The sequence below is a fragment of the Brevundimonas sp. AC546 genome (genome assembly GCF_979258305.1).
The window spans coordinates 2,739,170-2,795,102 of the sequence record NZ_OZ409849.1 but is presented as its reverse complement, the minus strand read 5'-3'; the positions used below and the strand labels follow the sequence as shown (position 1 = coordinate 2,795,102).

The window sequence follows — 55,933 nt, the reverse complement described above, 5'->3', positions numbered from 1 at the left end:
ACCGGGCTCATGCGTCGTTCGCCGTGATCGGATGGCCGGGCGTCAGCAGCGACAGCAGCGCCTGCCTCTGCTGCGGCGACACCGTGTGCGTCGCGAACAGGTCCGACATCCACAGCCCGTCCGCGATCAGCCTCAGCATCAGGGCGTCGTCGGCCCCGACCGGGTCGCTGGGATCATCCACCTTCACCTTGTCGATCCAACTGTTCCACCGCTGAGACAGCGCAGGATCGATGGCGCAGGCGGCCATCACCACCCGACCGATGCTGACGTCCTGCGGCGTCACCGGCTCGATGACCGTGGCCCGCAGATAGGCTCGGGCGTTGCGACCATAGGGCTCCGGATCGCGCGCCGCCTCGGCCAAGATCATGTCCGTATGCATCCGCCCCAGGTGATCGATCATCCCTTCCAGCAGGGCGATTTTGCTCGGGAAGTGGTGCAGCAGGGCGCCCTTGCTGACGCTCGTGCGCGCCGCCACCGCATCCAGCGTAAAGCCCGACGCCCCCAGCTCAGCCGCCACTTCCAGGGCCTTCTCGATGATTTCGGCGCGAGTGTCGTCGGGTGCGCGGCGGCGTGTGATCGTATCCATGGCCGCTACATACCAACCGGACGGTAACTGTCAATCCTCAGGTCCCATCAGGCCCCGCGCGGCGCCCGCCGTCGGCTCCAGGCCACCCAGGCGATGCCGACAACCGACACGAACACGCCGCCGAAGAACGCCCCCAGCGCCGACAGGACGACCGCGAACATCCCCGTCATGAACCCCTGCCCCACGGCGATCACGGCCTGCGGTCCGGCGCCGCCGTCATAGTCCGCCGACACCCTGTAGGTCCCGGCCCGGTCGATGCGGAACACCTGGATCGACTGCCCCTGTCGTCCGCCGAAGGTATAGGTCGAGCTGCCGCCCGGCGTACGCGTCGCCACCGGAGTTCCATCCGCCGCCACGACCTTGACCGCCAGTCCGGACACCTCGTCCACGGCATAGACCCGCCCATCGACGACGCTGCGGACCTCCAGAAACACGGTGTGGTTTCCCGGCGTCAGCGCCAGCTCGCGTGCCCCCGGCACGACGATCTGCTCCAGCCCGTCGTCCATCGCCGGCAGTTTCGTCGCCAGGATGACGACCATCGTCACGATCCCGCAGATCGCGGGCAGCACGGCCAGCAGATAGAATATCCGCCCCGGCTTGCGGTCTGGCGCGCCCCCGCGCCCGTTCGACGTCATATCCATCCCTGCATCCCCCGACTGCAAACCCTCCACGAACTACACCGTGTCGCCCGGAAACCGTCAACGCCGATGGCGGTTCGGCCTCCCCTCCTCTATATGGCCGCCCATGGCAGCCAGACCCCCCCTCGTCGCACTCAAGGACGTCCGTCTTCAGGACGGCCAGCGCCCCCTCTTCGACGGCGTCGACCTTGCGGTCGAGCCGCGCAGCCGTGCGGCCCTCGTCGGGCGCAACGGCGCCGGCAAGTCCACCCTGATGAAGGTCGTCATGGGTATGATCGAACCCGACAGCGGCGACCGTTCGGTCCAGTCCGCCGTCCGCTTCGCCTATGTGCCGCAGGAACCCGTCATCACCGGCGAGACCCTGCTGGACTACGCCTCCTCCGGCGAGGCCGAGAGCTGGACGGCCGAGAGCTGGCTCGCCACCTTCGGCCTGAACCCCGAGAAATCGACGCAAGGGTTGTCCGGCGGCGAGACCCGCCGCGCCGCCCTGGCCAAGGCCTTCGCCGAAGAGCCCGACCTGCTGCTGCTGGACGAGCCGACCAACCACCTCGACATCCTGGCCATCGAACTGCTGGAGAACGAGCTGATCCAGGCCCGGTTCGCCCTGCTGGTGGTCAGCCACGACCGCGCCTTCCTGAACCGCGTCACCAACACCGTCCATTGGCTGGAAGGCCGCCGCGTCCGCACCCTGAGCAAGGGCTTCGTCGAGTTCGACGAATGGTCCTCCAAGGTTATGGAGGAAGAAGCTGAGAGCCTGCGTCGCCTGACCAAGACCATCGAGCGCGAAACGGCCACCTTCTATTCCTCCATCACCGCCCGCCGCAGCCGCAACGAAGGCCGCGCCCGTTCGCTGAACGCCCTTCGCGCCGAACGCGCCGAGAAGATGAAGGACGCCCCGCGCGAACTCTATCTGGGCGTCGATTCCGGCGGCACGTCGGGCAAGCTGGTCGCCGAGATCAAGGGCGTGTCCAAGGGTTTCAACGGCCGCACCCTGTTCAAGGACCTGACCACCCGCATCATCCGCGGCGACCGTCTGGGCATCGTCGGTCCCAACGGCGCGGGCAAGACCACCCTGGTCAAGACCCTGCTGGGCGAACTGCCGCCTGACGAGGGCACGGTCCGCATGGGCTCCAATCTGGAGTCCGTCTATCTGGACCAGTCGCGCGAGGGTCTGAAGTCGGACATGACCCTGTGGGACGCCCTGACGCCGGGCGGCGGGGACTCTATCCTTGTGCGCGGCGTGTCCAAACACGTCGCCGCCTACGCCAAGGACTTCCTTTTCTCCGAGGCCCAGCTGCGCCAGCCAATCTCGACCCTGTCGGGCGGCGAGCGCAACCGCCTGCTTCTGGCAAGGGCGTTGGCCAAGCCCGCCAACCTGCTGATCCTCGACGAACCGACCAACGACCTGGACATGGACACGTTGGACAAGCTGGAAGAGCTGCTGGAGGGCTATGACGGCACCCTGATCCTGGTCTCCCACGACCGCGACTTCATCGACCGCCTGTCCACCTCGACCCTGGCTTTGAACGGGCGTGGCGACATCGTCGAGACCCCCGGCGGCTGGACCGACTTCATCCGCCAGAACCCCGGCTTCCTCCAGCCCGGCTCCAACCCCCGCCCCCAGGACAAGGCCGCCGCCCAACGCGCCGCCGAGGCCGCCCCGGCCGCCGTCGCCCCCAAGAAAGCCGGCAAGCTGACCTTCAAGGACGCGCATCGCCTGAAGGAACTCGAAGCCCTTATCGACGCCCTGCCCGGCACCATCGCGAAACATGATGCTGCGCTGGCCGACCCCGCCCTCTACGCCCGCGATCCCAAGACCTTCGACGCCACGATGAAGGCCGCCGACAAGGCCCGCGCCGACCTGGAATCCGCCGAACTGGAATGGCTGGAGCTGGAAGAGAAGAAGGCGGCGCTGGCGGGGTAGAGGCTCATATGGTTCATCGGACCATCCGGTCGGCCATACCCAGCCGGAACCCTACCCCACTCGTCATCCTCGCCCTTGTGGCGAGGGTCGATAGACTCCGTCGAAGAAGCGACCCACCCCGTCGACACCGGGAGTGGATTCTAGGCACAAGGCCTAGGATGACGAGAGCGGGGAAAATCCGTCCGTTGTCTGCTTACGGAATTGGCGATCCGACTTGAAACCGGTGCGCGCGTCCCGATCTTGTGTTAGCGTTAAGACACCAAAGGAGGCTCCATGTCGTATATGCAGATCGCTTCTGAAGAGACCCTGCGCGCAGGTCGCAAAATCGTAGAACAGTATGGCAGCTGGTCGGCCGCCATCGCCAAAGGCGAGCGCCGCGACGACGGCGTCGTCGTGCTGCCGGCGCCGCCTGCGGTTCAACCCGCCAGCAAGCCGACTCAGATCAAGAAGCCGGCCCGCGCCGCTTGACTGTCACCCTGGGGGTCGCCTGGGCGCTGTTCATCCTTGCGCCGGGCCTGGCGGTGTTCGCCGCCCTCTATACCTCAGGTGGCGGCAAGGTGGTCGCACCCGCTCCGCCGGCTCCCAACTCCTTCACAGCCCTTTCCATCGTCATCTTTGGCGCACTAGCGGCTCATGCGGCGGGTGCGGGCCTGTTCGTTCTCAACGACCTAGCCGCCCATCTACTGCCGTTTATCCATGTGCCCTGGAACCCGAACCCCTACGCCTATTTCCTGGCGGCGCGACCGAAGGAAGACCATTTCCTAGGCTTGGAGGCGTGGTTCCTCCTCAGCGTGCTTCTGGCCCTGTCCTACGGCGCCTATTTGGCGATGCGGGCAGCGATCAACCAGGCTGAACGCACCAGCATCGCCCGTCAGCAGCAGGAGCTGCCCCAAACGGCGACGCCCCTGTTCCGTTTCCTCTACGGGGGCTGGGCTTCGATCCTGACCCAGCTCAGCCCCGAGCCTGACTACAACAAGCACTTGGCCGCCTATGTCGTCACCAACATGGAGATCGAGGACAGCTGGGTCGGCTACGAAGGCGAGGTCGAAAGCCTTTCTCTCGATACGGACAAACAGATCGTCGCTCTGACGCTGAAGAACTGCCAAGCCTTTCGCTTGGTCTCGACCCAGACCGGCCTCAGCCACAAGGTCGTCCGCCGCACCATCCCGATTCCGCTGATGCTGATCGAGCGGTCGCAGATCAAGAACATCGCCCTCCAGGTTGTCTTCCAGCGCAGGTCCCTTCCCACATGACCCTGCGCACCCACCTCGTCGAGTTCGCCCCGCCCCAGCAGGCGGCGGTGCGACGGATCAACGCCGTCCTCGCCCGTGCGCCGCGCCTGCGCACCGACGGCTGGCGGATCGATGCGGGTCAGCGGCTGACCCTATGGCTGGACGCCGCCGCCGGGCGGGTCACGGTCCCGCGCCTGCGGAAGCGCGGCGTCACGGTCGAGATCATCCAGACCGACGGCGACCATCCCGTCCCCTTGCGCATCCTGCACCCCACGGGCACGCCCCGCGCCGTCATTCTGGACATCCACGGCGGCGGCTGGGTGCTGGGCAGCGCCAGTTTGAACGACCGCTTGAATGCCCACCTGGCGCACCACGGCTTCTGCGTCGTCTCGGTCGATTACCGCCTGCTGTCGGAACGTCGCCAAGTCTATGTCGACGCCGCCATCGCCGACTGTCTAGCCGCCGCCTACTGGACTGTGACCAATGTCGACCGCCTCGGCGCCTCGACCCTGTTCCTGACGGGCGAATCCGCCGGCGGGCATCTGGCGGCCCTGACCGCCGTGGCCCTGCGCGACCAGGGGCTGATCGACCTGGTGAAGGGCTGTGTCTTCACCTACGGCGTCTTTGATTTGTCGGGGACCGAGAGCGTGCGTTCGGCCGGCCCGGAGACCCTGCTGTTCAACGGCCCGACCATGCGCACCGACCTGGCCCGGTTGGCGCCCGACCGCGACGAGGCGGGCCTGCGCCAGCCCGACGTTTCGCCCCTCTACGCCGACCTGACGGGGTTGCCGCCCGCCCTGTTCATCGCCGGCGAGGACGATCCCCTGTTCGAGGACAGCCTGCTGATGGCCACCCGCTGGGGCGAGGCATCGGAGGCCGACCTGATCCGCGTCCCCGAGACCCCGCACGGCTTCCTGCACTTCGGCGGCCCGGCCGCCCGGGGCGCGCGCGCGGCCATCCGCCGCTGGATGGACGCGAAACTCTAGCTGGCCGACAGGATCGACACCACGAGCCCTGTGCGTCTGCGTTTCTGTGGACAAGGCAAGCCGCTGATCCGCAACCGCGAATTTGATCCGTCCACCGATGTTCACAGGCTTGTCCACCGCCGCCGGGCCAGTCGTGCACACCGGGGCGAGATCGGGCGCTTGCCTCATAGCCGGTTTCATCGGAACGTCAACAGGCCAAGGGACACGGCGGCGCGGAAATCCAGGGGAGACCCCGGACATCAAGCGAACCGGCCCGGCTCTCCGACCCGGCGCGATCGGGCGATCTTCGGATCGTAACGTGCGGCAGGCGGGATCCAGGCTCCAGTCCTCGACGGTCTCAGGATCGACAAGGAACAGGAGAACCGGATCGGGATCGAGGGACGACACGGACTAAAACGCCGTGGGACGCCCAAGACCAGGAGCGCGACGAGGTACAGCCGACCGCCCTTTCGGGTTCGCCCGGAACGACGCTGACGCCAAGGCCCTGACCCAGACGGCCAAGTCCAACCCGGACTTGGCGAGGGGACGAAGAGCACGGGTCCGCCCGCACGCTTCGTCCCCTCGCTCAATTCCGGCGTAGATTTCACGAAATCCAGCTAGACAGCCGCCGCTCCAGATGCACCCATGAGATGCAGACGGAGACACCCATGCGCGCCGCCCTGATCACCCTTGGCCTTGGCCTTGCCCTGACGACGACGCCCGCCTTGGCGTCCCCCGTGGATCAGGCCCAGGAGCCGCTGCGGACTTCTCCGGTCCGCACAGGCTACAGACCGGGCGAGACGCCCCCCGAACACTCGCTGCTTCAGATCCCCACCGCCGAAATCGCCTGCGACGGCGCGATGATCCAACCGACATACGCCGACGACCTTCGGATCGAGACCGTCCGTTTCGGCCATGAAAAGCCTGGCGTCACCCTGTCGTTCTCGATCACCGAGGACGGCCGCACACGCGACATCCGCCCCTCATCGGCGCGCATGCACCCCGCCTCCGACGAGATCGTCATTTCATCGACGCCTCCGACCGATCAGGAACAGGCCGCCCTCGCCGCGTGGCGCTTCTCAGGCGGGCCGCGCAGCGACTGCCGCCTGACGATCCGCTACACCGCCAAGCCCATCGTCGAAGCCAGTAAGGCCGACCTGCTGCGCTATTTCGCCGTCACGCGCACGCGCGGCCCGATCCGCGACGCCGTCGCCGCGCGCCTGGCCGGTCCCGACGCCAACTGCGGCGGCGATCGTCGCGGCGGCCGACGTTCGCGCACCGTGAGCTACCCCGACAACAAGATCGGCCAACGGCCGCCGCCCGGCGGTCGGTCCTGGACCGTCCTGCGCTGGGACGTGGACGCCGAGGGCCGCGCGACGAGTGTCGAGACCCTGGGTTCGTCCGGCGACGCCGTCTTCGACGCCGAGACCCGCCGCGCCGTGTCGGACACCCTCGTCGAGGGCGGCGCCCCGCTGAAGGGCTGCGTCTACAACTTCTACCGGGGCGGCGAACGCCTGCCTGCGCCGGACCTGCCCGAGCGCGAAGACGATCCGCTTCAGAACTGTCCGGCCGAAGTCCGAACGCGTTTCCAGGCGCGCGGCGCCCCGGAATCCTTCCCCGTCGCCTTCCGCGAGCGCGGCATCGAGGGCTGGGCCTTGGTGCGGTTCGACCTCGCGACCTGGGGCCAGGTCGGCAATGTCGAGGTCATCGACGCCCAACCCGCCGCCACCTTCGGCGACAGCGGCCGTCGCACGGTCCAGGCGGGCCGCGCCGAACCGTCCAACAGTCACGGCGTCCGCTGCGTCGTGCCGGTCCGCTACGTCCTGCCGACAAATCCCGTCGATGGCGAACCGATCCGAAGCGACAGGGCGGACGACATCGTCACCGACTGACGCCGCGCCTTCCCAACGCCCCTATCCCCCCGTAAGTCAGGCGCATGACCTTGTTGGGGAATCGCCTGCTGACCCGCCGCCGCGCCTTGATCGCGGGCGGTGCGGCCGTGGCGGCGGGCGCCGTGGGGCTTCGGGCCTGCGGACGGGTCGAGGCGCCGGTGGACGAGCAGGGTCGCGTGCGGCTGCGTTTCGCCACCGACTGGCGCGCCCAGGCCGAACAGGGCGGCTTCTATCAGGCCCTGGCCAGCGGGGCCTATGAGAAGCGCGGGCTGAACGTCCAGATCGTCCAGGGCGGTCCCGGCGTGAACGTGCCGCAACTGCTGGCCTCGGGCGCCGTCGAACTGGGCATGGGCTCCAACAGCTTCATCCCCCTGAACCTGGTCGCGGCCGGCGCTCCGGTGAAGGCCGTCGCCGCCTTCTTCCAGAAGGACCCGCAGGTCCTGATGGCCCACCCCGACGACACGCTGGAGACCATCGCCGATCTGACGGGTCGGCCCTTCCTGTTGTCCGACACCGGGATCAGCACCTTCTGGGTCTGGCTGAAGGCCAAATACGGCTTCACCGACGAGCAGTTACGCCCCTACGCCTACGACCCCGCCGCCTTCATCGCCAACACGCGCGCGGTGCAGCAGGGCTATCTGACCAGCGACCCCTACGCCATCGAACAGGCGGCCGATTTCGACCCCCGGGTCTTCCTGATGGCGGACGAGGGCTATCCCTCCTACGCCGCCATGGTCCTGGCGCCCAACGCCTTCGCCCGCGACAATGGCGCCGCCCTGCGCAGCTTCATCGCCGCCTCGGCCGAGGGGTGGCGCGACTATATCCGAGGCGACGCCTCGGCCGCCGACGCCCTGATCCGCAGGGACAACCCCGACATGACGCAAGCGGTGCTGGATCAGGCCCGTGAACGCCTGCGCGACAACGCCATCGTCGATGGGGGCGACGCCGCCCTCTACGGCCTGGGCGCCCTGACCGAGGACCGCTGGCAGGCCTTCTTCGACGTGACCTCACAGGCAGGCGTCTATGAGGCGGACCTGAACTGGCGCGACGCCTTCACCGACAACTATCTGCCCGGTCGCGGCTGACGCGCCTTCGCCGAAACCTGCCGTGGCGTTAGCGCGGGATTAAGTGGTCGAACCCTAGTGTGCGGGCTGCAATTCCTCACCGGAGAGCCGCCTTGCGCCGCGCCCCCCTCCTCCAGACTGTTCTCTCGACCGTCCTGACCGCCGCCAGTCTCGTGGCCGGCGCCGCCGTCGCCCAACAGGCGCCGACCAATACGGCGGGGCTGCGCTACCTGTCTTGGCCGGGCAAGCCGCCGGTCGCCGCCCGCGCGGCGCAGACGCCCGCCGCGACCCCCGCCGTGAGACAGGCCGAGGCGCCGCAGCCGACCGTCGTCGCCGCCAACCGCACCATCCCCGGCGCCATTCCCTTGGCCCGCCTAGCGCCCGCCCCCGCCGCCCCCACGCCGCGCAGCAACGGCCTGACGCCCGCCAGCGCCTGGATGGGTCAGCCCGCGCCAGTTCAGCCTGCTCCCGTGCAAGCCGCGCCCACGGCCTACATCCCCGAGCCGCAACCGCAGGCCCCCGCGCCGACCCAGCCCCAACCTCAGGCCGAGGTCGCCCCGGCCCCGGTCCCGCAGCAGGCGGCCCAAGTCGAGCCTCAGACCCAACCATCCCCCGAACCCGCCCAGGCCGCCGTCGTCGATCCGATGGCCCCGCGCCGCGACGCCCCCATCTATCGTCTGCAACGGCCCCAAGCCGGCGTGCCGCTGGACGGCGCGGCCGTCGCCGCGTCCCAGCAGACGGCCCAGATAGCCCCCGCCGGCGATCAGAGCGCCCGCTACTATTCGGTCCACCGCCAGGCCGGCCGTCATCCCGACGCCATCCAGGCGCCGCAGCAGACCTATCTGGACGCTTTGCCGGTCGAAATGACCCAGACCCCGCGCTCGAACGACCTGGCCCAGCCGGACGGTCCGCCCGCCCTGATCCGCAATGCGAACGGTTCCTTGCGCGCCGTGCCCCAGACCGAAGCCGACAACCTGCCATGACCGATCAGGCCGTGATCGACCTTCCCGTCATCGAACCCGTTGTGATCGAAGGTTCGCGCCTGCCGGAACTGATCGCCCTCGCCGGCGAAGGGTCCAGCGAGAAACGCCGCCTGCTGCTGCGCGAACTGACGAGCCACTTCTTCGGCGCATCGGAACACAACGCCAATGAGACCGCCCTCTACGGCACGGTCCTGGCCAAACTGTCCGACGAGATGGAGACGGCGGTCCGCGCCGAACTGGCCGCTCGTTTCGCCGAGGCGCCCAACGCCCCCCACAGCCTGATCCGCCGCTTCGCCGACGATGAGCTGGAGGTCGCCGAACAGGTGCTGCGCGCCTCCACCGTCCTGACCGACGAGGACCTGATCAACGTCGTGCGCAAGCGTGGTCAGGGTCATCTGCGCGCCGTCTCCGGCCGTGCGACCGTGTCCGAGGCCGTGTCCGACATCATCGTGGAGCGTGGCGACGACGACACCCTGGATACGCTGCTGCGCAACGACGGCGCCCGCCTGTCGCGCGCGGCGTCGGAAACCGCCGTCGAACGCGCCAAGGCCAATTCGGCCCTGCACGCCGCCACGGTCGAGCGCCAAAGCCTGCCCGCCGACCTGCTGAACGAGATGTATTTCGTCGTCGAGGCCCGCCTGCGTCAGCAGATCCTCGAACAGAACGCCCGCATGGACCCCGCCCTGCTGGAGGCGGCTTTAGCCGCCGGCCGCACCCGCGTGGCCACCGACGACGGCGCCCTGCCTGCCGACTATGCCGAAAACCTGGCCTACATCGACGAGCTTCAGGCCGCCGGCCAGCTGACGCCCCAGGTGCTGATCCGCTTCCTGCGCTCGAACGGCCGCACGCCCTTCCTGATCGCCCTGTCGAAACTGGCCGACATCGACTTCCACACCGCTCGCGGCATCGTCGAGCGCAAGGATCTGGACGCCCTGTCGGTGGTCTGCAAGGCGGCCGACATGGACCGCGCCATCTATCTGACCTACGCCGTCGCCGTCCTGGGGTCGGAAGACAATCCGATGGGCAAGGCCGCCGCCTACGGCCGCATGTACGGCGAACTGACCCGCGACGCCGCCCTTCGCACCCTGCGCTTCTGGCGCATGAGACGAACAGCACAGGCGGCGTAACCTCGTCTCCTCCCCACATCGTGGGGAGGGGGACCGCGCGAAGCGTGGTGGAGGGGCTCTAGAAGTCCCACAGGCGCCGGTGATGCCTCGCAGAATCCCTCCGTCACGGCGCTGAAGATGCGCCGCGCCACCTCCCCGCTTCGCAGGGAGGAGACACAAAAAACACCCGCCTCCTTTCGGAAGCGGGCGTTCTCACACCGAAAACGATCCGGCTTATTTCTTGGCGCGCGCCGTCGTGGCGCGGGCGGGTTTGCGGCCGCCCTGGCCCAGGCCCATCGACTTGGCCAGTTCCGAACGCGCCTTGGCGTAGTTCGGGGCGACCATGGGATAGTCTTTCGGCAGACCCCATTTGGCGCGGTAGTCTTCGGGGCTCATGTCGTATTTGGTGCGCAGGTGACGCTTCAACGACTTGAACTTGCGGCCGTCTTCCAGGCAGATCAGGAAGTCGGGCGCGATCGACTTGCGGATCGGCACCGCCGGTTCCTTGGGCTCAGGTTCGGCTTCGACCGGACCATTGGAAACACCCGACAGGGCGGCGTGGATATTGGCGATAAGCGCCGGCAGAGCATCTGCCGAGACAGAGTTGTTGCCGACGTAAGCCGACACGATGTCCGCCGTCATCTCGAGCAGTTCGGGCTTATCTTCCATTCTCGGCGTCTCTTTCATGATCTGTGTGCGCTCGACTGATTCTCCAGTCGAGACATCCCCATGTCCTCATAGGGTTGTTTCGGCTTGAAAGCAAACACGCGCCGAAGCGGTGCGATATGCACGTCAGTGCACATCTCTGTAGTGGTTAAGATCAGCGGCCGAAGTCTTCGGCCAACACCATCATCGCCGCACGCTCGGGCGCCGAATATTCGTCGACCGCATCATCCTCGCCGTCGCGTATGGCGCGCAGCAAGGATGGCGTCAGAGCCGAGGATAGAGACCAGTTCCAGTAACGCAGCACTGTCTGCGCCCGATCGACGGCCAGCATTTCATAGGTGATCTGCACCCGTTCCCAATCGGGATGGATCTGCCCCTCGAGCGTCGTCTCGGGCCGCCGCATCGAGCGCCACAGGTTCGTCAGATCGGTGCGCGACATCCCCGTCGCCTTGCACAGGATCGCCAGCGGCTCGCCGCCCGGATCGCCCAGCAGCTTGGCCCCCGTCAGCGGCTTGACCCCCGCCAGGAAGGCGATCTCGGACGCCGTCTCGCGCGTCAGCCCGTCGCGCGCGGCGACCATGACGGCCTGTTCCAGGCTGTCGAACGGGCTCTTGGCGATGGCGGCGCGGTTGCGCTGGCGACGCTCGATGAACTGCAGCGCCTTGCGCGCCACCGGATCGGCCCAGCCCTCTTCGGCGGCCATGGGAAAGACGTCCTCGGACGCCTCCTGCATGACTTCGCGCGACACGGCGAACCGCTGCAGGATGGTGCGACGATCCTCCGCCGCGCACCACCAGAACATGACATAGGCGCCCGACGGCCTCAGCTCGGGCCGTTTCAGCAACGAGCCGCACAGACCCGGCGATTGACGGCTGAGGCCCACCACCGCCTCGATTCCGACCTGGGACAGGCGCGCGGTCTTGTTGCGCAGCACCGCCTCGATCACCTCCATCTCTCCGAAGGAGAACAGGGTCTCGGTCACGATCTCGGACAAACCCCGGCGCGCCGCGATCAGCAGCCGGTGCTCGAAACTGGCGTCGCGCGCACAGCCGACGATGTCGGCGTCGCTGAGAGAGGCGCACTGTTCGATCAGCAGGCCCGCGATCTCGGCCTCGTCGCGCAACAGCAGGCGCGCCACGCTGTTGGGGAGCTCCGCCAGCGGCGCCAGGCGCGAGGCGACGCGCCGACGCTCCTCGCGCGACGCCAGACGCAGCATCTCGACCAGCAGATCGCCGGTGACGGACCGCTCGAAGGCGTTGATGCGGCTGGCGGGAAGGGACACGACATCGGCCAGCCGCTTCAGCAGCGCACGGCGTGCGCGCAGCGGCGTTTGCGGCGTCGCCTCTTCCCCCATCATGGCTGACAGTTCGCCCATTCGCCCACCTTAGGCGCCAGCGGTTAACCGGGCGTGAGCCGTCAACTCTTGTTGACCACGACCACGATGGCCAGGATCACGAAGGCCACGACCGCCAGGACACGCGCGATCCACGGCGCAGCGACGAAGACGCCCAACACGGTGAAGCCACTCTTGACCGCCTCCGGCCGCGTCAGCGCCTGTTTGAACGTGCCGCCGGCGCCGCCCCTATCACCCGCAATCGGATGACCGCAGTTGGGACAGGCGACCGCCGCCTCCGACACCTGGCGCGCACATGCAGGGCAAGAAATCAGGGCCATGTTCAGCCTCCCGGCTTCGGGGTGATGCGGATTTCGACGCGGCGGTTCTTCTGGCGCCCGTCTGGATCGTCCGAACCGTCTGGCCTGGCGTTGGGGGCGACCGGCTGGCGCTCCCCGAACCCTTGCGCGCCCAGGGTGCGCCCCGCCTCGCGTTGCAGCCGCGCCGCCACCGCCCGCGCGCGTCTCAGGGACAGGCCCTCGTTATAGGCGTCGTCGCCCTTGGCGTCGGTATGGCCGCCGATACTGACCTGGGCGTCGGGATAGCTTTTCAGCAGTTCGGCCGCCCTCATCAGGGCCGGCTCCGCGTCGGCCCTGATCGTCGCCTTGTCGAAGTCGAACAGCACGTCGGCCGGCAGGTCGATCACGATCACCCCTTCGCTGCGCCGCGCATTCAGCTCGGTCAGCAGGCTGCGTGTCGTCTCCACCCGTTCAGGCGCCACCTCGGACGAGACGAAGACGCTCTCCAGTTCGCTGTCCGGCCCCGCCTTGGCGAAGGTGGACTGAGGCGCGGTCATGTCCTTCTCGAAGGTCGAGATGGTTCCGATGGCGCTGCCGCTCATCAGCCGCACCGTCATGGCCGAGACAACGCTCGGCGTCAGGCCGGCGGCCAACAGCGCCGCCGCCATGGCGGGCGCGTGCCGTCGCATCATCCGGCCGCTCCGGTCGGGTTCTGGGCGGCCTGGGCCGTCAGCGGAATGGTCATGCGCAGGAACGGGCCGATGATGCTGTCCGAGGTCGAGCCTTCATTGAACACCACCGAGATTTGGTTCACCCCGGACGGCACCGCCCCCATGAAGACCAGCCGGCCGTTCATCGTGTCGCCCTTGACGATGTTCATGTTGGGATTGCCCTCGGGCGGCTTCAGGCGAAGCTTCTGGCCGTTGGGCAGTTCGATATAGGTGGCGTTGGTCGCCATCTGGACGTTGTTCGTCATGTCGCTGGCGAACGAGATGCTGACGTCCAGGATGGTGGCGTCCTCGGCTAAATCGACGTTCTTGACCCGCACCGTGGCCCCGACATCGGTCACGCCCTGCACATCGACCGGCACGTTGCGGATCTGGCGCGGCTGGGCGGTGACGGGGGTGTTTTCGGCGGCGGCGGCCTGCTGCTCCGGCGACATCGACGGATCGACTGCCGCCTTGTCGTCATTGTTCGAACATGCGGCGAGGGCCAGGGCCGAAACCCCGGCGACGGCGATCAGGCGAAGGGCGGCGACAGTCATGAAACGCTCCGGCGTTGTTGATCCATCGCGCGTCTGTCCGCATCCCAAGCGGAGCCGCACGCGCGTCCGATATCGAACACGCGGGCGGCCGAAAGGCTCCGCTTAAAGCCCTTCGAACAATGCCGTCGACAGGTAGCGTTCGGCGAAGGACGGGATGATGACCACGATGGTCTTGCCCGCATTCTCGTCCAGCGCTGCAAGCCTGAAGGCGGCGGTCAGGGCCGCGCCCGAGCTGATGCCGACGGGGATGCCTTCGACGCGCGCGGCCTTGCGGGCCATGTCGAAACTGTCGTCGTTGGAGACCTGTTCGACCCCATCCACCACCGACGGATCGTAGATGGCGGGCGTGAAGCCGGCGCCGATGCCCTGGATCTTGTGCGGGCCGGGCGCGCCGCCCGACAGCACCGGCGAGGCTTCCGGCTCAACGGCGATCATCTTCACCGACGCCTTTTTCGCCTTCAGCGCCTGCCCCACGCCCGAGATGGTGCCGCCGGTGCCGACGCCGGCGACGACGATGTCCACCGTCCCGTCCGTGTCGTTCCAGATTTCCTCGGCCGTCGTCACCCGGTGGATGGCGGGGTTGGCCAGGTTCTCGAACTGCGACGGGCTGACCGAGTTCGGCGTTGTCTCCAGCAGTTCCTGCGCGCGCGCAATCGCGCCCTTCATCCCCTTCTCGGCCGGGGTCAACTCAAGCTGCGCGCCCAGCAAAGCCAGCATCTTGCGTCGTTCGATCGACATGCTCTCGGGCATGACCAGAATCAGCTTCAGCCCCTTGGCCGCCGCCACGAAGGCCAGGGCGATGCCGGTGTTGCCGCTGGTCGGCTCGACCAGCAGCGTGTCCTGATTGATCTTGCCCGCCTCCTGCAACGCCTCCACCATGGCCACGCCGATCCGATCCTTGACCGAGGCGATGGGGTTGAAGAACTCCAGCTTGGCCAGCACCGTGGCCTTGGCGCCATATTCGGCCGACAGCCGCGGCAGGCGCACGATGGGCGTGTCGCCGATGGTGTCGACGATCGAGTCATAGACCTTGCCCCGGCCCTTCTTCAGGTGGCGGGATGCGTCGTAGCTGAAGTCGGTCATGGGGAAGTCTCCGTGAATTCTCGGTGTCGGCTAACAGATAGGCGACGGCGGCGATCCGCAAGGGGGTGCGGGCGAGCATTTCTGCTCGCGTCGATAGGGCGGCTAGCGTTCCAGCACCGCCCGTCCCGGGTCGAAGCCGACGACCTCGCGGATGACGATCATGCTCTTAAAGCCGCGCACGCCCTTTTCTGGGATAAGTTCGCGGATGCCGAAGGCCTCGTAGTCCTGCATCGAGCGGACGGCGACGGTCAGCAGATAGTCGGTCTCGCCCGTCACGTCCCAGCAGCCCTGCACCTCGGGGCTGGCCTTCATGGCGCGCTGGAAGGCGTCCATCACCTGACGGTCCTGGGTGTTCATTTCGACTTGAACATGCAGGACGATGCGCGGCTCGACGCGGGCCGGATCGATGACGGCGACATCGGCGGCGATGACGCCTTCCGCCCGCAGACGACGCAGGCGGCGCAGCACCGCCGATTCTGACAGGCCCACCGCCTCGGCCGTCACCCGCGCCGGCTCCAGATTGTTGCGCCGGACCCGCGCCAGAAGCTTATGGTCAAAATCGTCGAGAGTGACGAAATTCGTCATTGAGCAGCCTTTCGTGACGATTTCAGGCGCATTCAAGCGGAAAATCGCCGGGAAGCGCAAGCGGGATTCGGCTACTTATCGGTCATGACTTCCCTGGCCCTAAAACAGCACCTGACTTCCCCTCTGGCGATGCGTCTGATCCCCTATCTGGCGCTGTTCGCGGGCATGGTGACGTTGGCGAGCGGCACCTCCTTCGCCAAGACCCTGTTTCCGATCATCGGGGCGGAGGGGACATCGGCCTATCGCGTCGGGATTTCGGCCGTGCTGCTGGTGGCGGTGTTCCGGCCCTGGCGGTTCCGGCTGACCCGCGCCGACCTGGGCGCCATCGCCCTGTATGGCGTCGTGCTGGGGGCGATGAACCTCAGCTTCTACATGTCGCTGCGCACCATTCCGCTGGGCCTGGCCATCGCCATCGAGTTCATGGGGCCGCTGACCCTGGCGTTGATCCATTCGAGGAAGCTCATCCATTTCGTCTGCATCGGCTTCGCCGTGCTGGGCCTCGGTCTGCTGCTGCCGCTGAAGGCCGGCGCCGGGGCGCTGGATCCAGTCGGCATGGCCTTGGCCGCCTTCGCCGGCCTGTGCTGGGCGCTGTACATCGTCTTCGGCAAACGCCTGTCGCACATCCATGCGGGCCAGTCGGTGGCGCTGGGCATGACGGTCGCGGCGTTCGTCGTCGTGCCGTTCGGCGTGGCCCATGCGGGCGCGGCCCTGCTGAACCCGGCCATCATCCTGGCGGGCGTGGCGGTGGCGATCTTCTCAAGCGCCCTGCCCTATTCGCTGGAGATGGTCGCCCTGCGCAGCATCCCCAAACGCACCTTCGGCGTGGTGCTCAGCGCCGAGCCGGCGGTCGGGGCCGTCGCCGGCCTGCTGATCCTGCACGAGCACCTGACCGGCCAGCAATGGCTCGCCATCGCCGCCATCGTCGCCGCCTCGGTCGGGGCCATCGCCACGACGCGCGAACCGAAGGTGGGTCCGGAGCCGGTTTAGGCGCCCGCTCTCACACCGCTCACTCCCCACACCCTTACCGCCATCCTAGGGCTTGTCCCTAGGATCCAGAATCCCGGCATTCGAACGGGGCGCACACTGGGGACCCACCGGGAGTCTGGATTCTCGCCACAAGGGCGAGGATGACGGGAATGGAGGGGGGCGAAGGGCGCGCCCTAGAACTCTTCCCAGTCCTGTGTCGGCGCGGCGGTCGAGCCCCCGCCGGCATAGGCGCGGATGCGGGCGCGTTCGCGGGCCAGGGGGACGGGGCCGGAGCCCGACAGGTCGTGGACCCGCGTTTGAACCGGCGCCTCGCCCGTGTCGAACCGCTCGACCAGCTGGGCCAGTTGCTCGGTCTCGGTCTTCAGGCTCATGGCGGCCGCCGTGGTTTCCTCGACCATCGCCGCGTTCTGTTGAGTGACCTGATCCATCTGGTTCACGGCGCTGTTGACCTGGCTCAGGCCCGTCGCCTGTTCCTGGGCCGAGGCCGCGATCTCGCTGATCAGGGCGTCCATTTCCGCGACCTTGACCGCGATGGCCGACAGGGCAGACCCGGTCTCGTTGACCAGTTGCACCCCTTGCGCCACCTCCTGGCCCGAGGTGGTGATCAGGGTCTTGATCTGCTTCGCCGCCTCCGCCGAGCGCTGGGCCAGGGCGCGCACTTCGGACGCGACCACCGCAAAACCTCGCCCCGCCTCGCCCGCCCGCGCCGCCTCGACCCCGGCGTTAAGCGCCAGCAGATTGGTCTGGAAGGCGATCTCGTCGATCACCCCGATGATGTCGCTGATCTGGGTCGAGCTGCGCTTGATGCCGTCCATGGCGGCGATGGCCTGGCGCACCACATCGCCCGAGCGGTCGGCCTCGGCCCGTGCGCCCACCGCGGCCGATGACGCCTGTTTGGCGCCGTCCGCGCTGCGTTTCACTGTGGCGGTGATCTGATCCAGAGCCGCCGCCGTCTCTTCCAGGCTGGCGGCCTGCTGTTCGGTGCGGCGCGACAGGTCGTCGGACGCGCTGGAGATTTCGCCCACCCCGCCCCTCAGGCCCGCGACGGCTTGCAGCGCCTGGCCAAGGGTCTGGCGCAGGCTTTCGACGGCGGCGTTGTAATCATCGCGCACCCGGATATGGGCGCCCTGCACCGGCGCATCGATCCGCGCGGTCAGGTCGCCGGCCGACAACCGCGCCAGGGCGCCGGCCAGGGCTTCGACCAGCAGGTTCTGCGCCTGTTCCGCCTCGAGCCGCTGCGTCTCGCGGCGGGCGGCCTCCTGTTCCTCGGCCGTGATGTCGATGGCCAGTTTGATGACCTTGGTCGGCCGCCCGTCGGGACCGAACACCGGATTGTAGGAGGCCTGGAGCCAGACCTCGCGTCCGCCCTTGGCCAGACGCCTGAACTTGCGCGCCAGGAACTGCCCGGCGTTCAACTCGCGCCAGAAGGCGGCGTAGTCGGGCGAAGCGGCCTCGACCGGGTCCATGAACTGGCGGTGATGCGCGCCCCGGATCTCTTCCAGACTGTAGCCCATCGTGGTCAGCAGGTTCTGGTTGGCGTCGATGATGGTGCCGTCCAGGTTGAACTCGATCACCGCCTGCGACCGGCCGATGGCGACCATCTTGCCGTCCAGGTCGGCCAAGCGGTCGCGTGTCCGCAACTGTTCAAGGCGCCGTTTCGCAAACATGCCTCATCCCCCCTGCCCAGCGCGATACGCGTTGGGGTTGCATCATTAGCCCCCTAATTCGTTTCCGAAGTGTTTCGCACCTAAGCCCGTAAAAATACTTAGAAACTTGACCGTAAGCTCGCCCAAACCGCTCCGCTTCATCGGTCGTTAACCACGATGGCGCATCTCTGGACGCCTGTTCCTGGGGTCTGTTTTTGCGCAATCTCGTCGCCGCCGTCGAAGCGATCGATCCGCTGGTCGTGACCGGCAAGGTCGCGGGCGTGTCGGGCCTGCTGATCGAGTCGCGCGGCGGCCTGTCGCGCCTCGCCGTCGGCGCCCGCGCCGAGATCAGCCGACGCGGCCATTCCCCCCTACCGGCCGAGGTCGTCGGTTTCCGCGATTCCAAGGCCCTGCTGATGCCGTTCGGCCCGGTCGAGGGCGTGGCCCCCGGCGCCGACATCCGCATCATCGACCAGGCCGCCAGCGTGCGCCCGACCACCGCCTGGCTGGGCCGCATCATCGACGCCTTCGGCCAGCCCATCGACGGCAAGGGTCCATTGCCCCAGGGTCCTGCCCCCTACCCCTTGCGCGCCCCGCCCCCGCCCGCCCATTCGCGCGGCCGGGTGGGCGAGCGTCTGGACCTGGGCGTGCGGGCCATGGACGTCTTCACCACCACCTGCCGGGGCCAGCGCCTGGGCATCTTCGCCGGTTCGGGCGTGGGCAAGTCGGTGTTGCTGTCGATGCTGGCCAAACAGGCGACCTGCGACGCCGTCGTGGTCGGCCTGATCGGCGAACGCGGCCGCGAGGTGCGCGAGTTCGTGGAAGAGACCCTGGGCGAAGAGGGGCTGAAACGCGCCGTCGTCGTGGTCGCCACCTCGGACGAGCCGGCCCTGAAACGCCGCCAGTCGGCCTATATGACCATGGCCATCGCCGAATATCTGCGCGACCAGGACCTGGAGGTGCTGTGCCTGATGGACAGCGTCACCCGGTTTGCCATGGCCCAGCGCGAGATCGGTCTCGCCGCCGGCGAACCGCCGACGACCAAGGGCTATACCCCCACCGTCTTCACCGAACTGCCGAAGCTGCTGGAGCGGGCGGGGCCGGGTCCAGTCCGGCCCGACGGCACGACGGCGGCGCCCATCACCGCCCTGTTCACGGTGCTGGTGGACGGCGGCGATCATGACGAGCCGATCGCCGACGCCGTGCGCGGTATTCTGGACGGACACATCGTCATGGACCGCAAGATCGCCGAGCGCGGGCGCTTCCCCGCCATCGACGTGCTGAAGTCCGTCAGCCGCACCATGCCCGCCTGCCAGACCCCGCCCGAGCGCGAGTTGAACAAGCGCGCCCGCCAGTGCCTGTCGGCCTATGCGAACATGGAAGAGCTGATCAAGATCGGCGCCTATCGCACCGGCGCCGACCCCATCGTGGACCGCGCCATCGCGCTGAACCCCGCGCTGGAAGATTTCCTGGGACAGGACAAGGACGACCACACCCGTCTTTCCGATTCCTTTACCCGGCTAGAGGACATCCTCAATCAAGGCATGATCAGAGAGTGACGACGAAATGACCGCTTGGGCCCAATCCCTGATCCGCATCTCCAACTACGAGGTCGAGACGCTGCAGAAGCGCTTAGCCGAGATCACCGAACGCCGCGCCAACGCCGAGATCCGCATCGCCGTCCTGGACGCCGAGGCCGAGGGCGAACGCAACCGCGCCCGCATGGACGCCGAAGCCGGCATGATGCTGGGCGCCTATCTGAACGGCTGGAAGTCCCGCAAGGCGTCTGCCGAGGGCGACCTGACCGTGCTGGACGCCGAGGAAGCCGGCGCCCGCGACGCCCTGACCGGCGCCTTCGAAGAGCTGAAGAAGTTCGAACACGTCGCCGAGACCACCCGCCTCAGCCAGTTGGTCGCCATCGCCAAACGCGAAACCGCAGCCTTCGACGAACTGGGCCTGCGGAAACGTGCGGTCTGAATGACTACCCTTCTCCCCTCGAGGGAGAAGGTGGGCCCGAAGGGCTCGGATGAGGGGGCGCCGACCTCAAGATGAGAGATCAGGGATGACCACACAGCCCCCTCATCCGTCTCGCTCCGCGAGCCACCTTCTCCCCCGAGGGGAGAAGGGCTTCAGCCGCCGCACCGTCCTCGCCGCCCCCATCGCCCTCGCCGCCTGCGACCGCTTCGCCTCGGCCGAGCCGACGCCGCCGAACGTCCCCCCCTTGAAATCCATCTCGCCCGCCCCCTTCGGCACGGCGATCAAGGCGATGCAGATCGACGACCCCGACTGGGTCGCCCTCGCCCGCGCCAACGTCTCCCAGCTCACGCCCGAGTGGGAGATGAAGATGGAATACATCCTGGCCAATGGCCTGGACCATCCGAACTTCGACCGCACCGACCGCATCGCCGCCTTCGCCCAGGCCCAGGGCATGGCGATGCACGGCCACACCCTGATCTGGTACGCGCAGGGCAAGGAGGCCTTCGCGGACCTGGATAACGCCGCCTTCGACCGCGCCTTCGACGGTTATATCGCCACGGTCGCCGGTCGTTATCGCGGCAAGGTCCGCAGCTGGGACGTGGTCAACGAGCCGATCCTGGACGACGGTTCGGCCATGCGCGACTGCCACTGGAGCGCCCGTTACGGTCAGGACGGCTATATCCTGCGCGCCTTCGAAAAGGCCCGGATCGCGGATCCCGAGGCGGTCCTGTTCCTGAACGAATACAATCAGGAAAGCGTGCCGGCCAAGGGCGCGCAGTTCCTGAAACTGGTCGAGCGCCTGCTGAAGGCTGGCTGCCCGCTACAGGGGCTGGGCCTGCAGTCCCACCTGTGGATCGACATCCCCGAAGGCGTCATCGCCGCCTATATGCGCGAGGTCGCCCAGTTCGGCCTGCCGATCCATGTCTCCGAACTGGACTGCACCCTGCGCACCGAGAACCGGCTGGATATGCGCAGCCAGGCCGACCGCCTCGCCGCCCAGGGCGCGCGCGTCACCGAACTGGCCTCGGCCTTCGCGGCCCTGCCCAGGGCCCAGCAGTTCGCCTTCACCGTCTGGGGCCTGCGCGACACCGACAGCTGGTATCGTCAGGGCGACAAGGATGACGGCCGGGACAAGCCCCTGCCCTTCGACAGCTTCGGCCGCCCCAATCCGATGGCGGCGGCCCTGGCGGCGGGGTTCAAGACCCCGGCGTGAAGAAATCCGCCAGGCCTGCATCCAGAACATCCGCTCGACGCCTCTTTCTGAAAGCGTCACGGTGACGCTCCAGGAGACCGCCCTTGCCCCAGTTCCTTCCCGCCCGTCGTCGCAGCGCGGTCCTGCTGGTCGCCTTCAGCGCGCTGGCGTTTGCGGTCGGCCCCGTCGCGGCCCAGGACGTGGCTCGCATGGATCAGGTGGTCCGCGCCTCCAGCGAGGCCGACGCCTTTTCCGGCGCCGTCCTGATCGCGCGCGATGGGCGCATCCTGCTGGATCAGGGCTACGGCCTGGCCAATCGCGAATGGAACATCCCCAACGACGGCGACACCAAATTCCGGCTCGGCTCGCTGACCAAACAGTTCACCGCCGTCGCGATCATGATCCTGAACCAGCAGGGCAAGGTCGATCTGGATGCGCCGATCAAGACCTGGCTGCCCCAGGCGCCGGCCGCCTGGGAAGCAATGACGGTGCGCCATCTGCTCAGCCACACGGCGGGCGTCCCCAACTTCACCGCCTTCGACGACTATGAGGCGTTGAAGACGCAGCCAGCGACCACGGCCGAGCTGATCGCCCGGTTCATCGGACGGCCGCTGGACTTCGCGCCCGGCGCACGTTTCGCCTATTCCAACTCGGGCTACATCCTGTTGAGCGCCATCATCGAGGCGGCGAGCGGCCAAAGCTACGCCGACTTCGTCACCGCCAATCTGTTCGCCCCCCTGGGCATGACCGACAGCGGCTATGATCGCCACGGTGCCATCCTGCCCCGTCGCGCCTCCGGCTATGCGCCGAGCGCCGACGGCGTCGTCAACGCCGACTATGTGGACATGAGCATTCCGACCGGGGCCGGCGCCCTGTATTCGACCACCCACGACCTGCTGAAATGGGAGCAGGGCCTGTTCGGCGGCCGGGTGCTTAACCCCCAGTCGATGACCGCCCTGACCACCCCCGTCCACAACGACTACGCCATGGGTCTGCTGGTCACCCAGACCGACGGCAAAAAGCTGGTCTGGCACAATGGCGCCATCGAGGGCTTCAACACCTATATGGCCTATGATCCGGGCGACCGAACCGCCGTCATCGTCCTGGGCAATCTGAACGGCGAGGCGCCGGACAAGCTGGGCGCCGCCCTGGTCACCCTGGCGCGCGGCGGAACCGTCACCCTGGCCAGCGAGCGCAAGGCCGTCGCGCTCTCGCCCCAGGCGTTGCAGGCTTACGAAGGCGTCTACGCCCTGTCGCCGACCTTCGCCCTGACCGTCTCGGACGTGGACGGCAAGCTGATGGCCCAGGCCACGGGACAGCCGGCCTTCGAACTGATGGCGGAGGCCGAGGACGCTTTCTTCCTCATCTCCGTCGACGCCCAGATCACCTTCACCCGCGACACGGCCGGCGCCGTCGACGGGCTGGTCCTGCACCAGGGCGGCCGCAATATGCCGGCCAAGAGGCAGTAAGGATCGGAGGATGCGCCGGCGTTCGCGCGCCGACGCCGTCTCAGTCGATGGCCTCGACCCCCTCGGCCTTCGTCTTCGCGACCATGGCCCGCATGGCAGCCAGCTGTTCGGCCGGATGACCCTGCCAGCCGACCACCTCGCCCACGATCCGCAAGGGATCGCGCGAGCGGTAGGACTGGGTCGGGTTGCCGGGGAATTTCTTGTCGGTCAGATTGGGGTCGTCGATGATCTCGCCGGTCGGGACGACGACATAGAGGCGCTCGCGCCCCTCGCCTTGCGCCAGCTCTGCGCCCCAGATCGCAGCCTCCAGCGTTCCTGCCAGATAGACCCACGGGTTCGTTTTGCCGGCCCCGAAGTTGGAGGCGTAACCGGCGGCGATCAGGTCGCCCGTCTTCAGATCGGCCTTCGTGCCGTGAAAATAGCCGCGTTCCATGGGTCGCCCTCCAGTGTTTCAGGGCTTCGCATGATGCGCAGAAAAACCCGCCTGCCCATTCTTGAACGCAGAAATATCGTCGCCAGTTTAGTGCAGAGGCCGAAACGCAAAACGCCCGCCGTCGCCGGCGGGCGTTTCGAAATCGGCGGATCGAAGACCGATCAGGCGGCGACGGTGACGATGCCCTCGGACGGATCGCGCAGCACATAGCCGCGGCCCCAGACGGTTTCGATGTAGTGTTTGCCGTCGGCGGCGGTGGCCAGCTTCTTGCGCAGCTTGCAGATGAAGACGTCGATGATCTTCAGCTCGGGCTCGTCCATGCCGCCGTACAGGTGGTTCAGGAACATTTCCTTGGTCAGGGTCGTGCCCTTGCGGAGCGAGAGCAGCTCCAGCATCTGGTATTCCTTGCCCGTCAGGTGGACGCGGTGACCGTTCACCTCGACCGTCTTGGCGTCCAGGTTCACGGCGATCTCGCCGGTGTGGATGATCGCCTGGGCGTGACCCTTGGAGCGACGGACCACGGCGTGGGTGCGCGCGATCAGCTCGTCCTTGTGGAAGGGCTTGGTCATGTAGTCGTCGGCGCCGCCGCCGAAGGTCTTGACCTTGGTCTCGATCTCGTGGCTGCCCGACAGGATCATGACCGGGGTGTTGACCTTGCCGACGCGCAGCTGGCGCAGGACTTCCAGGCCGCTCATGTCCGGCAGGTTCAGGTCGAGAAGAATGAGATCGTAGTCATAGATCTTGCCCAGATCGATGCCTTCTTCGCCCAGGTCCGTCGTATAGACGTTGAAGCCTTCCGACTTCAGCATCAGTTCGATGCTTTGGGCGGTTGCGTGATCGTCTTCAATCAACAGGACGCGCATACGTGCCCCTCCAGGCAAAAGCTTTGCGGTAACCACCCTGACAAACGTCCGGGTAACCTTGTTCGCAAGTTAAGACGTGAAAACCTTAAGAAGGGTTAACGCCATCCGATTGAGTCGAATCTAGGCTGATTTGCGAATCGCCGTCGAGTGGCCGGAGTCAACGATTCGAAATTTATTAACCATGTTGCGCCGGCCGACGCCCCGCAGGCTGGTCGCCTCTCCCCCTCCATCAGCCGACATCGACCACATCGTCGCCGGCACAACCTCAAGGCGGGCAAGGCGTCACGTCCGGTTTTGACGTGCAGTAGGACTTTATTCCTATCTCAAGGTCGGCGGCCCTCTATGCTGTCGTCATCGATTTCGAGAGCGGGAGGGTTTCGCCATGGAGGACTACAGGGTGCCGGTCAGCGAGGAGGACCGGGTCAAGGCGGGCCTGGCCATCCATCTGGTCGCGGCGCGCACGGGCGCGCAGCCATCGCAGATGATCGGCGGGGGCCGCATGAACCCGCGCACCGCCCGCCCCCGCTGGCTGGCCATGTATCTGTCGCACGTCGCCTTCGGCTGGACGCTGGAGCGGGTCAGCCACGTCTTCGGCGTCAATCGCGCCAGCGTCGGGACCGCCTGCCGCTGGGTCGAGGACGAGCGCGAGCGGCGTCCCGTTGACGACCTGCTGAACGAGCTGGAGACCTGTATCCAGGGCCTGTACCAGACCCCGCGCCTGGACCTGGTCCAATGAGCCGGCTGCTGGAACGCGCGCGCGGCCTGATGGCCCGCCCCGGCGCCTGGCTGGGCGCCGACGGCCCGGGGAGTGGAGGCGTCTATGCGCTGCGCCTGTCGGCGGATCGCCGCAGCCGCATCAGCCTGACCCTGACCGAGGCCGAGTTCCGCGCCCTGGTCGACCAGCCGGGTCTGCGCGCCAGACCGGGCGGCGGCTGGATCGCGCGAACGACGGCGGACGAAACCGCGCCCCCTCCTCCCGGCCGCCCCGGCTTCGTCGCGGGCGAGCGCGACCTGATCCAGGCCGACGGCCGGCTGGTGCGCCACCGCGCCAACCTGGGCGAAAGCCCCATCGCCTGGCTGGCGCGGCGCAAGGACGCCTCGGGCCGTCCCTGGCTGAGCGCAGCCGAGGCCGCCGCCGGCGAGCGGCTGCGTCGCGAGGCGGAACAGGCGATGAAGGGACCGTCGGTCACGATGCGCTGGGACGCCCTACCCCACACCGGCGGCGGGTCCGCCGCCCGGATGGAACCGACCGACCGCGCCCTGTCGGCCGCTCGCCGGGTCGAGGGCGCGCTCGCCGCCGTCGGCCCCCGCCTGCGCCCCATCCTGACCCGCATCTGCATCCACGGCGACAGCCTCCAGCTGGCGGAAACCGGCCTGGGCCTGCGCCGCCGCCAGGGCAAGACGGTGCTGAAACAGGCGCTGCAGGCGCTGGCGGATCATTACGGGATCGGGTGATTTGAGACGAAGTGCACAGATTGCACCCTGTTTTTGCGCCGCGCCGCATCCGACCCAACGACCGAGAGCCTCTTGGCGGCGAAGGGGAGTTTTCGTCATGACCGCTGATCGCCGCGCGTGGTCCACCGCACCCAACCGCCGCCGCCTGCTCGCGGGCGCGTTTTCCGCGTCGATCCTGGGCGGCTCGACGCTGCACGCCGGCCGCGCCATGGCCCGTCCGGCCGGTTCGCGTCAAGGCGCGGCCGAGGACATCGACCGTTTCGTCGGCAAGGCGATGCGGCGGGTGGGAACCGCGCCGGGTCTGGCACTGACGGTCGTGGACGCTGACGGCATGGTGATCGCCGGCGGTCATGGCGTCGCCGATGTCCGCACCGGGCTACGGGTGGACGCCGACACCGCCTTCTATATCGCCTCGGCCACCAAGTCCTTCACCGCCCTGGCGATCGCGAAGATGGCGGTTCGGGGCGAGGTCGTTCTGGACGCGCCGCTGGCGGACTGGATCGGCGATACGCCCCTGCCCGCCGACATCGCCGCCGCCGTGACCCTGTCCGACCTGCTCAGCCATCGGTCAGGCGTGGACAATGATCCCATCGCCTTCCGCGCCGCCTATTCCGGAGACCATTCCCCAGCCTTGATGCAGACCTTGCTGGCCCGCACGGCCGCGCGGACGGATGCGCCGCAGGGCGTGTTCGGCTATTCCAACGCCGGCTACAATCTGGCCACCACCCTGCTGGAACGCCGCTTCGGCCGCGACTGGCGACTGATGGTGCGCGACGAGGTCCTGATCCCGGCGGGGATGATGCAGACCACCGCCTGGATCTCGGATGCGCGCAAACGGGGGGCGATGACGGTTGGGCATTTTGCGGATCGGCCGGGCGCCCCCGTCGTCAGCCCGCTCCAGAAGGCGGATCAGACCATGCAGTCGGCGGGCGGCCTGGTGTCCACCGCGAACGACATGGCCCGATGGCTGGCGATCCAGATCGGCGGCCCAGACCCGACGACGGCCTTCGGGCCGGCCCTCGTCACCTCGACCCACCGGCCGCTGGTCGTCCAGGACGCCCAATTCGGCCCCTACCGCCGCGATGGCTACGGCTTAGGCTGGCAGACTGGCTGGTATGGCGACGACCGGCTGATCCACCATTTCGGCAACTTCGCCGGATCCCGCGCCCACGTCTCCTTCATGCCGGATCGCCGCATCGGGGTGGCGGTCCTGGTCAACGAGGATCTATTCGGGGGCGACATCGCCGACGTGATCGCCAACTACGCCTATGACCGGCTCAAGGACCGCTCCGATCTGGAAGCGGCCTATGACGCCGAACTGGACGCCCTCGTCGCGCGTCGCGACGGTCGACGCCAGGCCGTGGCGCGGGCAAAGGCCGAACGCGCGGCGCGCCCTTGGTCCCTGTCGCGTCCGATGCATACCTATGTCGGAACCTATGAAAGCGAAGCCTTGGGCGTCATGCGGATCGGCCTCGACGCCGGTCGCCCCACCGCCGCCATCGGCGTCCTGTCCGCCACAGCCGACCCGATGGGCGAACCGGACGCGCTGCGGGTCGAACTCGTGCCGTTCCAGGGCCAGACGATCCAGTTCGACACGCCCGACAGCCTGACGTTCGATGGTGAAACCTTCCGGCGCGCGTCCCTGTGAATGGGCGCCAGTTGCACCCGAAAAATCGCTTCTTAAGCGTAACTAGGATTTTCGAAACCAATAGGGCTGTGGCATCGTTCCTCCATTGTCCTGACACATAGAGATCTCCCCATGTCCCGCCCCCTGGCCTGCGCCCTGTCCACCCTGATGCTGGCGACCGCGCTGCCGGCGGCGGCCCAGACGCCCTCGGCGCTCAGAGACTTGGTCGGCGCACGCGCCGGTCAGGCCGAGGGGGAACTGAACAGTCGCGGCTATGAGGCTACGGATCGGTCCGAGGTCGTCGGCGACGGCCGCATGACCTATTGGCGCAACGGGAACGACTGCGTGTCGATCATGACGCGCGATGGCCGCTACGCCTCGATCAATCAGGCGGGCCGTAGCGAGTGCGGCTCGGGCGGCTCGAACAGCTCAAATGCGACGGCCATCGCGGCAGGGGTCGCCATCGTAGGCCTGGCCGCCGCCATCGCCGCCCACAACAGCCACCACCGCGACGCCGATGGCGATCACGACCGGGAATATCAGCGTGGCTACGAGGCCGCCCTGCACGGCGCGGACTATGACGCCAACCACGAGACCGAGGGCTATCACGAAGGCTTCCTGGCCGGCGAAGACGAGGGCCAGAACCGCCGCCACGCCAACAGCGGCTGGATGCAGAACGCGCCCTATGCGGCGCGCCAGGCCTGCTCGCGTCGCGCCGACGAGTTCCAGAACCGCCCCTATGGCTCCAGCGTGCCGATCGGCGTGCGTGACCTGGGGCGGGGCGATTTCGAGCTGACGATGGCGACGGGATCGTACCGCTCGCGCTGCACCGTCTCTGCCTCGGGCGACGTGCGCTCGATGGATCCCTTCTGAGGCCTCAGATCAGGGTGATCGGGGTCAGGATCGCGAACAGATAGATCACCGCCCGGGCGGCGGCCCAGACCGCAATGGCGGCGCCCTTGCGCATGGAGACGTTCAGCCGCCGCGCGAACCAGTGCGCCTGGACGAACAGGAACCAGGCGGCGCCGCCCAGCATGATGGCGGCGCCCAAGGCGTTGGAAACCTCCGGCCTCTGGAAGACGATGTTGCCGGTCGATGTGAAGGCGGCGCAGACGGCCGCCAGATAGCATTGCGCATAGAAGGGCGCGCGCAAAGTCTCGCGGCTGATCCGCTTCTTCTGGTGGCGCAGCAGGGTCACGGCGGCGACCAAGGGGATCAGGCTGAAGGCCAGGGAGCGGAACAGGACCAGGTTCTGCTGCGACGCAAACAGGGTTCTGGTCACCGTTGAAGTTTCGGGCGGCGGCGGCACGTGCAGGGCCAGAGAGAGCAGATTGGCCAGGACGATGGTGGCCAGCAGGAACAGCGGCGGGCTGAGCGCGTCGTCGTAACGATGCTCCTCGCTGTCGCCCTGCTCGCGGTCCGAATAGTCCATCGCCGCCAGCGGCCCGCGCACGATCCGCCACAGGGTCAGGGGATAAAAGACCAGCCAGCTGACCGCTTCGAAGAGAAACTCCTCGAAACTGCGCAGGATCTTCAGCAGGTCCATTCCGCGTCCCTTGTCCAAACCGCCGCGATGGTGGGTCGTCAGGCCGTCGGTGGCAAGGCCGTTACGCCAGCGCGGCTTCGCGGATACGCCCGACCATGCTGTTCAGACCATTGGCGCGCTGACGCGTCAGGGCCGACGGCAGGCCCAGCCGATCCAGCGCCGCGCGGGCGTCGAAGGCCAGGATCTCGGCCGGGGTGCGCCCGGAATAGAGTTTGAGCAGCAGGGCGATATTGCCCTTGGACAGGGCGCTGTCGCTGTCGGCCGCGAACCACAGCCGCCCGTCCGCCGGCGTCGTCGCCAGCCAGACCTGGGCCGCGCACCCCGGCACCTTGTTGGCCTCGATCCGCCCGGCGTCATCCAGCGGGGCCAGCCCCTTGCCCAGTTCGATCACATATTCGATCCGCTGTTCCCAATCGCCCAGCAGGTCGAAGTCCTCGGCCAGTTCGGCCAGGGTCTGGTCAATGCTTTCGGTCGGGGGCGTCTCGGTCGTAGGGGTGCGCGCGCTCATGGCCCGCCAGATAGGCCGCCGGGCCGTTAACGACAACCGGCCGTTTTGTCCCCCGATATTCATGGTGAACGCCGCGATGGGGTTCGCCTTACGGGGGAGCGGCCTCGCTCCAACTCAAGGCGGGGACTAGTCTGGATGCAGATAGAACAACGGCCTGCTGCTTGAAAACCGACGCTGACCCCAGACCCCAGGACGACCGACGCCCCCACGAGCAAAGTGGCGCGCCTCTGGTCGCCCTGTGGCACGCCATCTGGGCCGTGGCGATCAGCCTGACGGCCCTAGCGGCCCAGATGCTGGACGGGTTGAAGGACGCGCCTCTGGCGGCCCTGCTGATCATGGCCTTCCCCGGCATCTTCGGCGTGGTGCTGATGGTGCGCGACACCGCAAGCCTGCGGTTCGCGACCATGGCCGGCTGGCTGCTGGCCGCGACCGCCTCGGCCGGGCTGACGGGCGGCGCGACCGGGGCCTTGCCGGGGCTGATCCTCATGCCTCTGGCCGCCGGGATCGCCCTCGATCATGGCACGACAGGCGCCGACCGACTGACACGGCTGGGCGCCTTCGCGGTCATCCTGCCGCTGCTGTCGGGCCTGATCTCGACCTGGCTGAACGGGCCGGAGGCGCAAGCCCCGCTGCTGGCGACTGTGTCCGGCCTGCTGGCCATGGGCGCCATCATCGCCGCCATGCGCCTGACCTGGAGCGAGCGCCAGCGGCGTTTAGCCGACGCCGAGGACGAGGCCGCCCGCATCGCCGCCCTGCTGGAAGACCAGCCGGCCCTGACCCTGTTGCTCGATCCGTCCGGCCGGGCCGTGGCGACCTGGGGCAATCCGCCGCCCGCCCTGTCAGTGCTGGCGCTCAGCGAACAGGGCCTGATCTCGGCCGTCCATGCGCCCGACCGCCCGGCCGTGTCCGCCGCGCTTGCCCGCGCCCTGTCGGGCCAACAGGTCGAGGTCCAGTTCACCCCGCGCATCGCCCTGGACCGGCGCGTGGTCATGATCCTGGGGCCGTTCCACAACGACGGCGACCGGCCCCGCCTGATCGCCCAGGCCTTCGACGGCACGGCCCAGTTCGCCCGCGAGCTGGGGCTGGAGACCGCCCGCGTCGAGGCCGAGGCCCAGTCCGCCGGCAAGACCCGCTTCCTGGCGAACATGAGCCACGAGCTGCGCACCCCCCTGAACGCCGTGATCGGGTTCGCCGACATCATGCGCCAGAAGCTGTTCGGCCCCCTGCCCGAACGCTACGCCGGATACGCCGACGCCATCCACCAGGCGGGCGGCCACCTGCTGGACCTGATCAACGACGTGCTGGACCTGTCCAAGATCGAGGCCGAACGCTACCAGCTGGTCATGGAGGCCTTCGACGCCCGCGACGCCGTGTCCGCCGCCGTCGCCCTGGTCCGGCTCCAGGCCGACGACAAGGGCGTGGACCTCGCCGCCGTCCTGCCGTCCGAGCCGGTCAAGGTCCGGGCCGACGCCCGCGCCCTGAAGCAAATGGCGCTGAACCTGCTGTCCAATGCGGTCAAGTTCACCCCCGCCGGCGGATCGGTCACCATCACCCTGGACGCGGACGGCGCCGACCTGGACCTCGCCGTGTCCGACACCGGCGTCGGCATCGCGCCGCAAGACCTCAAACGCCTGGGCCGTCCCTTCGAACAGGCCGGCGGCGCCGACCAGAAGGCCCAGGGCACCGGCCTGGGTCTGTCCCTGGTCCGCTCCCTGACCGAACTGCACGGCGGCCGCATGACCATCGACAGTACACTGGGCGAAGGCGCAGCGGTGATGATCCGGTTGCCGGTAATGGTGGTGGAAGCAGGCGAGGTTGTCTCCGAAGCGACACCGGCTACAGTCGAGGCCTAGACGGCCCCGAGACCTCGCTTTTCATCCGACTTTATCCAGCGTTTGACATCGTTCGATGAAGGTATTCGCTAGGTCGCTCGGCGGGGGCGGATATCGGGTCGCTCCGCTGCCATCAGCATAGACTTCGCTAACTTCGAACCACGGCCCGCGAAGCAACTGACGAAGCTGGGTTTCCGATGGATGCAGGACATAATGCGCCGACTTACCGTAGTGCCCATGTTCCCATATCGGCTCAGCTAAGAGCGACAAATCCCGGCTTCGAAGCCCAAACATCGGCATCAAATGCGGAGGTGCGCCTACATCGGTGGCAAATCTGTAGGCGTCGCCCCATACCTGCAAACTTCCGTCAGCTTCGCATGACAGCAACACTTCAACGTCAGGGACTCTCGGGTAAAGACTGTCTCTCTCGGCGATCACCAGAGTTGGCGTATCCGCCCAAGTCGCGGGCGCTAGATCCCAAGCGTAGGTGCGATCGAAGTCCTTTTGAACAAAAACCATCACAGCCGGTCGTGACGGCTCTTCTCCTGAACAGGCTGAGGCCAAAGCGACGACGGCGGCGACTGACAACACTTGGCGCATGAGCAGAAAGATGCACGTCAGACGAATGTCGACAACCGAAACCTAAACCTGCCCCATCGCCAGGAATGCCCGGCCCGCCGCAAAATCCCCGGCCTCGAAGGTGGAGCGGGCGATGCTGCCGTCGCGGAACAGGAATTCGACGGTGAAGACCTCGCGCGGGTCCAGCGCCGACAGGGCGTCGGCGGCCCCGGCGGGAAACAGCCAGGCCTGACCGGCCGGGCGACCTTCGGACAGCAGCATGGCGTCGGCGCTGGTCACCCCGGCGGCCCAGAAGGCGCGACGCTGCGCCACCGGCGGCAGGTCGTGCGCCAGCCACGGACGCGGCGCCACCGTGTGGTCGCGCATCACCACCCGCACCCCGGTCGGACGCGACCGACCCTGCCAGGAGACGACGGCCGCCAGTTGATCCGGCCGGTCCATGCCGCCCACCACCCCGAACCGCACGGGCGAAGCGCCGGTCACGGTCGCCTGCATCAGCCGCCAAGTCGGGCGGGCATAGGCGGCGCGGTCCGCGCTCCAGCGCCGGCGCTCGCCGGGAAACTCCATCTTGGTCACGCGCGACCAGCCGGAAAAGGCGGTCTGGACCCGGCCGCTGACCGTCTTCAAATCGGCCGAACCGCACGGCGTCGATCCCGCCCGCGCCCGCGCCCGCTGCGCCGTCTCGGCCAACTGCCGGTCGTTGGCGCCCGCACGCAGAGCCGCGCCCCGCGCCTGATAGGCGGCGGCGGTCAGGGCGGCGGTCAGCTGCGGTTCGAACAGGCCGCAGCGGTCGTTGGCGGCCAGCACGAAGCTGCGCTCATAGAACCGGTCCTGCGGCGCGGCGAACGCGACCACGGGGGTCGCGGCGATCAGCACGGCCGATATCAGGGCTTGGGTCCGCCGGGGGGAAAGGCCTATCCTCATGCCGCCACCCTAGCCCGCCAGGGTTGGGGTTCCGTGTTCGAGCAGGGTTAGCGAATTGCTTCTTTCCAGCGACCTGTGGGTCAGCGCCCTGATCCGCCGCGCCCAGATCGAGGGCGCATACGCCACCGTGATCAAGAAGGGCGACGACCGCGCCGGCTCGGTCATCGTCAAGGCCTACGACACCTCGACCCGCACCGCGCGCCTGTTCACCGAGGCCTTCGGAACCGACGGCGACCGCCTGTGGATCCAGCCGGTGACAAACGAAAGTGAAAGCGAACTGGACGCCTACATCGCCAGACAGCGCGGGTATGACCCGGACCTGTGGGTCGTCGAGATCGAGGACAAGCAAGGCCGGCACTTCATCACGGAGAAGGTGCAGGGATGAGCGGGATTATTTACCTCGCCCATCGAACTCGGCCCGCGCCGTCTCGATGCGGTCGATGTTCCTTTCGGCCCAGGTCCAGACGCCGCAGAAGGCTTCGGCCAGGGTGACGCCCAGGTCCGTCAGGCGGTATTCGACCTTGGGCGGGATGACCGGATGGACGGTGCGGATCACCAGGCCGTCGCGCTCCATCTGACGCAGGGTCTGGGTCAGCATCTTCTGGCTGATGCCGCCGACCAGCTCGCCGACGCGGGTGAAGCGCTGTTCGCCGTGTTCGGCCAGGACCTCCAGGATCAGCATGGTCCACTTGTCCGCCACCCGGCCGATCACGTCGTTGACCAGGGCCTCGACGCGCGGATCGGCGTATTCGCCTGTCTCGGGGTGGGCGATTCTTGCGGGGGGAACGGCCGTCATGTCCAAATCTTTCGCTCGGGTAAGTATGGCGGCTTTCGGTGCCTACTTTCCAATGGAGAGCGTCAGGCATACCTCGTCTGACGCAACGACGCACCCCCGTCAGGAGAGACACCCATGAACATCACCGGCAACACCATACTGATCACCGGCGGCGGCTCCGGCATCGGCCGCGCCCTGGCCGATGCGCTGCATGCGCGCGGGAACCAAGTGATCGTCACCGGCCGCCGCGAGGCCGCGCTGAAGGCGGTGGTCGAGGCCAATCCGGGCATGGCCTGGGCCGCGCTGGACGTCGCCGATCCGGCCGCGATCCGCGCCTTCGCCACCCAGGTCGTGCGCGATCACCCCGCCCTGAACGTGGTCATCAACAACGCCGGCATCATGCTGACCGAAGACCTGAGGGCCGAACCGTTCGATCTGGACGTGGTGGAGACGACCATCACGACGAACCTTCTGGGCCCGATCCGCCTGACGGCGGCGCTTCTGCCGCATCTGCGGGCGCAAAACGCGTCCACGGTGATCACCGTAACCTCCGGCCTGGCCTTCATCCCGCTGGCGGCGACCCCGACCTATAACGCCACCAAGGCGGCGATCCATTCCTGGACCCAGTCCCTGCGGCATCAGCTGGCCGACACCTCGGTCGAGGTGCTGGAACTAGCCCCACCCGCCGTCGCCACCGACCTGATGCCGGGCCATGCGGAGAACCCCAACTCCATGCCGCTGGCCGACTATACCGCCGAGGTGATCGGCCTGATCGAACGCGGCGACACCCCGCGCGGCGAGATCCTGGTCGAACGGGTCAAGCCGCTGCGGTTTGCGGAGGCGAACGGTTATGAGGCGATGTTCGAGCGTCTGAACGGCGCGCACTGAGGCGGCGTCATCCCTCCTCGAACGCCGTCAGAATCGGGCAAGGACCGGTTCTGGCGGCGCCGCATCGCTGGGCCAGCGTCTGCAAGGACGCGCGCGCCTTTTGAAGCTCGGCGATCTTGGCGTCCAGGTCGGCGATCCGCGCCTGGGCCAGGTCTCTGGCCCGCTCGTGATCGTAACCGGCGTCCAGCGCCAACAGTTCGCCGATCTGCTCCAGGGTGAAGCCTGCGCCCTGGGCGGTGCGGATGAAGCGCAGGCGTCGCACGTCGGTCTTGTCGTAGCGACGAACCCCGCCAGCCCCGTCCGGCGTAGGCATCAGGCCGCGTCGTTGGTAGTAGCGCACCGTCTCGACGCCGACGCCCCCGGCGCGCGCCAGGCCGGCGATCGTCCAGTTCTCGACAGTCGTGATCATCCCTTGACTCCGTACCATGGTCCGCACCCCAGATAGGGTCGGTCGCGTTGTACGCAAAGCCGAAGGAGCGCCGTCATGGCCGCCGAAAAGACCGCCGTCCTCTATCGCATGGTGATGGAAAAACACGTCTGCCCCTGGGGACTTCGGGCGAAACATCTGCTGAAGAGCCAGGGCTATGTCGTCGACGACCGCTGGCTGACCACGCGCGAAGAGACCGACGCCTTCAAGGCCGAACACGGGGTGAAGACCACGCCCCAGACCTTCGTCGAAGACGCAAGGATCGGCGGCTATGACGACCTGCGGCGCTTCCTGGGCAAGCCCGTCAGGGATCCGAACCGCAAGACCTATACGCCCGTGCTTGTCGTCTTCGCGGTCGCAGCGCTGATGGCCGTCGCCGCCAGTTACGCCGCTGGGACGCTGCTGACGATGCGGACGCCCGAGTGGTTCATCGCCTTCTCCATGTGCGCCCTGGCGATGCTGAAGCTGCGGGATCTGGACGGGTTCGCCACCATGTTCCTGGGGTATGACGTGCTGGCGCGGCGCTGGGTCCCTTATGCCTACGTCTATCCGTTCGTGGAGTTGGGCGCGGGCGTGCTGATGGTCGCGGGGGTGCTGACGTGGCTATCTGCGCCTGCGGCCGCCTTCGTCGGGCTGATCGGCGGCTGGTCGGTGTTCAAGGCCGTCTATATCCAGAAGCGCGAGCTGAAGTGCGCCTGCGTCGGCGGCGACAGCAACGTGCCGCTGGGCTTCCTGTCCCTGACCGAGAACGTGATGATGGTCCTGATGGCCGTCTGGATGGCCTGGATGGCCTGGGCCTGAAATCAACGCGATGGACGAGGATCAATCGTCGTCCATCTTCAGGGCGGCGATGAAGGCTTCCTGCGGGATTTCGACCTTGCCGAACTGGCGCATCTTCTTCTTGCCGGCCTTCTGCTTCTCCAGCAGCTTCTTCTTGCGGGTGGCGTCGCCGCCGTAGCATTTCGAGGTCACGTCCTTACGCAGGGCGCGCACGGTCTCGCGGGCGATGATCTTGCCGCCGATGGCCGCCTGGATCGGGATGACGAACAGGTGGGGCGGGATCAGTTCCTTCATCTTCTCGACCATGCCCCGGCCGCGCGTCTCGGCGCGGGCGCGGTGGACCAGCATGGACAGGGCGTCGACCGGCTCGGCGTTGACCAGGATGTTCATCTTGACCAGGTCGCCGACCTTGTACTCGGTGATCTCGTAGTCGAACGAGGCGTAGCCCTTCGAGATCGACTTCAGCCGGTCGTAGAAGTCAAACACGACCTCGTTCAGCGGCAGCTCATAGACCACCATGGCGCGGCTGCCGACGTAGGACAGTTCGATCTGCTGGCCGCGGCGGTCCTGACACAGCTTGATCACGCTGCCGAGATACTCGTCGGGGGTCAGGATGGTGGCCTTGATCCACGGCTCGGAGATGGTCTCGATCTGCATCACGTCGGGCAGATCGGCCGGATTGTGCAGGTCCAGCTCGGACCCGTCGCGCAGGCCGATCTTGTAGACCACCGACGGCGCCGTCGCGATCAGGTCGAGGTTGAACTCGCGGCTCAAGCGCTCCTGGATGATCTCCAGGTGCAACAGGCCCAGGAAGCCGCAGCGGAAGCCGAAGCCCAGGGCGGCGCTCGATTCCATCTCGTAGGTGAAGGAGGCGTCGTTCAGGCGCAGCTTGCCGATGGCGGCGCGCAGGTCCTCGAAATCGGCGGCGTCCACCGGGAACAGGCCGCAGAAGACCACCGACTGGACTTCCTTGAAGCCTCGCAGCGGTTCGGCGGTCGGCTTCTTCTCGTCGGTGATGGTGTCGCCGACGGCGGCGTGGGCGACTTCCTTGATCTGGGCGGTGATGAAGCCGACCTCGCCGGGGCCGAGCTGATCGACCGGGGTGTTCTTGGGCAGGAAGACGCCGACGCGGTCGATCAAATGGGTCGAGCCGTTGCGCATCATCTTGACCCGCATGCCGGTCTTCAGCACGCCGTCGAAGACGCGCACCAGTACGACGACGCCCAGATAGGGATCGTACCAGGCGTCCACCAGCATGGCCTTCAGCGGCGCATTGGCGTCGCCCTTGGGCGCCGGCAGTTTGGTGACGATGGCTTCCAGCACGTCCTCGATGCCGATGCCGGACTTGGCGCTGCACAGGACGGCTTCGGAGGCGTCGATGCCGATCACGTCCTCGATCTGGGCGCGGACCCGCTCGGGCTCGGCGGCCGGCAGATCGACCTTGTTCAGGACGGGGACGATCTCGTGATTGTTGTCGATGGCCTGGTAGACGTTGGCCAGGGTCTGGGCCTCGACCCCTTGCGAGGCGTCCACGACAAGCAGCGAGCCTTCGCAGGCGGCCAGCGAGCGGCTGACCTCATAGGCGAAGTCCACGTGGCCGGGCGTGTCCATCAGGTTCAGGACATAGTCCTGCCCGTCCTTGGCCTTGTAGTTCAGGCGCACGGTCTGCGCCTTGATGGTGATGCCCCGTTCCTTCTCGATGTCCATGTTGTCGAGCACCTGCTCGGACATCTCGCGCGCAGTCAGGCCGCCGGTGTATTGGATCAGTCGGTCGGACAGGGTCGACTTGCCATGGTCGATGTGCGCGACCACGCTGAAGTTCCGAATGTTCGAGATAGGGGGAGTCGTCATCCGCGCGCCCCTATCACGCGTAGAGGGCGGGGACCAGCCGCACGGCCCATCCAGCCCGCGCCTGCGTCACATTAAGCCTTGGCAATAAACCGTTTCGGCGTTTGAGAACGGCTCGCGGACGCGGTATGGGACAAGCCTCCCGAGAACCGGCGCGAGCCGGCGATCCGCTTCGCCTGCAACCGAGGAAATCCCCCGTGTCCAAGACGACCCGAACCGCTCTCAATCTCGGCGCCATGGCCCTGTCGGCCTTCCTGCTGGCGAGCTGCGGCGGACATGGCGAGGAAAAGAAGGACGAAAAGGCCGGCGGCGGCTCGCGCCAGACCATCAGCGCGGCGACCGTGGCCCAGACCAACCTGAACCGCACCGTGACCGCATCGGGCACCGTCTCGGCCTGGGAAGAGGTGCCGGTGGCGGCCGAGACCGGCGGCCTGACCGCCGTCGCCGTCTATGTGGACGAAGGCTCCTACGTCCGTCAGGGCCAGCCTTTGGTGCAGATGAACGACGTCCTGCTGCGCGCCCAGTTGCAGCAGCAGCAGGCCCAGGTCCAGCTGGCCCAGGCCAATGTGTCGCGCGACGACGCCGCGCTGGATCGCGCCCAGCAGCTGAAGGAACGCGGCTTCCTCAGCCAGGCGTCGCTGGACACCGCCCTGGCCAACCAGCGCGCGTCGAACGCCAATCTGGCCGCCGCCCGCGCCACCCTGGCCCAGACCCAGACCCAGCTGTCCCAGGCGACCATCCGCGCGCCCGTCGGCGGCCTGATCATCAGCCGCAGCGTGACCAAGGGCCAGATCATCGCCGCCGGAACCGAACTGTTCCGCATGGTCCGCGACGGCCGTCTTGAGCTGGACGCCCAGGTGCCGGAAACCGAGCTGGGCCTGATCCGCGCGGGTCAATCGGCGACCGTCTCCTCCAGCGAGGCCGGTCAGACCACCGGCTCGGTCCGCATCGTGACGCCCGAGGTCAACGCCACCACGCGCCTGGGTCTGGCGCGCATCTCGCTGGCGCCCGGCGCCCAGCTTCGTCCCGGCATGTTCGCCCGCGCCGACATCGCCGTCGGCGACCAGCCGGCGACCACCGTGCCGACCGGCGCGGTGCTGTATCGCGAGAACAAGCCCGGCGTCTTCGTCGTGAACGGCGACGGCACGGTCCACTTCCAGCCGGTGACGGTCTTGTCGCGCACCGACGCCCAGACGGCGGTCAGCGGCGTCAACGTCGGCGTCCGCGTCGCGGTGGACGGCGCCGGCTTCCTGAACGAAGGCGACCGCGTCAACGTCGCCCAGGCTGTCGGCAATACGCAGGCCGCGCCTGCCGCCCAGCCTGCGGCCCCGGCGGCGAAGAAGTAGGACCGACGACCATGAACCAGATGTCGTCCTGGGCGATCAAGAACCCGATTCCGATCATCCTGCTGTTCCTGCTGCTGACGCTCGGCGGCGTGGTCGGCTTCATGGGGATGCGGATCAACTCCAACCCCGACATCGACTTCCCGCTGGTCGCCGTCACGGCCGCCCGCCCCGGCTCGGCCCCGGCGGAAATGGAAGTCCAGGTCACCCGCCTGATCGAGGATTCACTGGCCGGCCTGTCGGGCGTGCGCCACATCACGTCGAACATCACCGACGGCGTGTCCTCCACGACGATCGAGTTCGAGCTGGGCACCGACACTGACCGCGCGACCAACGACGTGCGCAACGCCATGACCGGCCTGCGCGCCAGCCTGCCCCAGGACATGCAGGAACCGGCGGTCCAGCGCATCGACATCACAGGCGACGCCCTGATCACCTATGTGGTCCGCTCGCCGACCATGACGCCGGAAGAGATCAGCTGGTTCATCGACAATGAGGTCAGCCGCGGCCTGCTGGCCCTGGGCGGCGTGGGCGAGGTCAACCGCTCGGGTGGTGTCGATCGCGAGATCCGCGTCGAGCTGGATCCGCAACGGCTCGCCGCCTATGGCGTCACCGCCGCCGAGGTCAGCCAGGCGCTGAACAACGTCAACAACAACCTGCCGGGCGGCCGCGTCACCATCGCCGGGTCCGAGCGCGCCGTGCGCACCCTGGGCGCCGCGACCTCGGTCGAACAGCTCAGCGGCACCCTGATCCCGCTGGGCGACGGCAAGACGGTGCGCCTGGATAATCTGGGCAAGGTCGAGGATAAATGGAGCGAGCCGCGCCGCCTGGCCCGCTACAACGGCCAGGAAGCCGTCACCTTCAACTTCCTGCGCTCGCGGACCGCCTCCGAGGTCAAGGTCGCCGAAAAGGTCCGCGAAGAGGTCAAGAAACTCGACGAGGCCCATCCCGAACTGACGATCAGCCAGGTCACCGCCAGCGTCGAGGAGATCGAGGAATCCTACCTCGCCTCGCTGGAGGCCCTGCTGCTGGGCGCCGTCCTGGCGGTCATCATCGTCTTCATCTTCTTGCGCGACTGGCGGGCCACCTTCATCGCAGCCATGGCCATGCCGATGTCGCTGATCCCGACCTTCGCCATCCTGGGCCCGCTGGACCAGTCGCTGAACGTGGTGACCCTGCTGGCCCTGTCGCTGACCATCGGCATCCTGGTCGACGACGCCATCGTGGAGATCGAGAACATCGTCCGCCACATGCGCGACGGCAAACCGCCCTATGACGCCTCGCTGGAAGCGGCCGACGAGATCGGCCTGGCGGTCGTGGCCACCACCGCCACCATCATCGCCGTGTTCGCGCCCGTCGGCTTCATGCCGGGCATCATCGGTCAGTTCTTCAAGGCCTTCGCCCTGGCGGCCTGCGTCTCCGTGGCCTTCTCGCTGCTGGTCGCACGGACGCTGACGCCGCTGATGGCGGCCTTCATCCTGAAACACACCAATCACGAGGACCGCGATCCCTTCTGGATGTCGGGCTATCTGAAGGCCCTGCGCTGGTCGCTGGGCAACCGCTGGAAGGTGTTGATCCTCGGCGTGCTGTTCCTGGTCGGCTCCGTCGCCACGGCCGTTGTGGCCAAGATGTCGTTCGAGTTCATGTCGCCCGGCGACGTGGCCCGCGCCGCCTTCCAGGTCGAACTGCCGCCCGGCTCGACCCTGCGCCAGACCGACGCCGTGGTTCAGCAAGTCACCAAGCGGCTTGAAGCCCGCCCCGAGGTCACCTCGGTCTACGCCGCCGTAGGCGGTCAGGACGTGACCCAGGCCAATGTCTATGCCGACATGGTGCCCAAGGGCGACCGCGACCTGAGCCAGCAGGCCTTCGCCCGCGCCATGGTCGATGAGCTGAAACAGATTCCCGGCGCCCGTATCCGCGCCGGCATCGCCCAGTCGGGCGGTGGTCCCGGCGACGGCACAAGCTACACCTTCTCGATCCTGAGCGATAATCCCGACGCCCTGAACGCCGCGGCGCGCAAGGTCGAAGAGGAGATGCGCGGCGTCCCCGGCCTGGCCAATATCGTCAACTCGGCCGCCATCGCCCGCCCCGAAATCCTGGTCACGCCGCGCCCCGACGAGGCGGCTTTAGCCGGCGTCTCGGCCGGCGCCATCTCCCAGGCCGTGCGGGTCGCCACCATCGGCGACGTGGATCAGAACCTGCCCAAATATAACCTGGGCGACCGCCAGATCCCGATCCGCCTGCAGCTGACGGAGAACGCGCGCGAGGATCTGACCGTGCTGGAGAATCTGCGCGTGCCGGGCAACGGCGGAAACTCCGTGCCGCTCAGCGCCGTCGCCGACATCGCGTTCGGGGCCGGCCCCGCCACCGTCACCCGCCAGGACCGGTCGCGGATCGCCTCGATCAGCGCCGAGCTGGACGGCATCGCCACCGGCGCGGCAGGCGCAGCGGTCAACCGCCTGCCCTCGGTCCAGAACCTGCCCGCCGGCGTGCGCCAGGTGCCGGCCGGCGACGCCGAGTTCATCCAGGAGATGCTGACCGGTTTCGCCATCGCCTTCGCCTCGGGCATCCTGCTGATGTATGCGGTTCTGACGCTGCTGTTCAAAAGCTTCGCCTATCCGATCACCATCATGGCGGCCCTGCCGCTGGCCATCGGCGGCGCCTTCATCGCCCTGGCCATCGGCGGCGCCAACTTCTCCATGTCCGCCCTGATCGGGGTGCTGATGCTGATGGGGATCGCGGCCAAGAACTCCATCTTGTTGGTGGACTATGTCATCATGGCCGAGCGGGACGGCATGCCGCGCCACGAGGCCATCATGGATGCGGCGCACAAGCGCGCCCGTCCCATCCTGATGACCACCTTCGCCATGGGGGCGGGCATGGTGCCCATCGCCATGGGGGTCGGGGCCGACGTTCAGTTCCGCTCGCCCATGGCCATCGCCGTGCTTGGCGGACTGATCTCCTCGACCTTCCTGTCCCTGCTCTACATCCCCGCCATCTTCACCATCGTCGACGACATCGCCGGCTGGGGCCGCCGCATCCTGCACCGCTCGACGGCGGGACAGCGCGAACTGGCCAAGCCCAGGCCGGGGACAGTGGTGGAGTGAGGTCGATCAGCCCTTTGCGGACCCTCGGTGGGCCCGCAAAGGGTGGGAAATGGACACTAATGGCGCAGCTGGCGCCATCTACTGCTCATATTAGGGCGTGTTCCGCTCCCAGTATCGGCTTGAATTTTCCGGGATCAAAGGGTCCCAGCACTGAAGCAGCGCCGACACGGCATCATGTCCCCATTTGCCGTAAGGCCCGCCTGTTGCTTCCACCGATACTGCGGCTGAAACAAATCGGATCTGGGTCGAGAAGCCGTCCTTCATCGTGGGCATAATCGTCGAGGTTTCACTGAAGATGCGCGTGGCCCACGTGTCATTCTGAATGACGGGTAAATCGCGAAAGCCTAGTGCTACCTGCCTCAACGCCGGACAATCGTTCGAGGTTATGCGGTCTGTTCCCCGTTCCGAAACTCGGATGGCCGTCCAGCCAAGCCTCTCCAAATCTCGTTCGGTCCGAACCGGGCGAGGCCCCTCCGTACTGATTGTTATGGTGTGCTGGATGGTGTGGTCAGCGTCACCCGCCACCTCTAACGTCACGTGCGGAATGATCACATTGGATAAATCTTGGCTAATCCCGGCTCCGCCAACAAGAGCGGCGAGAGCAAAGCCGACGACAACCGATTCAGTGGTGCTCAACGGTTTCTCCAAGGCAGCTAGGTTTGTCGACTTATGGCGACCAAATCTTTCGTTCAGACACTATGCACATTCACGATAGATCAGCTTGGGAGAAGAACGTCACCAATGAACTCACTACCTTAGAAAGCATGTCGAGGCGCTGGCTCCTAGTAGGATCAATGTCCAATAGGCGTCGAACGCTTGCACGCCATGACCCATGATCCGGCCCGCTGACGATTGCATTCACCCTCGAAAAAAACAAAGATCGCCGATCAAAGCTTGAGGATCGCAATCCATGATGACCGCACTCGCTACCGCCCTGGCCCTGATCTCGATGCAAGATGCACCGCCCCAGAATGCAACAGCGGCCGAGCGCCCCCAACCCGACCGCCCCGTGGAACGCAAAATCTGCCGCAGAGAGCATGTCGTCGGGTCGAACCGGCCGCAGCGTATCTGCATGACCGAGCAACAATGGCGGCGGGCGGAAGACGAAAGCCGGGAGCAGCACCACAACATGACGCGTGGGCAGCCTATGGACGTGCCGCGTATGCCAGGCTGAACAATTGGCGAAGCGGGTTTATCGAACCGTTCACGCTGGTTTTGCCGCAGGCCGACTGACGAACCACATTCAGAGGTCCTGTCGTTCTCGGATACGGCTTTCGAGAAAGAAAAAGGGCCGGCCGGTTGCCCGGTCGGCCCTTGGTCGTTCAGCCTTGTGGGCTGACGATCAGTATCTGACCTTCAGCGTCACGCCGTAGGTGCGCGGGGCGCCGAGGTAGGCGTTGTAAGTCGCCGTGTCGGTGGCGATATTATAGAAGGTGCCGTCCGCCTGGGGCGTCGTGGTGTTGGCGAAGGCCGTACCCTGCAGCGGCGCGGCGAAGCCGACCTGGGTGTATTCTTCTTCCAGCAGGTTCTGACCCCACACCTCCAGCGTCCAGCGCTCGTCTTCCGAACCGATCGAGACGCGGCCGTTGACGACGGTGAAGGCGTCCTGGTTCTTGTAGGGGAGCAGGTCCGAGCCGGTGTTGTATTCGGTCGAATATTTGGCCGACAGGTTGAACCCGCCGCGCAGGCCGCCGCCCAGCTCGCGATCGAACGCCAGGGCGCCGGTCAGCGACCATTCCGGGGCGAACGACGCGCGTGCGCCCGGCAGCAGCGACAACTGCGGGAAGCGGCCGGGGCTGGACAGGTCGCCGGCGCCGAAGTCACCGTATTTGGCGTCGGTGTAGGTCACGCCGCCCTGGAACGACAGGCCCTCGACCGGGGTGAACCAGACCATGTCGGCGTCGACGCCGCGCGACTTCAGCTCGGGGATGGATTCCACCACGAAGGCGGTGCCCAGGAAGGTGTTGAGCTGGAAGTTCTCGAACTTCTGGTCGAAGTAGGTGAGGTTCAGCAGCATGGTGCGATTGAACAGGGTCGTCTTGATCCCCGCCTCATAGCTGTCGACCGTCTCGGCGTCGAAGAACAGCGAGGCGTCCGGCGTCACGCCCGTCTGCACCCGGTCCATATTGTAACCCGCGCCCTTGTAGCCGCGCGCATACGAGCCATAGACCATGACCGACGGATTGAACCGGTAGGACGCCTTGATGGTGCCCGACAGGTCGGTGTCGCTGAACTTCTCCTGGATCCGGCGATTGTCGTAGAGCGGGTTGGACCAGGGCAGGCACAACAGGCCCAGCGCGGCGGCCGGGGTTGCGACATTGGCGGTGCCGGGGATCGGCGAGACCGTACGGTTGGCCGGGTTCTGGTTGGCTAGGGCGCCGCCGCAGGCCGCGCCGTTGCTGCCCAGATTGTCCTGAATACCCAGCAGACGCTTGCTGTCATAGGTGTAGCGCAGACCCAGGTTGATATCGAAGGCCTCGGTCACCCGGTAGGTGTTGTTGGTGAACAGGGCCACCGATTCCGAACGCTGCGAATAGTGGTCCTGATACGCCTTGCCGGCCGAGAAGGTCGGGGCGGCGGCGCTGGGCGGCACAGCGCCGATAACGCACAGCGGTTGGCCCGCACCCGCGCCGGCCGTGCCGACCAAGAAACCGTTCGGGTTGGTGAAGCAGCCCAGGCGCGACGGGCTGGGACCGCCGACGGCGGCCGGCAAGGACGCCGTCAGCAGGAAGGAAGCGAAGGCGTTGTAGTCCGAGCCATAGACGTAGCTATCGTCGCGATAGACGCCTTCCTTGGTGGCGAACAGGCCGACCAGCCAGTCCAGCTTGTCCGACGTGCCCGCCAGGCGGAACTCTTGCGTCAGGTTGTCGACGCCGTAGCCGTTGGAGCCGTCGTTGGCGCGGTACAGGATGTCGGCGCCGGTATAGTCCAGGTCCATCCCCTGCTGGAACGACCAGTCGCGCCACGAGGTCTGCGACGTCAGGGTGGCGTTGATGCTGGGGAAGTCGATGGTCGCTTCCGCCGACAGACCCATGTCCTCGATCTCTTGGGGGGTCTCGCGGTTGGAATAGGCCAGGCGCGAGAAGGGCACCGTGCCGAAGCCCGCGACCGGCGGCGTCTGGCCGGGGCCGTTGGGCGCGGTCAGGGCGGCGATGAAGGCCTGAGACGGACCGACGCGCGTCTGCACGGCGGAGCAGCAGAACTCGTCGCGCTTGGTGTAGTCGGCGATCAGGCGAACCGACACGTCGTCGCTGGGCAGGATCAGCAGCTGGCCGCGCGCAGTCCAGTAATCCTGGGTGTTGTCGTCGGTGCGGCTGTTGGGGCCGTCGCCGTTGTTGACGTCGTAGAAGCCGTCGCGCTCGCGGTGGGCGACGAACAGGCGGCCGGCGATCTGATCGGTCAGACCGCCCGTGACGGAGACCGAACCGCCGATGGCGCCGAAGTTGCCGCCGGTCAGTTCCGCCGAGATCGACGGGTCGAACGACGGGCGCTCGGTGATGATGTTGATGACGCCGGCCGAGGTGTTCTTGCCGAACAGTGTGCCTTGGGGACCCTTCAGGACCTCGATCCGGCTCAGTTCGCCCAGGTCGCCGAAGCCGACCGAGTTGCGCGAGCGATAGACGCCGTCGATCACCACGCCGACCGAGCTTTCCAGGCCGGGGTTGTCGCCCACGGTGCCGGCGCCGCGGATGCGGACGGTGGTGGAAGCTTCCGACTGGGTCGAGGTGACGGTCATCCCGGGCGTCAGGATCTGCAGATCCTTGATGTCCTGGACCCCTGCGCCGTCCAGCAGTTCCTGCGACAGGGTCGTGACCACGATCGGCACGTCCTGCAGGCTCTGTTCGCGCTTCTGGGCGGTGACGATGATGTCGTCCACGGTCGCCGGGGCTTCCTGCGCGGCGGCGACGCCGGCGAAGCCCCCGGCGAGGCCGAAGACGACGGCGCCCACGACAGCGGCGGACACAGTGGTTTTGAGTTGAAGATTGCGGCGCATAGGCGTCCTCCCGGCTCTGAAGCCATGAGCGCACCAGGCGATCACGGCGTTTCCTGTTCCCAAATCGACGTCCCCTTCTTGGGGGATCGTTCGTTATCGCTAGGCTAAGCGCGCTTCGGCCCCACCGACAAGCGAGCGTTGTTACCCGCGACGATTTTTCGCCGCGGATTCGCCTTTGTGTGTCAGGGAAGAGACATAAAACGCTGACGTTAGGTAAGTTTTTGCCCGTCTTTCGGCCCCAGAGGCTCGACCTCAAGCTGCAAGGCGGCCGGATCGACCTGGCGGCGTCGGCCGGCGAAACCCAGCACGATAGCCGCCGCGATCGCCGACAGGATCGAGCCGCCGATGACGCCCAGCTTGACCTCGACCTGTTCGGGCGAATCCACGGCGCCGGGGAAGGCCAGGACGCCGATGAACAGGCTCATGGTGAAGCCCACTCCGCACAGCAGCGACACCCCATAGACCTGGAGCCAGCTGGCGCCCGTCGGCCGCGCGCCGATCTTCAGCGCCGAGGCCAGCCAGGCGGCGCCCATGACCCCGATCTGCTTGCCGAAGAACAGGCCCAGGGCGATGGCGACGACCAGGGGCGCGAACGCCTGCTCCATCGACAGGCCGGCGAAGGACACGCCTGCCTTGGCGAAGGCGAACAGCGGCAGGACGAGGAAGGCGTTCCACGGATGCAGGTCGTGCATCGCCTCCTTCAGCGGGCTCTGGCCGTCTTCGGCCCGGCCCTTGATCGGCACGATCATGGCGAAGGCCACGGCGGTCAGGGAGGTGCTGAGGCCCGACAGCACCGTCAGATACCAGACGAGGCCGAACCCCAGCACCCAGAAGGGCGCCGGAATGCGGATGCGGTGCGCGGCGACGGCGCCGACGGCCAGGGCGCCCAGGGCCCAGAACAGCGGCGTCCAGTTGGCGCCCTCGCTGAACAGCACGGCGATCAGGGCGATGGCGCCGAGGTCGTCGACGATGGCGAGCGTCAGCAGGAAGACCCGCAGCGACGACGGCAGCCCCTTGCCCACGAAGCCGAAGATGGCGAGCGCAAAGGCGATGTCGGTGGCCAGCGGAATTGGCCAGCCGGCGTGGGGCGCCCCCATTGTCGCGGACAGCAACAGATAGACGGCCGCCGGTCCCGCCATGCCGCCAAGCGCCGCCAGCACCGGCGTCGCCAGCTTGCGCGGATCGCTGAGTTCGCCGCGCACGATCTCGTATTTGATCTCCAGCCCCACCACGAGGAAGAAGATCGCCATCAGACCTTCCTTGATCCAGTCGGAGATCGTCTCCTCCAGCCGGATCGGGCCGATTTGAAGCACGTGATAGCTCTTCAGCCAGGTGAAATAATCCCCGCCCCACGGCGAGTTGGCCACCAGCACGGCGGCGATGGCGGCCAGCGCCAGGGCCGAGCCGGATGCGGTCTCGGTCTTGAGGAAATCGAGTGTCAGTTTGCGCGCCACGGCGGCCTCCATCGGAATACTGAAGCTGTCGTGACGCCAGGTTATCGACGGGCGTCGGACCGGATTCGTCGCCCCTTCGGAGCGCGCCGGCCTGGCCGCGCGGAGCGACCTGATGGCTGAGGTCAGGATAGAGGATGCCAGCGCTTGAGCCAACCATCTCTCCCCTCTTTCGTCATTCTCCGGCGAGCGCAGCGAGACCGGGGAAGCCAGCGGCGCCGAAGGCGAAATCCATCCGCCGCACGATGCTGAGACATGCAGTCCGCCACAGGGTCGCGCTCTCGCGCGCCGCTGGGTCCCCCGGTCGCTTCGCGCCGGAGGATGACGAAAGACAAACGAGGCGGTTGCGCTCTCCCCTTCGGACACGCACCTAGCCTCCCATGCCCGTCTCCCTCGCCTACCGCCCCGAACCGCGCTTCTTCGACCTGGGCGCCGACTATGCCGATGCGGTTCAGGCCGCCGACTTCCCGCAGACGATCTTGCGGTTCCGCAACGAGCGCACCGCCGCCGAGGTCGGGCTGGAGGGGTTAAGCGAGGCGGAATGGATCGCCGCCTTCGGCCGGTTCGAGCCCCTGCCCGGCCAGCCCGGCCCCATCGCCATGCGCTATCACGGCCATCAGTTCCGCCACTATAATCCCGACCTGGGCGACGGGCGCGGCTTCCTCGCGGCGCAGATGCGCGAAACACCGTGCGCTCAAGCAACGAGCGACCGCGTCGCGAGTGGTAGCGCCCCAAGTCGACTTCTCGACTTGGGAACGAAAGGCTCTGGCACGACGCCGTGGTCGCGCAGCGGCGATGGGCGGTTGACGTTGAAGGGCGGGGTGCGTGAGGTGCTGGCGGCGACGATGCTGGAGGCGCAGGGCGTCCCGACCAGCCGCGCCTTCTCCCTGATCGAGACCGGCGAGGCGCTGGAGCGCGGGGACGAGCCGTCGCCCACAAGGTCCGCCGTCCTGGTGCGGCTGTCGCACAGCCATGTGCGGTTCGGGACGTTTCAGCGCGCCGCCTATATGGGGCGGGTCGATCAGATTGAGGCGCTGATCGAACACGTCCGCACCCTGTATCATCCGACCGTCGCGGCGGGTGACACACCCGGTCTGCTGGCCGCCATCGTCGAGGCCTCGGCCAAGCTGACCGCGCGGTGGATTGCGGCGGGCTTCGTGCACGGGGTGCTGAACACCGACAATCTGAACGTCACGGGCGAAAGCTTCGACTATGGCCCCTGGCGGTTCCTGCCGGAGTACGACCCGGCCTTCACCGCCGCCTATTTCGACCAGACCGGACTCTATGCGTTCGCGCGCCAGCCCGAGGCGGTGTTCTGGAACCTGACGCAGTTGGCCGGGTGTCTGAAACTGGTCGCCGACGTCGAGCCGCTGACGCAGGCGCTGAACGGGTTCGGGCCGGCCTATATCCGCGAACTGCGCGCCGCCTTCCTGATGCGGCTGGGGGTGCGCAGCCTGGGCGAGGCGGCGGACCAGCGGCTGGTGGATGCGACCCTGGCGCTGTTGCGCGAAGGCGGCGCGGCGATGCGATGGGAGCCGCTGTTCTTCGACTGGTTCGGCGGCTTCGCCTCCTCGGCCCGCGCCCTGTCGGGACCGCGCGCGAAACTGTATCAGGGCGAGGCCTTCGACGCCTTCCGCTTCGCCCTGCTGGAGCATGAGCCCGACCGGGTCGAACGGCTGGAGCATCCAATGTTCGCCGCCCGCGAGCCCGAGGAGATGCTGATCGACGAGGTCGAGGCGATCTGGGCCGCCATCGCCACCGGCGACGACTGGGCGCCCTTCCAAGCCAAGCTGGACCGACTGGAAGCCGCCCGCCTTGCCTGGGGCTTCACTGCCTGACGCCGAACCTTACGAAAGCTTCATCTCGTTTATCGATAATGTTCTTGTCCGTTTATCGATAAATCCATATCGATAGTCACCAAGGCGGTCGCGGAGGGCGACTCGATTGGAGGGGCTATCAAGATGAAACTCGTCGGCAAACGGTCGGCCGCCAGCGCTCTGCGGTGGCTGCTCGGCTTCCTCAATGTCTTCGTGACGATCGCTGTCGTCGCGACGGCGATCGGCTTGATCATCAGCCTGATTTCGCCAGACGCCGCCGCCGGGTTTATCGACGGACTGAAGGACGACCCCAACGACCTTACCCAGACCCTCGGTCTGGCCGAACGCCTGGTGCTGTTGGGCGCCTTCCTGGCTTGCGGTTTCACTTGGTGGATCATCAATCGCCTGCGACGCATCCTGCTGGCGGTGAATCAGGGCGACGCCTTCGAGTTCGCCAATGTCAAACGCCTGCAAGCGGTCGGGTTCGGCCTGCTGGGGATCCAGTTGACCGCCTTGATGCTGTCCATCGTCGCGCCCCAGGCCATCGGCCAGTCCGCCTCCGACTATGATTTCAGCCTCGGGTCCTGGCTGGGCATTCTGGTGGTCTTCATCCTGGCCGAGGTGTTCCGGCAGGGGTCGGCCATGCGCGACGAACAGATGACCACGGTCTGAGAGGGGCGCGTCATGATCATGATCCAGCTGGACCGGCTGCTGCTCGAACGCCGCATGTCCCTGACCGAACTGTCCGACCGCGTCGGCGTCACCCTGGCCAATCTGTCGATTCTCAAAACCGGCAAGGCCCGCGCCGTCCGCTTCTCCACCCTGGACGCCCTGTGCCGCGAACTGGACTGCCAGCCAGGCGACCTGATCGTCCAGACGCCGGGGGTGCAGCCAGAGGAATGACCAAAAGGAAAGCGTCATTGTCGCTATGTAAATGACGCTTGACTTACCGTCGATATAGCCCGTAAAGCTCCCTTGTCACAACGACAGGGGAGCTTGTCATGAAACATCTCGAACGCACTGAATACACCCACGACCAGAAGACCGTCATTTCCATCGCCGCGGCCCTGGCCGCCGTCAGCCTTACCGCCAAGGTCGACACGCCCTTGTGGCCCAGCAGTCTTGGCGCCCCGCCCTCGCTGGGCCTGGCTGTCATGCTGATCGGCCTGACGCTGGCGATGATCCATTATAATGGCGTCTGGTGGCGCGGGCTGGACGAGACGTCGCGCCACGCGCACCGCAAGGCCTGGTGGACGGGCGGCAATCTGGGCGTCGTCGCCGGCGCCGCCGCACTGGTCGCCCTGCTGAACAACGGCGTGACCCTGACGGAATCGCTGTTGCTGCATGGACCCGCCGCCTGGGCGGCGACCGGTTTTCTCTGCCTGCTGGGCGGGCAGGCGGTCGGCTATGGCCTGGCCCTGCTGCTGAACCGGCGGGCCGGATGAGCCGGGTCGCCAACCGCGTGCGCGACCTGCGCAACCAGCAGCAGATGTCGCTGGGCCAGCTCAGCAGAAGCCTCGGCGTCTCTCGCCTGACGCTGCGGGCCATCGAGACCGGCCTCTATGCCCCGTCGCTGGGCCTGGCCTTTCGCCTAGCCCGCACCCTGAACCATCCAGTCGAAGACCTCTTCGCCGTCTGATCCGGCGGCGGCGCATCCCGCGCCGCGCCACACCCAAACCTGAAACCAAGGATACGACCATGAACCTCCAGATCACTCTGGGGCGCGCGGCTTCGCGCGTCCAATCCATCGGCGCCGGCATGGCGCTGGGCCTCGCCGCCTGGGCCGCCATTTTCGCTGGCGAAGCCTATGCCGAGACGCCTGTCGCCCCTGCTCCTATCGCCCGCGCCGCTGGCGACGGCCCGCCCCTGTGGGTCGTCCGGGACGTGGATTCAACCGTCTATCTCTATGGCACGATCCATCTGCTGAAACCCGGCACAGCCTGGGGATCGGACAAGGTGGACGCCGCCTTCGACAGTGCGTCGGACGTCTGGTTCGAGGTCACCAACCCGGATGACCAGGCCGCGCTCGTGCCGCTGTTCCAGCAATATGGCCTGTCGCCGGACCGCCCCCTGTCCAGCTGGCTGACGCCCGAGGAACAGGCGACCCTGGCCAAGGCCGCCCCGGCCGCCGGTCTGACCGCGCAACAAATCGACCCGTTCCGGCCCTGGTTCGCCGCCCTGATGATCGCCACTGGCCCGCTGACGGCCGCCGGATACGACCCGGCGCTGGGCGTCGAGATCAACCTGCGCGCCCGGGCTCTGGCGGCCGGTAAACCCATCCACGGGTTCGAGACCATCGACCAGCAGATCGGCGGCTTGGCGCGGATGAGCGACGCGGGCCAGATGACCTATCTGCGGCACTATCTGACGACCTACGATCAGGCCGCCGCCGATCTGGATCGCGTCGTCGCCGGCTGGATCGCCGACGATCAGGCCGCCATGGCCCAGTATGCGCATGAGAATGGGCGCGCCATCTCCGAAGAGACGCACCAGATCTTCATGGCCCGCCGCAACGCCGACTGGGCCGAGCAGATCGAGACCCTGCTCGAAGGCTCCGGCACGACCTTCATTGCCGTGGGGCTCGGCCACCTTGCGGGCGCGGACAGCGTGCAGGACCTGCTGGCCGCGCGGGGAATCTCGGTGATCCGACAGTAGGGCGCCACGCGTATCGGGGTTGTGGGGCGTCGGGAATCGGACCAGACGCCCCGGCCCGTAACACAAAGTCATCAACTGATGTCATCGGCTGATGTCATCGCTTGATGACAAATATCGAAAGCGCCGCTATATCCCCCCTTGCGAACGGCGATCCCCAATCCGATATCGCGACTGTTACGAAATCAGGTTCCTCCCCCGATGACCACCTCCACCTTCACCACCGCCCCTTCGCGCAGCCGCGCCGCCTACGCCAACATCGCCCTTTGGACGCTGCAGGGCTGGATCGCGATGTTCTTCATCGCCGCCGGCTACGCCAAGCTGACCGAACCGATGACCAACCTCATCAATCTGATGGGCTGGCCCGCAGTCGCGCCCGAAAACATGGTGCGCGGCCTGGGCATCGTGGAGCTGGTTCTGGCGATCGGCGTGCTCAGCCCGCTGATCTCATGGCGCATCGGACGCCCGCTGCTGATGACGGCGGCGACCGGACTGATCGTGCTGGAATCGACCATGCTGGTCATCCACGCGATGAGCCAGGACGTGGGTCTAGCGGTGGTCAACGCCATCCTGCTGGCCTTCACCGTCCCGGTCCTGCTGGGTCGTCGCAAGGCCTTTTGAAAGAGATCGAACGTCGGACCCCTCTCCCCCCTGCTGTCCGGCGTTTGCGCCCGGAACCTCCCCCCAGGTTCCGGGCTTTTTCATGCGTGTAAGCTCGGCACACGAAAAGCTTACCCTTACGTGCGCGTAAAGCGCTTTCCTTTACGCGCACGTCAAGTTATGTTGGCGTATGGCCACCGCCGACGACCACCGCACCTATTCCATCCGCCAGCTCTGCCGCGAGTTCGGAGCTACGGCGCGCGCCCTTCGCTTCTATGAGGACAAGGGCCTGCTGACCCCTGCGCGCAAGGGCCAGACCCGCGTCTACGACGCTCGCGACCGCGCCCGGCTGAAACTGATCCTGAGGGGCCGCCGCATCGGCTTCACCCTTCAGGAGATCCAGGACATGATGGATCTCTATGATCAGAAGGACCACAACGTCCATCAGATGGCCGTGGCCCTGGTGCGGCACCGCGCCCAGATCGCGGCGCTGAAGCAGCAGCTGGAAGACATCGAAGGCGCCATCGAGACGGCCGAACAGGCCTGCAACTGGATGGAATCCAAGCTTTCCGAACACCGCCCCGACCTGCTGCCGGGCGCCGAAGACTATGAGAAGCTGCTGCGCGCGCGTCTCAACCACGACCATCACCACCCCTTCAAAGCAAGAGCGTAATCCATGGCCTACAAGGCGCCTGTCCGCGACTTCACCTTCATCCTGAATGAAGTGCTGGAGATCGACCGCTACACCAACCAGCCGGGCTTCCAGGACGTCTCTTCGGATCTGGTCGGCCAGATCTTGGAAGAGGGCGCCAAGTTCGCCGACGAGGTCATCGCCCCGATCAACAATCCGGGCGACAAGGAAGGCTGCCACTGGTCCGAGGGCGGCGTGGTGACCGGTCCCAAGGGTTGGAAGGAAGCCTACAAGGCCATGTCGGAAGCCGGCTGGATGGCGCTGGCCGCCGACCCGGCCTATGGCGGCCAGGGCATGCCCAGCGTGGTGGCCTCGGCCTTCGGTCAGATGACGGCCGGCGCATCCGCCGCCTTCTCGATGTATCCGGGCCTGACGGCCGGCGCCTACGCCGGCATCCACGCCAACGCCTCGGACGAGCTGAAGTCGAAATACCTTCCCAAGATGGCGACCGGCGAATGGTCGGGCACGATGAACCTGACCGAGCCCCAGTGCGGCACCGATCTGGGCATGGTGCGCACCAAGGCCGTGCCGAACGGCGACGGCTCCTATTCGATCACCGGCCAGAAGATCTGGATCTCGGCGGGCGAGCACGACTTCGCCGACAACATCATCCACACGGTGCTGGCCCGCGTCGAAGGCGCGGTTCCGGGCATCAAGGGCCTGTCGCTGTTCGTCGTGCCCAAGTTCCTGGTCAATGAGGACGGTTCGCTCGGCGAGCGCAACAGCCTGGAATGCGCCGGCCTCGAGCACAAGATGGGCATCCACGGCAACGCCACCGCCGTGATGCAGTACGACGGCGCCAAGGGCTGGCTGATCGGCCAGGAAGGCCGGGGCATGAACAACATGTTCGTGGTGATGAACGAGGCCCGCCTGGGCACCGGCCTGCAAGGTCTGGCCATCGGCAACGCCGCCTATCAGGCCGCCGTTGAGTTCGCCAAGGACCGCCTGCAAGGCCGTAGCCTGACCGGACCCAAGAACCCGGACGGTCCGGCCGACAGCATCATGGTCCACCCCGACGTGCGCCGCATGCTGCTGGAGGCCCGCGCCTTCGTCGAAGGCGGCCAGGCCTTCATCCTGTGGACCGCCCTGCACGCCGATCTGGAGAAGTCCGAAGACGAGGCTGTCGCCACCAAGGCCAAGGACTACATGGGCCTGCTGACGCCGGTGCTGAAGGCCTATCTGACCGACAAGGGCTTCCACGTCGCCTCGCTGGGCATGCAGGTGCACGGCGGTTCGGGCTACACCGAACACTTCCCCGCCTCGCAGTATCTGCGCGATGCCCGCATCACCATGATCTATGAAGGCACCAACGGCATCCAGGCGCTCGACCTGGTCGGGCGCAAACTGCCCGCGGCCGGCGGTCGGGCCATCATGACCTGGTTCGGCGAGATCGACGCCTTCGTCGCCGAGAACAGCGGCAATGAAGCCATCAAGCCCTTCGTCGACGGCCTGGCCGACGCCAAGGCCAAGCTGCAGGACGGCACCATGTGGCTGATGCAGAACGGCATGGCCAACCCGGACAACGCCGGCGCCGCCTCGACCGACTATCTGAACGTCTTCGGCCTGACGGCCCTGGCATACATGTGGGCGCAGATGGCCAAGGTGGCTCAAGGACAGGTCGAGGCCGGCTCGACCGACCCCTACTACGCCACCAAGCTTCAGACCGGCCGCTACTTCGTCGAGCGCATCTTGCCCGACGCGGACGCCCACCTGAAGAAGATGAAGACCGGCGCCGACGTGCTGATGGCCATGCCGGCCGAGGCGTTCTGAGGATAACCCGTCTCCTCCCCGCTTTGCGGGGAGGTGGCGCGGCGCCTCTTCGGCGCCGTGACGGAGGGGCTCTTTCCGTCGCTCGTTCCTGAAACCCAGCGGTGGCCAGAGCCCCTCCACCGCTTCGCGGTCCCCCTCCCCACGGAGTGGGGAGGAGACATGACAATGAACGTGCTGGGCAGCCCCGACCCCGATTTCATGCGCGAAGAGGAGATCACCCTCTTCTCCGACAGCGTCGGCAAATGGATCGACGAGCACGCACCGCCGGAAAAGGTCCAGCAATGGATCGCCAACTCGTCCGTGCCGCGCGACCTGTGGACCCAGGCCGGGACCGACGGCCTGCTGGGCCTGTCCATGCCCGAAGAAGACGGCGGCATGGGCGGAGACTATCGCCACGAGGTCGTGCTGATGCGCCAGCTGGGCTGGAAGGGCGCGGACCATTTCGGCATCTCGCTGCACAACGCCATCGTCGCCCCCTACATCTGGCATTACGGCACCGAGGAGCAGAAGGCGCGCTGGCTGCCGCGCCTGGCCTCGGGCGAACTGGTCGGCGCCATCGCCATGACCGAACCGGGCGCGGGCTCTGACCTGCAGGGGATAAAGACCACGGCGGTCAAGAGCGGCAACGGCTATGTCGTCAACGGCTCCAAGACCTTCATCACCAACGGGCAACTGGCCAACTTCGTCATCGTGGTGGCCAAGACCGACCCGGCCGAGGGCGCCAAGGGCACGTCGCTGATCGTCGTCGAGACCGACGGGGCGGAAGGCTTCGAACGCGGCCGCAACCTGCACAAGATCGGCATGGAGGGGAACGACACCTCCGAACTGTTCTTCAACGATGTGAAGGTTCCGGGCGACAACATCATCGGCGGCGGCGAGGGCCAGGGCTTCGTCCAGCTGATGCAGCAACTGCCCCAGGAGCGGTTGAACATCGCCGTCCAGGGCGTCGCCGCGGCAGAGCGGGGCCTTGAGGCGACGCTGGCCTACGTCAAGGAGCGCAAGGCGTTCGGCAAGCGTATCCTCGACTTCCAGAACACCCAGTTCAAACTGGCCGAGATCAAGACCAAACTGACCGTCGCCAGGGTCTTCGTCGATCACTGCATCGGTTTGCACCTGAAGGGTCAGCTCGACG

The 55,933-nt window shown here is 67.0% G+C and carries 56 protein-coding genes (2 of these 56 cut by a window edge); 34 read left to right on the top strand and 22 right to left on the bottom strand.

Translation table 11 applies throughout. The features are described 5' to 3' along the window. The 3 genes in view from ACZZZD_RS13835 to ACZZZD_RS13825 are tightly spaced (at most 47 nt apart) and all read right to left on the bottom strand, a layout consistent with a single transcriptional unit that may run on beyond the window. Positions 1-11 carry the 5' end (the start) of a DMT family transporter gene (locus tag ACZZZD_RS13835; protein WP_463435736.1) on the bottom strand. It extends 328 nt beyond the left edge of the window, so 11 of the gene's 339 nt are visible here — the first part of the coding sequence; it begins with the start codon at positions 9-11; its stop codon lies beyond the left edge, outside the window. Further along, the gene (locus tag ACZZZD_RS13830) at positions 8-586 is read right to left on the bottom strand and encodes a TetR/AcrR family transcriptional regulator (RefSeq protein WP_463435735.1); all 579 of its coding nucleotides are present in this window, start codon (positions 584-586) and stop codon (positions 8-10) included. Before ACZZZD_RS13830 ends, ACZZZD_RS13835 begins: the two co-directional genes overlap by 4 nt. A 47-nt stretch (positions 587-633) precedes the next feature. After that, positions 634-1,227, bottom strand: coding sequence for a hypothetical protein (locus ACZZZD_RS13825; protein WP_463435734.1), 594 nt, complete (start codon positions 1,225-1,227; stop codon positions 634-636). 103 nt (positions 1,228-1,330) lie between these two features. Here ACZZZD_RS13825 and ACZZZD_RS13820 point away from each other — a divergent pair, with 103 nt between their 5' ends. From ACZZZD_RS13820 to ACZZZD_RS13785, 8 genes are all read left to right on the top strand, one after another. Continuing rightward, positions 1,331-3,148, top strand: a complete 1,818-nt coding sequence (locus ACZZZD_RS13820; RefSeq protein ID WP_463435733.1) for an ABC-F family ATP-binding cassette domain-containing protein — start codon at positions 1,331-1,333, stop codon at positions 3,146-3,148. A gap of 273 nt (positions 3,149-3,421) precedes the next feature. Beyond that, a complete protein-coding gene (locus ACZZZD_RS13815; RefSeq protein WP_295173307.1) occupies positions 3,422-3,616 on the top strand; it encodes a hypothetical protein in 195 nt (64 codons plus the stop codon). Beyond that, positions 3,613-4,401: a hypothetical protein gene (locus tag ACZZZD_RS13810; RefSeq protein WP_463435732.1), complete on the top strand. Its 789-nt coding sequence runs from the start codon at positions 3,613-3,615 to the stop codon at positions 4,399-4,401. Before ACZZZD_RS13815 ends, ACZZZD_RS13810 begins: the two co-directional genes overlap by 4 nt. After that, entirely contained in the window at positions 4,398-5,366 is a 969-nt protein-coding gene (locus ACZZZD_RS13805) for an alpha/beta hydrolase (RefSeq protein ID WP_463435731.1), read from the top strand. Before ACZZZD_RS13810 ends, ACZZZD_RS13805 begins: the two co-directional genes overlap by 4 nt. Positions 5,367-6,013: 647 nt before the next feature. Further along, positions 6,014-7,237: a TonB family protein gene (locus ACZZZD_RS13800; protein ID WP_463435730.1), complete on the top strand. Its 1,224-nt coding sequence runs from the start codon at positions 6,014-6,016 to the stop codon at positions 7,235-7,237. Between the two features lie 44 nt (positions 7,238-7,281). Further along, the gene (locus tag ACZZZD_RS13795) at positions 7,282-8,322 is read left to right on the top strand and encodes an ABC transporter substrate-binding protein (RefSeq protein WP_463435729.1); all 1,041 of its coding nucleotides are present in this window, start codon (positions 7,282-7,284) and stop codon (positions 8,320-8,322) included. 92 nt (positions 8,323-8,414) lie between these two features. Further along, the gene (locus tag ACZZZD_RS13790; RefSeq protein WP_463435728.1) at positions 8,415-9,284 is read left to right on the top strand and encodes a hypothetical protein; all 870 of its coding nucleotides are present in this window, start codon (positions 8,415-8,417) and stop codon (positions 9,282-9,284) included. Then, the gene (locus ACZZZD_RS13785; RefSeq protein WP_463435727.1) at positions 9,281-10,411 is read left to right on the top strand and encodes a DUF2336 domain-containing protein; all 1,131 of its coding nucleotides are present in this window, start codon (positions 9,281-9,283) and stop codon (positions 10,409-10,411) included. The genes ACZZZD_RS13790 and ACZZZD_RS13785 overlap by 4 nt, the downstream gene beginning before the upstream one ends. A 213-nt stretch (positions 10,412-10,624) precedes the next feature. On the opposite strand, the gene ACZZZD_RS13780 is transcribed toward ACZZZD_RS13785, so the two are convergent. From ACZZZD_RS13780 to ACZZZD_RS13750, 7 genes are all read right to left on the bottom strand, one after another. Beyond that, on the bottom strand, positions 10,625-11,059 hold the full coding sequence (locus ACZZZD_RS13780; RefSeq protein WP_463435726.1) for a Ros/MucR family transcriptional regulator: 435 nt from the start codon (positions 11,057-11,059) through the stop codon (positions 10,625-10,627). Between the two features lie 151 nt (positions 11,060-11,210). Then, positions 11,211-12,431 (bottom strand): DUF2336 domain-containing protein, encoded by a 1,221-nt coding sequence (locus ACZZZD_RS13775; RefSeq protein WP_463435725.1) that lies wholly within the window; start codon positions 12,429-12,431, stop codon positions 11,211-11,213. 41 nt (positions 12,432-12,472) lie between these two features. Further along, positions 12,473-12,730 carry a hypothetical protein gene (locus ACZZZD_RS13770; protein ID WP_463435724.1) on the bottom strand — a complete coding sequence of 86 codons (258 nt, stop codon included), beginning with the start codon at positions 12,728-12,730 and terminating at the stop codon, positions 12,473-12,475. Positions 12,731-12,732: 2 nt separating this feature from the next. Then, positions 12,733-13,380: an OmpA family protein gene (locus tag ACZZZD_RS13765; RefSeq protein ID WP_463435723.1), complete on the bottom strand. Its 648-nt coding sequence runs from the start codon at positions 13,378-13,380 to the stop codon at positions 12,733-12,735. Further along, positions 13,377-13,952: a hypothetical protein gene (locus ACZZZD_RS13760; protein ID WP_463435722.1), complete on the bottom strand. Its 576-nt coding sequence runs from the start codon at positions 13,950-13,952 to the stop codon at positions 13,377-13,379. Before ACZZZD_RS13760 ends, ACZZZD_RS13765 begins: the two co-directional genes overlap by 4 nt. A 102-nt stretch (positions 13,953-14,054) precedes the next feature. Then, the gene (gene cysK / locus ACZZZD_RS13755) at positions 14,055-15,035 is read right to left on the bottom strand and encodes a cysteine synthase A (protein ID WP_463435721.1); all 981 of its coding nucleotides are present in this window, start codon (positions 15,033-15,035) and stop codon (positions 14,055-14,057) included. Positions 15,036-15,137: 102 nt separating this feature from the next. After that, on the bottom strand, positions 15,138-15,620 hold the full coding sequence (locus ACZZZD_RS13750; RefSeq protein WP_463435720.1) for an Lrp/AsnC family transcriptional regulator: 483 nt from the start codon (positions 15,618-15,620) through the stop codon (positions 15,138-15,140). An 84-nt stretch (positions 15,621-15,704) separates the two neighbouring features. Between ACZZZD_RS13750 and ACZZZD_RS13745 the strand changes: the two genes are divergently transcribed. Then, complete coding sequence (locus tag ACZZZD_RS13745; protein WP_463435719.1) at positions 15,705-16,607, top strand: EamA family transporter; 903 nt, start codon at positions 15,705-15,707, stop codon at positions 16,605-16,607. 173 nt (positions 16,608-16,780) lie between these two features. Here ACZZZD_RS13745 and ACZZZD_RS13740 read toward each other — a convergent pair whose 3' ends face one another. Then, positions 16,781-18,274, bottom strand: coding sequence for a methyl-accepting chemotaxis protein (locus ACZZZD_RS13740; RefSeq protein WP_463435718.1), 1,494 nt, complete (start codon positions 18,272-18,274; stop codon positions 16,781-16,783). A gap of 194 nt (positions 18,275-18,468) precedes the next feature. On the opposite strand from ACZZZD_RS13740, the gene fliI reads away from it, so the two are divergent. The 4 genes from fliI (at position 18,469) to ACZZZD_RS13720 (ending at position 22,891) form a co-directional block, all read left to right on the top strand. Beyond that, entirely contained in the window at positions 18,469-19,812 is a 1,344-nt protein-coding gene (gene fliI / locus ACZZZD_RS13735; protein WP_463435717.1) for a flagellar protein export ATPase FliI, read from the top strand. Positions 19,813-19,819: 7 nt separating this feature from the next. Further along, on the top strand, positions 19,820-20,230 hold the full coding sequence (locus tag ACZZZD_RS13730) for a flagellar export protein FliJ (RefSeq protein ID WP_463435716.1): 411 nt from the start codon (positions 19,820-19,822) through the stop codon (positions 20,228-20,230). An 85-nt stretch (positions 20,231-20,315) separates the two neighbouring features. Then, complete coding sequence (locus ACZZZD_RS13725; RefSeq protein WP_463435715.1) at positions 20,316-21,443, top strand: endo-1,4-beta-xylanase; 1,128 nt, start codon at positions 20,316-20,318, stop codon at positions 21,441-21,443. A gap of 83 nt (positions 21,444-21,526) precedes the next feature. After that, positions 21,527-22,891, top strand: coding sequence for a serine hydrolase (locus ACZZZD_RS13720; RefSeq protein ID WP_463435714.1), 1,365 nt, complete (start codon positions 21,527-21,529; stop codon positions 22,889-22,891). Between the two features lie 40 nt (positions 22,892-22,931). Here ACZZZD_RS13720 and arr read toward each other — a convergent pair whose 3' ends face one another. After that, complete coding sequence (arr, locus tag ACZZZD_RS13715) at positions 22,932-23,324, bottom strand: NAD(+)--rifampin ADP-ribosyltransferase (protein WP_463435713.1); 393 nt, start codon at positions 23,322-23,324, stop codon at positions 22,932-22,934. Between the two features lie 161 nt (positions 23,325-23,485). After that, positions 23,486-24,187 (bottom strand): response regulator transcription factor CtrA, encoded by a 702-nt coding sequence (gene ctrA / locus ACZZZD_RS13710; protein ID WP_463435712.1) that lies wholly within the window; start codon positions 24,185-24,187, stop codon positions 23,486-23,488. 382 nt (positions 24,188-24,569) lie between these two features. Between ctrA and ACZZZD_RS13705 the strand changes: the two genes are divergently transcribed. The 4 genes from ACZZZD_RS13705 to ACZZZD_RS13690 all read left to right on the top strand — a co-directional run bounded on the left by ACZZZD_RS13705 (position 24,570) and on the right by ACZZZD_RS13690 (position 28,142). Then, entirely contained in the window at positions 24,570-24,923 is a 354-nt protein-coding gene (locus tag ACZZZD_RS13705; RefSeq protein WP_463435711.1) for a chromosomal replication initiator DnaA, read from the top strand. Beyond that, complete coding sequence (locus ACZZZD_RS13700; protein WP_463435710.1) at positions 24,920-25,642, top strand: DUF6456 domain-containing protein; 723 nt, start codon at positions 24,920-24,922, stop codon at positions 25,640-25,642. Before ACZZZD_RS13705 ends, ACZZZD_RS13700 begins: the two co-directional genes overlap by 4 nt. A 97-nt stretch (positions 25,643-25,739) precedes the next feature. Beyond that, positions 25,740-27,290, top strand: coding sequence for a serine hydrolase domain-containing protein (locus tag ACZZZD_RS13695; RefSeq protein ID WP_463435709.1), 1,551 nt, complete (start codon positions 25,740-25,742; stop codon positions 27,288-27,290). Positions 27,291-27,401: 111 nt separating this feature from the next. Beyond that, a complete protein-coding gene (locus ACZZZD_RS13690; RefSeq protein WP_463435708.1) occupies positions 27,402-28,142 on the top strand; it encodes a hypothetical protein in 741 nt (246 codons plus the stop codon). A gap of 4 nt (positions 28,143-28,146) precedes the next feature. Here the strand turns inward: ACZZZD_RS13690 and ACZZZD_RS13685 are convergent, their stop codons facing one another. Both ACZZZD_RS13685 and ACZZZD_RS13680 read right to left on the bottom strand, forming a co-directional pair. Continuing rightward, positions 28,147-28,815 (bottom strand): hypothetical protein, encoded by a 669-nt coding sequence (locus ACZZZD_RS13685; protein ID WP_463435707.1) that lies wholly within the window; start codon positions 28,813-28,815, stop codon positions 28,147-28,149. Positions 28,816-28,876: 61 nt separating this feature from the next. Next, positions 28,877-29,323: a SufE family protein gene (locus ACZZZD_RS13680; protein ID WP_463435706.1), complete on the bottom strand. Its 447-nt coding sequence runs from the start codon at positions 29,321-29,323 to the stop codon at positions 28,877-28,879. Between the two features lie 161 nt (positions 29,324-29,484). Here ACZZZD_RS13680 and ACZZZD_RS13675 point away from each other — a divergent pair, with 161 nt between their 5' ends. Further along, positions 29,485-31,176, top strand: a complete 1,692-nt coding sequence (locus ACZZZD_RS13675) for a sensor histidine kinase (protein ID WP_463435705.1) — start codon at positions 29,485-29,487, stop codon at positions 31,174-31,176. 621 nt (positions 31,177-31,797) lie between these two features. Here the strand turns inward: ACZZZD_RS13675 and ACZZZD_RS13670 are convergent. Continuing rightward, on the bottom strand, positions 31,798-32,658 hold the full coding sequence (locus ACZZZD_RS13670; protein WP_463435704.1) for a hypothetical protein: 861 nt from the start codon (positions 32,656-32,658) through the stop codon (positions 31,798-31,800). A gap of 55 nt (positions 32,659-32,713) precedes the next feature. On the opposite strand from ACZZZD_RS13670, the gene ACZZZD_RS13665 reads away from it, so the two are divergent. Next, entirely contained in the window at positions 32,714-33,043 is a 330-nt protein-coding gene (locus ACZZZD_RS13665) for a DUF1491 family protein (RefSeq protein WP_463435703.1), read from the top strand. A 6-nt stretch (positions 33,044-33,049) separates the two neighbouring features. On the opposite strand, the gene ACZZZD_RS13660 is transcribed toward ACZZZD_RS13665, so the two are convergent. Next, positions 33,050-33,454: a winged helix-turn-helix transcriptional regulator gene (locus ACZZZD_RS13660; RefSeq protein ID WP_463435702.1), complete on the bottom strand. Its 405-nt coding sequence runs from the start codon at positions 33,452-33,454 to the stop codon at positions 33,050-33,052. Between the two features lie 114 nt (positions 33,455-33,568). On the opposite strand from ACZZZD_RS13660, the gene ACZZZD_RS13655 reads away from it, so the two are divergent. Beyond that, positions 33,569-34,321, top strand: coding sequence for an SDR family oxidoreductase (locus ACZZZD_RS13655; RefSeq protein WP_463435701.1), 753 nt, complete (start codon positions 33,569-33,571; stop codon positions 34,319-34,321). Positions 34,322-34,328: 7 nt separating this feature from the next. On the opposite strand, the gene ACZZZD_RS13650 is transcribed toward ACZZZD_RS13655, so the two are convergent. Next, positions 34,329-34,730, bottom strand: a complete 402-nt coding sequence (locus ACZZZD_RS13650; protein ID WP_463435700.1) for a MerR family transcriptional regulator — start codon at positions 34,728-34,730, stop codon at positions 34,329-34,331. A gap of 75 nt (positions 34,731-34,805) precedes the next feature. Here ACZZZD_RS13650 and ACZZZD_RS13645 point away from each other — a divergent pair, with 75 nt between their 5' ends. Further along, positions 34,806-35,549: a MauE/DoxX family redox-associated membrane protein gene (locus tag ACZZZD_RS13645; protein ID WP_463435699.1), complete on the top strand. Its 744-nt coding sequence runs from the start codon at positions 34,806-34,808 to the stop codon at positions 35,547-35,549. A 21-nt stretch (positions 35,550-35,570) separates the two neighbouring features. Here the strand turns inward: ACZZZD_RS13645 and lepA are convergent, their stop codons facing one another. After that, on the bottom strand, positions 35,571-37,379 hold the full coding sequence (gene lepA, locus ACZZZD_RS13640; RefSeq protein WP_463435698.1) for a translation elongation factor 4: 1,809 nt from the start codon (positions 37,377-37,379) through the stop codon (positions 35,571-35,573). 194 nt (positions 37,380-37,573) lie between these two features. Here lepA and ACZZZD_RS13635 point away from each other — a divergent pair, with 194 nt between their 5' ends. Continuing rightward, positions 37,574-38,722 (top strand): efflux RND transporter periplasmic adaptor subunit, encoded by a 1,149-nt coding sequence (locus ACZZZD_RS13635; protein WP_463435697.1) that lies wholly within the window; start codon positions 37,574-37,576, stop codon positions 38,720-38,722. Positions 38,723-38,733: 11 nt separating this feature from the next. Further along, positions 38,734-41,826: an efflux RND transporter permease subunit gene (locus tag ACZZZD_RS13630; RefSeq protein ID WP_463435696.1), complete on the top strand. Its 3,093-nt coding sequence runs from the start codon at positions 38,734-38,736 to the stop codon at positions 41,824-41,826. A gap of 90 nt (positions 41,827-41,916) precedes the next feature. Here ACZZZD_RS13630 and ACZZZD_RS13625 read toward each other — a convergent pair whose 3' ends face one another. Beyond that, complete coding sequence (locus ACZZZD_RS13625) at positions 41,917-42,462, bottom strand: hypothetical protein (RefSeq protein WP_463435695.1); 546 nt, start codon at positions 42,460-42,462, stop codon at positions 41,917-41,919. A 274-nt stretch (positions 42,463-42,736) separates the two neighbouring features. Here ACZZZD_RS13625 and ACZZZD_RS13620 point away from each other — a divergent pair, with 274 nt between their 5' ends. Next, positions 42,737-43,000 (top strand): hypothetical protein, encoded by a 264-nt coding sequence (locus ACZZZD_RS13620; protein WP_463435694.1) that lies wholly within the window; start codon positions 42,737-42,739, stop codon positions 42,998-43,000. Between the two features lie 168 nt (positions 43,001-43,168). Here the strand turns inward: ACZZZD_RS13620 and ACZZZD_RS13615 are convergent, their stop codons facing one another. Together ACZZZD_RS13615 and nhaA are read right to left on the bottom strand one after the other, a co-directional pair. Then, positions 43,169-45,820, bottom strand: coding sequence for a TonB-dependent receptor (locus ACZZZD_RS13615; RefSeq protein WP_463435693.1), 2,652 nt, complete (start codon positions 45,818-45,820; stop codon positions 43,169-43,171). 209 nt (positions 45,821-46,029) lie between these two features. Continuing rightward, positions 46,030-47,274, bottom strand: coding sequence for a Na+/H+ antiporter NhaA (nhaA, locus tag ACZZZD_RS13610; RefSeq protein WP_463435692.1), 1,245 nt, complete (start codon positions 47,272-47,274; stop codon positions 46,030-46,032). A 377-nt stretch (positions 47,275-47,651) separates the two neighbouring features. Between nhaA and ACZZZD_RS13605 the strand changes: the two genes are divergently transcribed. The 10 genes from ACZZZD_RS13605 to ACZZZD_RS13560 form a co-directional block, all read left to right on the top strand. Then, positions 47,652-49,109 carry a protein adenylyltransferase SelO gene (locus ACZZZD_RS13605; RefSeq protein ID WP_463435691.1) on the top strand — a complete coding sequence of 486 codons (1,458 nt, stop codon included), beginning with the start codon at positions 47,652-47,654 and terminating at the stop codon, positions 49,107-49,109. A gap of 123 nt (positions 49,110-49,232) precedes the next feature. Next, positions 49,233-49,760 carry a DUF2975 domain-containing protein gene (locus tag ACZZZD_RS13600; RefSeq protein WP_463435690.1) on the top strand — a complete coding sequence of 176 codons (528 nt, stop codon included), beginning with the start codon at positions 49,233-49,235 and terminating at the stop codon, positions 49,758-49,760. Between the two features lie 12 nt (positions 49,761-49,772). Next, positions 49,773-49,991, top strand: a complete 219-nt coding sequence (locus ACZZZD_RS13595; protein ID WP_463435689.1) for a helix-turn-helix domain-containing protein — start codon at positions 49,773-49,775, stop codon at positions 49,989-49,991. A gap of 98 nt (positions 49,992-50,089) precedes the next feature. After that, positions 50,090-50,533, top strand: a complete 444-nt coding sequence (locus tag ACZZZD_RS13590; protein ID WP_463435688.1) for a hypothetical protein — start codon at positions 50,090-50,092, stop codon at positions 50,531-50,533. Next, positions 50,530-50,727: a helix-turn-helix transcriptional regulator gene (locus ACZZZD_RS13585; protein WP_463435687.1), complete on the top strand. Its 198-nt coding sequence runs from the start codon at positions 50,530-50,532 to the stop codon at positions 50,725-50,727. The genes ACZZZD_RS13590 and ACZZZD_RS13585 overlap by 4 nt, the downstream gene beginning before the upstream one ends. Before the next feature lie 59 nt (positions 50,728-50,786). After that, positions 50,787-51,743 (top strand): TraB/GumN family protein, encoded by a 957-nt coding sequence (locus tag ACZZZD_RS13580; protein WP_463435686.1) that lies wholly within the window; start codon positions 50,787-50,789, stop codon positions 51,741-51,743. A gap of 198 nt (positions 51,744-51,941) precedes the next feature. Then, a complete protein-coding gene (locus tag ACZZZD_RS13575; protein ID WP_463435685.1) occupies positions 51,942-52,361 on the top strand; it encodes a DoxX family protein in 420 nt (139 codons plus the stop codon). Positions 52,362-52,530: 169 nt separating this feature from the next. Next, positions 52,531-53,013 (top strand): MerR family transcriptional regulator, encoded by a 483-nt coding sequence (locus tag ACZZZD_RS13570; RefSeq protein ID WP_135193530.1) that lies wholly within the window; start codon positions 52,531-52,533, stop codon positions 53,011-53,013. 3 nt (positions 53,014-53,016) lie between these two features. Continuing rightward, positions 53,017-54,801, top strand: coding sequence for an acyl-CoA dehydrogenase C-terminal domain-containing protein (locus ACZZZD_RS13565; RefSeq protein WP_463435684.1), 1,785 nt, complete (start codon positions 53,017-53,019; stop codon positions 54,799-54,801). A gap of 165 nt (positions 54,802-54,966) precedes the next feature. Then, positions 54,967-55,933, top strand: partial view of an acyl-CoA dehydrogenase family protein gene (locus tag ACZZZD_RS13560; protein ID WP_463436136.1) — the 5' portion only. The gene runs 197 nt beyond the window's last position; only the first 967 of its 1,164 coding nucleotides appear in the window; its start codon is at positions 54,967-54,969; its stop codon lies off the right edge, out of view.

Bases quoted from the DNA above. Each gene is read 5' to 3' on its own strand.
- ACZZZD_RS13800 (WP_463435730.1), top strand. From the start codon at position 6,014: ATGCGCGCCGCCCTGATCACCCTTGGCCTTGGCCTTGCCCTGACGACG.
- ACZZZD_RS13750 (WP_463435720.1), bottom strand. From the start codon at position 15,620: ATGACGAATTTCGTCACTCTCGACGATTTTGACCATAAGCTTCTGGCG.
- ACZZZD_RS13660 (WP_463435702.1), bottom strand. From the start codon at position 33,454: ATGACGGCCGTTCCCCCCGCAAGAATCGCCCACCCCGAGACAGGCGAA.
- ACZZZD_RS13745 (WP_463435719.1), top strand. From the start codon at position 15,705: ATGACTTCCCTGGCCCTAAAACAGCACCTGACTTCCCCTCTGGCGATG.
- ACZZZD_RS13690 (WP_463435708.1), top strand. From the start codon at position 27,402: ATGTCCCGCCCCCTGGCCTGCGCCCTGTCCACCCTGATGCTGGCGACC.
- ACZZZD_RS13645 (WP_463435699.1), top strand. From the start codon at position 34,806: ATGGCCGCCGAAAAGACCGCCGTCCTCTATCGCATGGTGATGGAAAAA.
- ACZZZD_RS13705 (WP_463435711.1), top strand. From the start codon at position 24,570: ATGGAGGACTACAGGGTGCCGGTCAGCGAGGAGGACCGGGTCAAGGCG.
- ACZZZD_RS13765 (WP_463435723.1), bottom strand. From the start codon at position 13,380: ATGATGCGACGGCACGCGCCCGCCATGGCGGCGGCGCTGTTGGCCGCC.
- ACZZZD_RS13740 (WP_463435718.1), bottom strand. From the start codon at position 18,274: ATGTTTGCGAAACGGCGCCTTGAACAGTTGCGGACACGCGACCGCTTG.
- ACZZZD_RS13760 (WP_463435722.1), bottom strand. From the start codon at position 13,952: ATGACTGTCGCCGCCCTTCGCCTGATCGCCGTCGCCGGGGTTTCGGCC.
- ctrA (WP_463435712.1), bottom strand. From the start codon at position 24,187: ATGCGCGTCCTGTTGATTGAAGACGATCACGCAACCGCCCAAAGCATC.
- cysK (WP_463435721.1), bottom strand. From the start codon at position 15,035: ATGACCGACTTCAGCTACGACGCATCCCGCCACCTGAAGAAGGGCCGG.
- ACZZZD_RS13830 (WP_463435735.1), bottom strand. From the start codon at position 586: ATGGATACGATCACACGCCGCCGCGCACCCGACGACACTCGCGCCGAA.
- ACZZZD_RS13680 (WP_463435706.1), bottom strand. From the start codon at position 29,323: ATGAGCGCGCGCACCCCTACGACCGAGACGCCCCCGACCGAAAGCATT.
- ACZZZD_RS13805 (WP_463435731.1), top strand. From the start codon at position 4,398: ATGACCCTGCGCACCCACCTCGTCGAGTTCGCCCCGCCCCAGCAGGCG.
- ACZZZD_RS13770 (WP_463435724.1), bottom strand. From the start codon at position 12,730: ATGGCCCTGATTTCTTGCCCTGCATGTGCGCGCCAGGTGTCGGAGGCG.
- ACZZZD_RS13630 (WP_463435696.1), top strand. From the start codon at position 38,734: ATGAACCAGATGTCGTCCTGGGCGATCAAGAACCCGATTCCGATCATC.
- ACZZZD_RS13815 (WP_295173307.1), top strand. From the start codon at position 3,422: ATGTCGTATATGCAGATCGCTTCTGAAGAGACCCTGCGCGCAGGTCGC.
- ACZZZD_RS13685 (WP_463435707.1), bottom strand. From the start codon at position 28,815: ATGGACCTGCTGAAGATCCTGCGCAGTTTCGAGGAGTTTCTCTTCGAA.
- ACZZZD_RS13620 (WP_463435694.1), top strand. From the start codon at position 42,737: ATGATGACCGCACTCGCTACCGCCCTGGCCCTGATCTCGATGCAAGAT.
- ACZZZD_RS13700 (WP_463435710.1), top strand. From the start codon at position 24,920: ATGAGCCGGCTGCTGGAACGCGCGCGCGGCCTGATGGCCCGCCCCGGC.
- ACZZZD_RS13820 (WP_463435733.1), top strand. From the start codon at position 1,331: ATGGCAGCCAGACCCCCCCTCGTCGCACTCAAGGACGTCCGTCTTCAG.
- ACZZZD_RS13730 (WP_463435716.1), top strand. From the start codon at position 19,820: ATGACCGCTTGGGCCCAATCCCTGATCCGCATCTCCAACTACGAGGTC.
- ACZZZD_RS13595 (WP_463435689.1), top strand. From the start codon at position 49,773: ATGATCATGATCCAGCTGGACCGGCTGCTGCTCGAACGCCGCATGTCC.
- ACZZZD_RS13585 (WP_463435687.1), top strand. From the start codon at position 50,530: ATGAGCCGGGTCGCCAACCGCGTGCGCGACCTGCGCAACCAGCAGCAG.
- arr (WP_463435713.1), bottom strand. From the start codon at position 23,324: ATGGAACGCGGCTATTTTCACGGCACGAAGGCCGATCTGAAGACGGGC.
- ACZZZD_RS13650 (WP_463435700.1), bottom strand. From the start codon at position 34,730: ATGATCACGACTGTCGAGAACTGGACGATCGCCGGCCTGGCGCGCGCC.
- ACZZZD_RS13590 (WP_463435688.1), top strand. From the start codon at position 50,090: ATGAAACATCTCGAACGCACTGAATACACCCACGACCAGAAGACCGTC.
- ACZZZD_RS13825 (WP_463435734.1), bottom strand. From the start codon at position 1,227: ATGGATATGACGTCGAACGGGCGCGGGGGCGCGCCAGACCGCAAGCCG.
- lepA (WP_463435698.1), bottom strand. From the start codon at position 37,379: ATGACGACTCCCCCTATCTCGAACATTCGGAACTTCAGCGTGGTCGCG.
- ACZZZD_RS13570 (WP_135193530.1), top strand. From the start codon at position 52,531: ATGGCCACCGCCGACGACCACCGCACCTATTCCATCCGCCAGCTCTGC.
- ACZZZD_RS13695 (WP_463435709.1), top strand. From the start codon at position 25,740: ATGACCGCTGATCGCCGCGCGTGGTCCACCGCACCCAACCGCCGCCGC.
- ACZZZD_RS13670 (WP_463435704.1), bottom strand. From the start codon at position 32,658: ATGAGGATAGGCCTTTCCCCCCGGCGGACCCAAGCCCTGATATCGGCC.
- ACZZZD_RS13605 (WP_463435691.1), top strand. From the start codon at position 47,652: ATGCCCGTCTCCCTCGCCTACCGCCCCGAACCGCGCTTCTTCGACCTG.
- ACZZZD_RS13580 (WP_463435686.1), top strand. From the start codon at position 50,787: ATGAACCTCCAGATCACTCTGGGGCGCGCGGCTTCGCGCGTCCAATCC.
- ACZZZD_RS13725 (WP_463435715.1), top strand. From the start codon at position 20,316: ATGACCACACAGCCCCCTCATCCGTCTCGCTCCGCGAGCCACCTTCTC.
- ACZZZD_RS13795 (WP_463435729.1), top strand. From the start codon at position 7,282: ATGACCTTGTTGGGGAATCGCCTGCTGACCCGCCGCCGCGCCTTGATC.
- ACZZZD_RS13565 (WP_463435684.1), top strand. From the start codon at position 53,017: ATGGCCTACAAGGCGCCTGTCCGCGACTTCACCTTCATCCTGAATGAA.
- ACZZZD_RS13655 (WP_463435701.1), top strand. From the start codon at position 33,569: ATGAACATCACCGGCAACACCATACTGATCACCGGCGGCGGCTCCGGC.
- ACZZZD_RS13615 (WP_463435693.1), bottom strand. From the start codon at position 45,820: ATGCGCCGCAATCTTCAACTCAAAACCACTGTGTCCGCCGCTGTCGTG.
- ACZZZD_RS13575 (WP_463435685.1), top strand. From the start codon at position 51,942: ATGACCACCTCCACCTTCACCACCGCCCCTTCGCGCAGCCGCGCCGCC.
- ACZZZD_RS13600 (WP_463435690.1), top strand. From the start codon at position 49,233: ATGAAACTCGTCGGCAAACGGTCGGCCGCCAGCGCTCTGCGGTGGCTG.
- ACZZZD_RS13775 (WP_463435725.1), bottom strand. From the start codon at position 12,431: ATGGGCGAACTGTCAGCCATGATGGGGGAAGAGGCGACGCCGCAAACG.
- ACZZZD_RS13780 (WP_463435726.1), bottom strand. From the start codon at position 11,059: ATGGAAGATAAGCCCGAACTGCTCGAGATGACGGCGGACATCGTGTCG.
- ACZZZD_RS13785 (WP_463435727.1), top strand. From the start codon at position 9,281: ATGACCGATCAGGCCGTGATCGACCTTCCCGTCATCGAACCCGTTGTG.